The sequence below is a fragment of the Lachnotalea sp. AF33-28 genome (assembly GCF_003477885.1).
Lineage (GTDB): Bacteria > Bacillota > Clostridia > Lachnospirales > Lachnospiraceae > AF33-28.
In genome coordinates, this window is sequence record NZ_QUEE01000012.1 from 1 (window position 1) to 57,671 (window position 57,671).

Consider the following 57,671-nt stretch of genomic DNA (forward strand, 5'->3'; position numbering starts at 1 on the left):
GCTTGACCAAAAGATCCGGAAACGGATACTGGAAGATCTGGTAGAGAACTTGGAAGAAAGATGTAAAAAAGATGTTGATAATGTGTAGTTTTGAGGGTATAATAAGAAAGAGAAAACGCCATTCCTCGATAGCTCAGTCGGTAGGCCAGTGTAACGCTCGCACACCGATAAAACTATATATAATCCTCGATAGCTCAGTCGGTAGAGCACGCGGCTGTTAACCGCGCTGTCGTAGGTTCGAGTCCTACTCGGGGAGCTTAAAAGACCTATAGACAAAATCTTATAGGTCTTTTGCTTATCTAAAAAACAATAAAACAAGTATAAGGTTGTGTTGCAAAACTGGTGAAAGAGATCACCGGCGATCAGCACGAGCCGTTTGTCTTTCATCAGACAAGCGGCTTTTTTTTGTGCAAAAAAATAGCCGTAGTACAAAAGTGGCGGAAGCCTACCAGTCCTTGACGAAGGAGGTGATACCTTTCAGATTCGGATGGATGAAGAGATGATGGAAATGGCAGACAGTATACAGTAGAACAAAAAATGTCGGTTTTATGTAGTTTTTCAATATCTGAAGCTGTTTTGAAAATATTATATCAATATAGGTCTCTTGGCATTGGTGATTCGGGTTTTCAGATAAAAGATGATAAGATATATATTGTAAACAAGGGAATAGATATTTATAATATTAAAACTTCGGAGTTAATAGAAAATTATGTTATTGACAATGAATTGCAAATTCCTCCAGTGCCACGGTATGGGAGATCTGACATCGGTTTAATTCAATAATCCCGTTGTTCACGATCCGCTACCTTATAAATAATGCCAGAGAGAAATGAAATGCTTTTATCAGTTTCTTTATCAGGATCATATTTCTATGTACGGATTTTTATATAAAATTCCTTGAATTAGCTCTGAACGTAAAGTAGAATATTAATCAGATGTGAATGGAGAAATAAACTGTGTTGAAATAAAATCTATATGGCGGCGATAGAAAAGATGAATAAAAAAACAGATGGGACTGCAATAGAAACATGTATAGCGGAAGAAGGAATGCGCCAATGGGGATATTCACAGGAGAACCATGTGTATTCGGAGGAAAGGATACTGCTTGATTATATCAGAAACGGTGATGTGAACGGTCTGAATCTGTATTTTGAACAGGAACATAGAATGCGGTTTCCGGTAGTGTTAAAAGATGTAAAGAGAAACTGGGAGTATATGTGCGTGGTATCCGTATCGCTTATGGCCAGGGCAGCGATAGAAGGGGGGCTTACGTCAGGAGAGAGTTTTTTAATTAATGACGCTTATTTAAAAAGGATATCCGTAACAAAAGATATCAGTAAGTTCCGCGAACTGTACTTTGAAGCCGCCCATTATTTTGCTACTCAGGTGAATGAGCGAAAGGGAAAGGAATATGTCAATCCGGTTGTGAATTTATGCAGAAAATACATCATCTCGCACAGAACAAAGAAGATTTCATTATCTGAAGTGGCTTCCTTTGCCAACATATCACCGGCACATTTATGCCACCTGTTTAAGGAGTATGAAGGAATAACAATTACGGAATATATTCTGAACGAAAAGATTGATGCGGCATGTAATATGCTGAAATATGCAGATTGCTCTATATGTGAGATTTCGGTATACCTTGGATTCAGTTCCGTCAGCTATTTCAGCCGCTGTTTCAAAAAAAGGAAGGGAGAGTCACCAAAGGAATACCGGAAGCAAAATCATTTTGCAGATTTTACTTTTGAGCAGTATCAGGAATAAAGAGCCCTGCGGGCAGGAACGGAATTATGTCGCTAAAGCGACCCTCCACAGACGGAGAATCCTGCAAGCGGGCTTCTTTTTTCTTAAAAACAATCGCAAAATAATGCAAGAGATCACAAAATAGTAAAAACTGTAAAATAAAAAGTATAGTAAGATGGGAATATATGGAACGGTAACTTTTGTACTGGGTGAAGAACGTATATCAGAAATAACTTAGGAGGAACGTATTGCGATGAAAAAGAAGTTTTTTGTACTTTTTGTGGTGGTGGTTTTAGGCTTTATGATGTCGGGTATGTCTGTTTCTGCAGCTGAAGAATATTCTGATGATACGGTTATTAGTCAGAACACGATTCTAGGTGACAATATTGTGGTAAGCGGAAAACTAACGGTTAAGGACGGCGCGACACTTACAGTTCCGGAAGGCATTGTCCTGACTGTGAAGGAAGGAGCCTCTGTTGAAGCCAGAGGAAATATTGACATAAAGGGAAAAATAATTGTGGAAAAGGGGGGACGGTTCTTCAGAAAGGAATATCTTATATATCAGGAGATAGTCGGGCCGGAGGAGGATGCCGGATTTGGATATACCCCACTGATTGCATGCCATACAGGTTCAGTGGAAATCAGCAATGGGGAATTTCACTTCCCCATGGGGACCGCCGTACGTGTAGCGAGATCTTCGGTAAGGCTGTGGAATGAAAAATGGACGATGGAGCATGAGACTGAAATAAAATATAATGACGGTGTAAAAGTGAATGTCTCCATTTACGGTCCGGATTTTTCTAAAGATACCACCCAGTATTCCAGAATCGTATTTGGGTTCGATTCCGGGAACACGGAGCTTAGACTTTTAGCTCCTTCCACATATTACTGGGTATTCGATGAAAGCATACAGGCCGGAAAATGGCAGTGGTTTAATGGTTTGGAAGCGCTTTCAGGTTCGCCGGACAGTGCGAGTTCGGGATTGCTCGCCTGGGCAAATGCGTTTTATCATAATGCAAGAATGTTAGAACCGGAACTGACTTCTGAAGAAGCTGTAATATACAGGGATCAGGTATATGATCCTTCGAGGAATACGCGGAATCAGTATAATCTGTTTATCCCGACATCCGTATCAAAAGAAAAACCGGTTTCTCTGATCTTATTTATGCACGGCGGCAGTTGGACAAGCGGATCAAAGGAAGATTTTGATTATGGCTGTGCGCGTATGGCAAGAAAGGGGTACATTACGGCTACCGTTGATTATAGATTGTTTGAAGCGGAGCAGAATGCTGCCAACAGCATGGAAGATATTATGGACGACATCCAAAACTGTATCAATGCTATTTATGAAAAGACTTCGGAATTGGGATATACTATTGATAAAATGGCAACGTCCGGATATTCTGCAGGCGGGCATCTGGCATTACTGTACGCATATTCCAGACCGGATGCCGCTGCAATTCCGGTGAAACTCGTATTTGAGGAGGTGGGGCCTGCAGATTTTGACGCCGGCGCTTTTGCGCCGGGGATTTTCCAGAATCAGCTTATTGTTGATAGCTTCGCAAAAAAATTGATACCGAATTATGGATCTATGACATCCGGAGAAAAGGAAACCGCGTTGGACTATATTTCGCCTATCACCTATGTAAATACAAATACTGTACCTACTGTAATGGCCTATGCGGCAGAAGATATTATTGTCGGCTATCAGCATGGTGTCCGGCTTGATGAAAAGCTATCGGCAAACGGTATTGAACATGTTTTTTATACTCTGGAAAAATCCAACCACACCTGTGAGTTTGACAGCGCTGCGGTAGATAATTTCTGGAATACCTCTTACGAATACTGTGAAAGGTATTTAACATCTCAGTAATAATAGCAGTTTTCACTCACTAAGACAGTTGCTGATCTCCATATCCGGAAAGCGGTTCTCACACCCTGTGGAAACCGCTTTTCTTCGTGTGGATTTAAAGTAAACCGCAAAATAATGAAACAATTCACAAGATATTAAAACAAATAGCGTAGAAATAATAGTACCATGTTATACATGGAATATGTTTGTATTAGCAAATGACATAAATATTTGATAGAATATTTGATGGGATGAAGTGATAAGCGCGGACAGATCCATTTGCTGTTACGGGCAGAAGCTGACATAAAGTATAGGGGGAGATCAGTAATGAATAAATGTAGATGGAAATTCATACGCAGATTGGACCGCAGGCTGATTACAATCATCTGTATTACCGTGATTCCGATCAACATACTGGCGATACGGCTTAGCAGCATCGCTGTGGAGGAGTCCAGGGAGCGGGTGCTCACCTCCTATGAAAAGGAGTTTGATGTATTTATGAACCGCGAGATGGCTCTGTTTGGTAAACTGGATGACTGGTATATGGATTTTATCGGTGAGTATCTGGAAGATATCACGGTTGCCCGCTACTTCAGTCCGGTCACCAGCGTGAACATTGTGCAGGAACTCGGTTATGCACTCAATATGTATGGAATCAACGGATTTATCAGTTTGGAGGAAAAAATGGGGGATGGCCGGATGTATGTAAAGGGTACCAAGAATTTATATACACTGGAACAGCTGAGCCGCCTGAAAAATGATTTGGCTAAAAGCGGTGAAGGACAGCAAAGCAATGCGGGCACCTGGCACATAGAGGAGTTTGACGGACGGTTCTATTATTTTAAAAGTCATTCTTATATGAATTATGCGATCGGATTCGGGATCGATCTGATCGAAGAGATGCAGCTGTGGATCGAATCGGAAGTGATGGAAGGAAATCAGCTGCTGATTGCGGACGGAACAGTATTTATATTGATGGATGCGGCCGGACAGGTCCTTCCGTTGACGGACAAAGAAGCAGAGGCGCGCCTTAAGGGGGTGGAAGATGCCGTATCCTTTCATTTCGGGGCGGATTCCTATGGGATGGATGTGTATTTGATCAACGAAGAGCTTCGAAGCTATGTGCCGGTGGCATACCGCCTTTTGCAGGCACTGTCCTATATCAGCATTCTGATGCTGTTTCTGCTGTGGTTTGTGATCCGCAGACAGGTGGTCCGTCCGTTAAAAATACTTCAGAAAGGCATGGGTGAACTGGACCGGCAGGAATGGTTTTACAGGATTGAGGATGCTGCGGATACCAGCGATTTTGAATATATATACGCGGAGTTCAATAAGATGGCGGATGATATACTCAAATCCCATGAGACAGAGATACAGCTCTATCAGACCAGGCTGGATAATCTGAAACTGCAGGTAAATCCCCATATGCTGCTCAATTCACTGACCATGATCTACAGTCTGGCGGAAACACAGCAGTATCAGATTATCCAGAAATATTCCATGAATCTGGTGGATTATTTCCGCTACTGCCTGCGGGAGACCAATACGCTGGTGCCGCTGAAGTCCGAAATGCAATTTGTGGAAAGTTATATAGAAATTCAGAAAATTCGTTTTCCGGATGAATTCTCCTGTGTCTATAAGATGGAAAAAGGGGTGGAGTCCGCATTGATTCCTCCGCTCCTTGTACAGAACTTCGTGGAAAATGCGATGAAATATGCCAGGATCCCGGACGGCGTGATAGAAGTGCTGATCAATATACGCAGAGAAGGGGAACGGCTGCTGATTTCTGTCAGCGATACCGGAAAAGGGATGGATCCCGTTGTTTTGGATGCTTTAAACAGCGGAGAGCTGTATACGGATAAAAACGGTATGAAGCATATCGGGGTTTGGAACTGCCGCCGCCGTCTGGAGGCATTTTTCGGGCAGAATGCAGTTTTGAAGCTGACCAGTACGGCCGGTGAGGGGACACAGGTCTGGATCGAGATACCGTATACAATAAAGGAGGGGCGCTGATTTGAATTTATTAATTGTGGATGACGAGGTACAGATACTACAGGGATTATTGAGCGGGATTCGGTGGGAACTGCTTCAGTTTGAGGAGGTGCTCACCGCGAAGAATTACAGCCAGGCCGTGGAGGTTTTTCAGAACTGGCGGATAGATATCCTGCTTTCCGATATTGAGATGACGGATCAGAGCGAGCTGGATCTGATCGAATGGGTGAATGAGCATTACCCGGAAACGGAATGCATCATATTAAGCTGCCATGATGAATTTGATCTGGCCAGACGCGCGGTCGGATTAAAATGCCTGGATTACGTGCTGAAACCGATCCCTTACGAAACGCTGACAGAGGTGCTCAAGAGAGCGATGGATGTGGTCCGTAAGGAGCACAGCCAGAATTTGCTGGAACAGTATGGGAAGGTATATATGAAGCAGATGAGTGATGCGGTTAAACCGGAGGAGATACCGGAGGATGTGACGGATCGGGCCGTAACCTATATCAGAAGCCATATCGCGGATAATATCAGTGTGGAAACTCTGGCGAAAATGGTTCATGTGAGCCCGGGCCATCTGACCAGGCTCTTTAAAAAGCAGTTTGATCAGACGGTCACCGATTATGTTCTGCAGCAGCGCATGATGCTGGCAGGGGAATTATTAAGAGAGAGCAAGCTGTCGGTCACTATGGTGTCGGATAAGGTGGGGTATGGGAATTATTCATATTTTATAAAGCTCTTCAAAAAGTTTTATGGGAAAACACCGAGGGAGTATCAGCTGGATGCAAGGAATAATATCTAAGCGTTGATGATGCGTGAGCGGATGTTGGATTTGTACTATTTTTTGCCGGAATCGATGCCATACAATCCAAGGCCTGCATGGGATAATATAGCCATATCCGATGGGGTATCAAATATTATCAAAAGGAGAGGATAGTATGAAGAAAAAAATTGCAGTGTTTGCGGCATTGGCCATGCTGATCGGATCCCTGGCAGGCTGCACAAGCGCCGGCGGGCCGGATGCGCAGGAGTCAACCGCGCAGGGAGTAACTACTCAAGCTGGTACAGACGGGGAGAAGACGACAGCGGCGCCGGAAGAAACGACACAGGGGGAATGGACCGGTGAAGTGGATCATGTCATAATGACTTATTTGACGTTAGGAAATACGCCTGCGGATCTTCAGGCGGTACAGGATGCGGTCAATGAAATCACCGCAAAGAAAATCGGAGTGGAGGTAGAATTTAAAGCGATTTCCGCATACGATGCCTTTTCACAGTTTCCTACCTGGATAGCTACCGGCGAAACGGTGGATCTGATGTTTCCGCTTCTGCAGGATCTGAATACCTATGTGAGCCAGGGCCTGATAGAACCGTTAGACAGCCTGATTGCTGAAAATGCGCCGGATATACAGCAGCTGACACAGGAAGGCTTCCAGATTACCACAAATAACATGATTGACGGCGAGACCTGGGCGGTGAGCCAGGTTCCAAATGTCTTCGGCATGGGCGGAAGCTATCTGATCCGGTCAGAGTATGTGAAAGAGGCCGGCATAACGCATGATCCGAAAAAGATATATACTCTGGATGAGCTCACGGATCTGTTTGCCAAAATGAAAGAGCTGCATCCGGATCTGTATCCCTGCGGTCTTGTTTCCGCTAACAGGACAACATCGGAATTCAACTATGCCAACGGCATCTACGATCCGCTGGGAGCAAAGGCATTTACAGGCGTACTTATGGGAACGGACAGCACACAAGTGGTAAATCTGTTTGAGACCGAGGAATACAAAGAATATCTGCAGTACTTAAGAAAATGGTATGAAGCCGGCTATATTTATCCGGATGCAACCACAACCGATGCCACAAATGTTTCGCTGCTCAATTCCGGCGTTACAGCAGGGTATTTTATGGCCAGCGCTCCGGTACAAAAAATCTATGAGGATCTGGATCAGCTGCGGCTGACGGAAATCTATCTGGGTGCTCAGGGAGCCGGAGGATGGGTGATTCCCATCACCAGCAAGGAGCCGGAGGCCGCTATGCGTTTCCTTAACCTGATGTATGCGGATTCCGATCTGGCGAATCTGATTCAGTGGGGAATTGAAGGAAAACATTACGTTGTAGTGGATGAGTCGATTAATCTGATCGGTTTCCCGGAGGGCGTAGATGCCGGTACCAGCGGATACTATAATACCCTGGGTTTATACGGTGATTTCAGAAAGAGCTTTATCTGGAATGAAGCATGGACCCAGGACAAGAACGATGCTTATACGGCGGAAGCGATGGCAAACCCCACGCAGGGCGTAGGATTTGTTTATAATCCGGAAAGTCAGTCTACCAGGATTACAGCGATTCAGGCTGTGGTAGCGCAGTACTTGCCTTCCCTGGAGTCCGGCAGTGTGGATCTGGATACCTATTATCCGGAGTTTATCGATGCGCTGAAGGCCGCAGGCGTGGACGAGGTGATTGCGGATAAACAGCAGCAATTTGATGAATGGCGTGCGAAACAGTAAGCAGCTGGATAGAGCAGACGGGAAGGCATATGCAGGCAGCTTATGCCTTCCCGTTTTTTCTGCCATCAGAAACTAAAAACGGAGGAAATGAATGCAATGACACATACAAAGACCGGTAAAACTGATCCGGTACCATATAAAAAGAAAATCAGATGGAAACGGATGGTGCCGTTCTATCTTATGATGACTCCGGGGCTGCTGTATTTTCTGATCAATAATTATCTGCCGATGGCAGGCATTACGGTGGCCTTCCGAAAGGTAAACTATAAACTGGGGCTTTTTAAAAGTCCCTGGTGCGGCTTTGATAACTTTGAATTCCTGTTTGCGTCCGGACAGCTGGGAACCATGATCCGCAATACCATACTGTATAATCTGGTATTTATTATCCTGGGTACGACCCTGGCTATTACGGTTGCGATTCTGCTAAATGAGGTCCGTTCGAAAATCGCGTCCCGGTTTTATCAGACCATTATACTGCTGCCCTATCTGATGTCCATGGTAGTGGTCAGTTATTTAGTCTATGCGTTCCTTAGCGGCGAAACGGGATATATCAATAAGGCGGTTCTGCCGGCTCTGGGCCTGAAACCGATTTCTTTTTATCAGGAGAAGGCTTACTGGCCGTTTATCCTGGTGTTCGTAAACCAGTGGAAAGGCATCGGGTTCAGCATGATCATTTATCTGGCTGCGATCGTTGGAATCAGCAATGATTTTTATGAAGCGGCCAGGGTGGACGGAGCCAGCAGATGGCAGCAGATTCGGTGCATTACGCTGCCCAGCCTGAAGCCGACGGTTATCACAATGTTTATTCTAAGTGTCAGCAAGATGTTCTATTCCGATTTCGGACTGTTCTATCAGGTACCGAAAAACTCCGGGATTCTGTATCCTGTGACACAGACAATCGATACCTATGTTTATAATGCGCTGATGAATCAGAATAATCCGGGAATGTCTGCGGCAGCAGGATTTATACAGGCCATTGTGGGATGTGTTCTGGTGGTGGCAGCCAATGCGCTGATCCGTAAGATCAGCAGAGAAGATGCAATATTTTAAGTGTCAGACAGGTGTATCGCTGTACTGAAGTGGAGGTTTTTATGGGAGGAATATTATCAAAACAGGAAAAAAGGATGCAGCTGCTGGCACATATCGTGATGATTTTTTTGTCAGTTCTGGCGCTGGTCCCGTTTTGGCTGCTGATTGCGGCATCTTTTTCAGATTCAAATTATGCTGTGGCGGAGGGCTACCGCTTTATCCCCAAAGTTTTCAGCCTGGACGCCTATCAATATATCCTGCAGCAGTGGAATCAGATCGGACGGGCGTATCTGGTTACGCTTACGGTTACTGCGGTGGGAACCGTAAGTTCCATCCTGATCGTATCGCTGCTTTCTTACGGTCTAAGCCAGAAGGATCTGCCTGGGCGCAGGGTAATTTTCGGATTGATTCTCTTCACCATGCTGTTTTCCGGAGGCATTGTGCCGCAGTATATGATCTATAATAATTATCTGCATCTAAAGAACACAATCTGGGGACTGATTGTGCCGAATCTGCTGTTAAACGGCTTTACGGTGGTATTGGTGCGCAATTACTTTCAGCAGAGTATACCGCCGGAATTATCTGAAGCCATGGAGATCGACGGGGCCGGCCCGTTTTACATATTTTTCAGACTGGTGATGCCTCTGTCCACCCCGATTCTGGCGACAGTAGGGCTGATGGAGGCTGTGACTTATTGGAATGACTGGAATAACGGCCTGTACTATATCACGGACAACAAGCTGTACAGCATGCAGCAGCTGTTGAACGAGATGAATAACAATGTGATGTTTATGAGTAATAACGCATCGCAGCTGCAGGGCGTGGATGTCAACGCGCTGCCTACGGCCACCATGCGTCTGGCGATCGCGGTAATTGCGATACTGCCGATTATATGTATGTATCCGTTTTTCCAGAAATACTTTGCCAAGGGGATTACGATGGGGGCTGTGAAGGGCTGAAATATTTTTCACACCTTTCAATCGTAAAGACGGAAAGGGCCTCGTCCATTTTTGCGATGGTCTTTTCGCTGATTTTGCACAGGTCAAACAGATTGCGCAGGGTAACTGTGTCCATGAAGGTGCCGATTTTTTTCTGTGCACCCTGATAGAGCAGATACTGGACAGGAAATTTGAATTTCAGAACCTTAAGCGCTCCCGGGATGCTGTTTATGAGTTTACAGGAATTCCGCGTGGAAAGCACGCTGCCGTAGGCGTCGTTATAGGCGGCGCATTCCCGGACGGAGCGATAACGGCCGGAAATCAGCTCATCCGCCCACTCCATGCTGTCCTTCACCCAGTTTCCTACTCGGGAGCAGAACAGCGGTCCCACTGCCCCGGAGCCGGCCCCTACGGAAAAGCCGTGGAGGGCGTAGCCGTAAATATGGGCTTCATAGTCGATGTAGTTTTTTTGCAGAGCATCCATTAACTTGGTGGTATTCTCAATGGACACAATCCAGTCCGTGCGGGAGGACGCCAGAAACATGGGGCAGGTGTCCAGATTCACCAGCTCGCTGGAATCCGGAGCATCAGGGGCGCAGTAGGCCAGAGTTTCCCTTGATACCAGTCCATAGCATACAATCACCGCAAAGGGCTTGTGCTTTGCTGCCGAGGCAGCGGCGGTGACTACATGGCCCCCGGCGGAAAAACCGGCGGCAAGGATATGCGCCGGATCGATTTTATATTCGGCGGCATGGTTCGTCAGATAGTCCATGGCCCCGTCAAAATCTTCCAGGGGATTGGGCCAGGTATGGTGCTTTCCCACGGAATAACGGAGAATAAATGCGTGATACCCCAGCGCATTAAACGCTTCGGCCACAGGCTTCCCCTCTGATTCATCGCAGTTCTGATACCCGCCGCCGGGGCAGATGAGAATGGCTGTGGTTTTGTCCGTACTCGTCAAGTAAGGCGTCAGGGTGACGTCCCGGTCCCGGTTCAGTACAATCGGCTTCTGCTTCATTTTTTCGGCTCCTCTCTCTGGTAGGATACGGCGGAGACAATCCGGCGCAGGCTAAAATGCTCGGGAAGCTGTCCCATGCCCAGATGTATCCATTCGTCCACCAGGCCATAGACCGCCCCCGCCAGCACCGCCCGGGGATAGGCTTCCTCTGGCGCTGTGAATTCGTCCAGTTTGCAGCAGGCAAAAATGTGTTCCTTCAACAGATGGGCTGCATCGTTGTTATATAGCAGCCGGATTAAATCTGCGTGCCTGCGGTATTGTTCCAGAAGCTCCACACAGAAGCAGCTTAAGAACTCCTCGTCCGGCTTCTGGGAAAAGGTCTGATACCACTCGTCGGTACAGGCAGTCAAATACTGAATCAGGATATCCTGCATGGATTTGAAATTCCGGTAAAAGGACACCCGGCTGACCCCCGCCCGGTCGCACAGCTCGGAAACATTGATCTGTGCCAGGGGCTTTTGGGTCATCAGCTGCAAAAGCCCCTGGGTGAGGCTTTCGATCACCATATCATGCGCTTCGTTTTTGGTTGCCATCTCGTTCTCCCTTCCGGTTCTGTTACACATCGGCTCTTTTGTTTCACTATGCAAAACTTCCTGTTTCTCCGCTTGAAAAAGCCACAACATAGTGTTACACTTGTTTCTGAAACAAGTGTAACACTATGATAAACGAATGTCAACACGCTTTTTGTATGATCTCCGGCGGCGATTTCTTTCAGAATGCAAACAGGAGGTGCCTGCGGTCTGTATCATGTAGCGTATCCCGGACGGTCCCGGGGCGCGGCGTTTTTGGGAGGATAGGATTGATGTTGGAACGGGATAACATTATTTTTTACGATACCAGCGATTTGACAGAGACTGGCGGAATCTGCGGTCGGGCCAATGCCGCTTATTTGGCATCCGGGCTGAAGAAGCGGTTTCCCGGAGAAGGTATTTCGGTAACCGGGGCGGAAATCAACCGCTCCGGTATATACCGCCGGGGATTGACCAGAATTAAAAATCTGCCGCCCTATGTTTCTGTTCAGCTTAAGCACTGCACCGGACGACATACCGAAACCGTCACGATTTGGTCGCCCCTTGCCTGGAATGACCGTTTTTTCGGCACGGGCGGCGGTGGAACGGCGGATGGCGGAGAAAAATACATCACAAGGCCCAATAACACCTCTCGGGGCATGACCGTGGCTTTTGCGGTTCGTAACGGCTTTACCGCCGCCACCACCGATGCGGGAAACCCGGAGAATGAATGGGCGCTGGACAGGGACACCCACAGGGCAGATTGGGAACGGATAGAGAACTGGCGCTCTGCCTCCACCCATTTTATGACGCTGGCTGGCAAGGCCGTGGCGGAGCTGCTGCATAAGCGGCCCGTGCGGTATGCCTATTTTCACGGAGGCTCCGGCGGCGGACGTCAGGCCATGGTGGAAGTGCAGGAGCACCCGGAAGACTATAACGGCGTGTGGGCCTCCTGCCCAGCTATCTACTGGAGCCGGTTCCTGCCCCTGGGCCTTTGGCAGGTAGCGGTAATGAACAGCGCAAACCATGTAATTCCGCCGAGAAAGATGAGATGCTTTATGCAGGCCGCATGGGACAAGGCAGGTGGTGAACGGGCTTACTATCAGCAGACGTCAGCGGTCAAAATAGCCCCCCTCCAATGCGTGGGAATGCCCACAAAAGATGGTCCCATCACAAAGGAAGACGCCGCCGTGATGAAGGAAATCTGGGAGGGACCCCGTGACGAAAACGGAAGGCAGCTGTGGTTTGGGCACCGCCCGGGGGTGCTGTGCTGGAATGTGGGCATCCCGGTGGGGGCGTTCTATTACACCCTGTTTCGGAAAAAGCCGAAGCCCTTCTTCCTCAGTGAATATTACCTGCGCTGGGTCACCGAAAACCCCAGGCAGCGGTTTGCGGATGTGACACTGGCGGAATACAGACGCCTGCATCTTGCCAGCATTGAGAAATTTTCCGCTGCCGATGCAGACAAGGCGGATTTATCCGCATTTGCAAATGCCGGAGGCAAGCTGATGATCGACCATGGCACGGATGACCCCCTGATTCCTGTGGACGGCACGCTCCACTACTTCAGAAATGTGGAAGCGGCAATGGGACGGGATGTCGTTTCCCGGTTCCTTCGCCTGTACATCACTCCCGGCGACGGCCACGGAAGCTGCAGTTGGCACGGCCCCGGAATCAGCGAACGGGACGGCGTGGCAGCTCTGATAGCTTGGGTGGAGCGGGGCATCGCCCCGAAGGCGATCCGTACGGTTCAGGTGGATAAAAGAGGACGGACCCTTCGGGAGGCAGAATGTTTTTCATGGAAGGAGGAAGAGAAATAATGAGCAGTTTTTTTCATGTCTCCATCGGGGACGGTTTGTATCTCATATCCAGCGTCGCATCGGGAACCAGCATGGAATTTGGCCCGCCTACGGCCAATTCCTATCTGATTGTGGGCAGGGAGAAAGCCCTTCTCTTTGACTTGGCTGTCAATGAGCCGGGAATCAGGGACTACATCAAAACCATTACGGATAGGCCATTGATGGTGGTTCTAAGCCACGGCCACCCGGACCACATCTACCATCTGCGGGACTTTTCACAGGTCTGGATGCACGAGGCCGACGAGAATTTCCCCCTGTGCCTGAATCCGGGTCTGAAGCTGCTGAAGCGAAAGCTCACCATTCACCAGCTGCGGCAAGGCGATACCATTGACCTGGCCGGACGGGTGCTCACGGTGTTTCACATTCCGGGCCACACCATGGGCAGCATCCTGCTGCTGGACGAGCAGACCGGCACCCTGTTTTCCGGCGATACCGTTGCCCGCCGGGTGCTGTACGGCATCACGGGCTGCCCGCCCCTTTCGGAGTTTGAAGAAATGCTCCTGCATCTGCCCACAGACCGTATTCATAAAATCTATTCTGCTCACGACCGCGGGGCCATCGAACCGGAATACATCGGCCACATGATCCGGCTGATGCGGGAGGAACTGCCGAAAACCGAAAAATACTGGCATTTCCCCGGCTTCCCCAAAATGCGGAATCTGGTTTATGGGGAAGAAAGTACCCCGGACTTTTTTGATATTGCGGTTCCGGAAGCTGTACTTGACTGCGAGGGCGAATCTTGCAGGCCAAAGTAAAGAAGAAAGAGGAAATAGCGATGGCAAAAGCAAAAAAGATCCAGCCAGATGGCTGGAAAACAACAAAAAAGGAACGGCGCAACTACATTATTGGCGACTTTGGCCGCCAGCTGGAGGGATATATCGTCACGGCACTGATGAGCACCTTCCTGATCTTCCAGGGCATCAATCTGACCGCTATTGCCGGTGTCATGCTGGCGGTGAAGATCATCGATGCCTTCGACGATGTGATTTTTGGCTTCCTGGTGGACCGCATTCACATCACGAAGGTCCGGGCTTTTGAAAAATTCACCGGTGAGGGGAAATATCTGCCCTGGTATCGGCTGACCTTCGCCTTTTTCCCGGTTTTTACGGCCCTGTTCTTCTGTATGCCAATGGGAATGTCCAATCAGGCAAAGCTCGTATGGTTTGTGGTGTTTTATCTTCTCTATGATCTGACCTACACCATGGTGGAGGTCCCCATGAATTCCATGATCGTCACTCTGACGGACAATCTGGACGAACGTAACTCCCTGCTTCAGACGAAGGCCATTCTCTCCGGCATGGGCACCATTCTGGTGGGCATGGTCTGGACGGTGAGCATCAGCGAGTATATCGGTTTTTCCATTAAGAGCGTGGCGCTGGTCTCTTCTGTTATCTTCTTCTTTTTGATGCTGCCTCTTGCCAAAGGCGTCAGGGAGCACAACACGGTGCTGGCCAATGTGGACCCGGAGGAGAATCAGAAGTATACCTTCAAGGATATGTGGAACTGCGTAAAAACCAACAAGTATCTGATGATTCTGCTGCTTGGCACGGTCATCACCTCCTGCCTTGCTACCGGCGGTGCGGTGGGCCTGCTGGTTTCCTACTATCATTTTGGCAGTTCTCTGATTTTGGCAATTCCCATCACCATCTCAATTATCCCTGTGCTGATTGCCCAGATGCAGACCAAAAAGCTGTGTTCCAAATTTGGCAAGCTCAAGGTATTTCTGGTGACGGGCCTCATCGGCGGCTTCATTCAGCTAAGTATGTACTTTGTCGGTCCTGTTTTTTCTGTTTGCTGCACGCTGCTGGTATTGCAGGCGCCTTTCGGCAACATGAGCAACGTGGCCAAAACCTTCTTCCTGCCGGATACCATTGAATATACCCGCTACAAGACCGGCAAGGACTGCTCCGGCATCTGCAACTCCATTTCCTCCTTTGTCACCAAGCTGACCACCAGTGTCTCCTCGTCCCTGGGCCTGTTCATTCTGGGACTGTCCAACTACATTCCCGTTCAGGCGGAGAGTTTTGAGGACATTGCGGCGGCAGGCATCGTCCAGCCACAGCAGGCTTTGGATGTTATGTGGATCATCTACGCGCTGATCCCGCTGGTGGGCGTGCTGCTGGGGGTAGCGGTGATGTTCTTCTATAAGCTGAAGGATGCGGATGTTGCTCTGATGGCCAAGTGTAATGCAGGCGAGATCACCCGTGAGGAATGTGAAGCGCAGCTTTCAAATAAATATTGATGCTTTGGGGCGCAGACGCAGCACGCAGATATTTAACACAATATTAGTTTGAAATCAGAATATGACGGTCAGATATGAGAATGTTTGATCAGGTAAGAAAATGATATATTAAGTATGTCACTTGACTACCACCACATTAGAGGAGGATACGAAATGAAAAGACGACTGTGGGCATGTATTCTGATGATGACGTTTGCCATGATGTTTACCGCATGTCAGAGTACATCTGAAGAAAGCGTAAAAGGAACGGAGTCCCTGCAGGACGCGGGCACAAACGCGCCGGAGGGCACCGGTAAAGACCAGGAGGAGATTGTTGAAATTATCTGGCAGTACCCGACGTCCGGAAATCTTGGGGCAGGGTTTCAGGATATGGAAGATGCCCTGAATGAGATGATGGAAAGAGACATCGGGGTGCATGTCACCTTTGAACCGGTAGGATTGGGGGAGGCGCAGCAAAAAGCGACACTGATGGTATCCGGAGGGGAACAGCTGGATCTGTGCATGTCGGCTTTTGCGCCGATTGCGCCGCTTGCCAGCAGCAATCTGGTGTTGCCGCTTACCGATCTGATTGATGAGTACGGAAAAGATATCAAAGACCTTGGAGCAGATCTTAGCATGGGGTATTATAACGGTGAACTCTACGGCATACCGCCTGTCGGGGGAAGCTCAGGTTCCTGGTGCTATTTAATCAAAACAGAATATCTGGAGAAGTATCAGATAGAAACTGATCCGGATAAATTTTATACATTTGAAGAGCTGGAAAAAATATTTGAAGTGATAAAAGCGGGGGAGGGCGATAATTTCTACTGCCTGCCTGTGGACCAGACAATCACTCCCTTGGGAGTGTATATGGAATACGATGCGGTTGGAGGCACTCCGGCAGCCGGCGTCCTCGTGCTGAACAGGAACTTTGATGATCTGACACTCTGCAATCTGTACGAAACCGACGAATACAGAAATTATGCTGAAATCATGTACCGATGGGCTCAAAACGGCTATATATCCCCGGACGCAGCGGTATCGACGGAAACTACGGATACACTGGTGGCAAAAGACAACTATCTGGGAACGTTTTATTTTGGAAATCCGCTGTCGGAGGTGAGCTATGCCTCTACAGTTGGCAAAGAGCTGACAAAGCTGAAAGTGATGGAACGCTACTACGCAAACAATGGCGGTTTAAGCTGTCTCTGGAGCATCCCGATCACTTCCGCCCATCCGGAAAAGGCGCTGGAGGCGCTTAATTACATATACGCGAATGATGATGCCAACTGGATTATCCAGTACGGCCTGGAAGGGCAGAGTTATGAGATTGTGGAACAGACGGATGAGGGAACACAGATACGCTTCCTGTCGGATAATATGGAGGAGCTGCCGTATTTTAACCCCTACGGCCTCTGGGGAAATCAGTATCACTATGCCGCGGTGGAACCGACGCCGGTCAACGCCAATAAACTGATTGAAGACTACCATCGGGGTACGCCGAAGGAGCGGTATTCTCCTGCGATGGGATACAGCTTTGTGCGTGACAGCGTTTCAACGGAGATCGCATCGCTGTCCACCGTAATTGAGCAGTATGATAAGATGATCAACTGCGGAGCGCTGGATCCAAAGAAAGCGGTGCCGGAATTTATCAGCGCTTTAAAGGCGGCCGGTATTGAGGAAGTGATTGCAGAAAACCAGCGCCAGCTGGATGAGTGGGCGGCTGCACAGAAATAAGAGAAATAGAGCCAGGGCTGCCGGGTATGCAAACCAGCCCTGGCTCGCTGTTTAAAAGGAGAACTATGAATAAAAAGATATCATTAAAACACGTGCTTCCGTTCTACCTGATGATCCTGCCGGGCCTTTTTTATTTAATCATCGATAAGTATATCCCCATGTTTGGGGTCATGATCGCATTTAAAAAGCTCGATTTCTCAAAAGGCATATTGGGCAGCAGCTGGTGCGGGCTTAAAAATTTTGAGTTCCTGTTCCGTTCCCGGGACGCTTTTATCATTACGAGAAATACAATACTGTATAATATCGCATTTTTTGCGGCCGGCACGGTCCTCTCCATAGCGCTTGCCATTATGATCAATGAGATCAGGAGCAAAAAAGCGTCAAAGCTGTATCAGACGGCAGTGCTGCTGCCGTTTCTCATGAGCTGGGTGGTGATCAGCTATCTGGTATACGCATATCTGTCCGCCGAAACGGGCCTGATTAATAATTCCGTTTTAAAAAGCATGGGAAAAGAGACCGTAAGCTGGTATCAGGATAAGAGATATTGGCCGTTTATTCTGATATTTGTAAATACCTGGAAGGGAATCGGGTATACGATGATCATATACCTTTCCAGCATTGTGGGGATCAGCCAGGACTATTATGAGGCGGCGCGGCTGGACGGCGCGGGCAAATGGAAACAGATTAAAACCATCACACTGCCGCTGTTAAAACCTACGGTCCTGACGTTGATGATTATGAGTGCAGGGCAGATCTTCCGCTCGGATTTTGGGCTGTTTTATCAGATACCCAAAAACAGCGGGGCATTATATGAAGTGACCAGGACAATAGATGTTTATGTATATCAGGCGCTGATGAAAAACAGCGATTACGGAATGAGCAGCGCCGCCAGCGTCTATCAGGCGGTGGTTGGGTTTGTTCTGATACTCGCGGTCAACAAACTGGTTAAAAAATATAACCCTGAAAGCGCTATATTTTAGGAAGTGGAAGCACGCTGAAGCGTGCGCAGGTCATCAGCCTTTGGCTGGTGACAGGAAAAGGAGTCGGAATGAAATCAAAAGAATTTTATACAACGCAGATCCTGGCACATGTGTTTTGCGCAGCGGCGGCATTGCTGGCAATCCTGCCCTTCATTTTGCTCATCGTCTCATCTTTTACGGACAATGCGTGGGCGGCCGAAAACGGCTATTCCTATTTCCCCGGTAAATTCAGTCTGGAAGCGTATCAGTATATCGCCGTTCAATGGGGACAGATCGGGCGGGCATATATGATGACATTGCTGGTGACATTTCTTGGAACGGCCGTCAGCATACTGATCACAACACTGTTTGCTTATGGCATTTCACATCAGGAAATACCGGGTATGAGGTTCGTGAGCTTTTTACTGATCTTTACCATGCTGTTTAACGGCGGTCTTGTGGCCACCTATTATTCCTATGTGAGACTGTATCATATTAAAAACACCATATTCGCCATACTGGTGCCCGGGCTTTTAATGAATGCCTTTAATGTCATTCTGGTTCGCAATTACTTTCAGTTCAGCATTCCGGTCAGCCTGCCTGAGGCGGCAAGAATCGACGGGGCATCTGAGTTTATGACTTTTCGCCGGATCATCTTTCCGTTAAGCAAACCGATTGTGGCGACTGTCGGCCTGATGAGTGCGCTCTCCTATTGGAATGACTGGATGAACGGCATGTATTATCTGACCGAACGGGAAGGCGGAAAGTATTATACCATACAGGTTTTGCTGAATAATATCAATGAGAATCTTCAGGTGCTGATCCAAAATGCCTCCAGGCTCTCCGCCAGCGGAATCAAAGTGAACCAGCTGCCGTCGGTTACGGTCCGCATGGCGATTGCCGTGATCGGCATCCTGCCGATCGTTGTGCTGTATCCGTTTTTTCAGAGGTATTTTGTAAAAGGAATTACGCTGGGCGGTGTGAAAGAATAGGTGCAAATAATGAAGAAGTGCAGTTTATTATTGCGGTCGGTTTCGACAAAGGTCGTTCTGGTGATGATTCTGCTTGTATTACCGCTGAATGTCATCGCCATCGTTCAGAACAATAAGGCGATCGGGATTGTGGTGGAACAGGGCAGGGCCGCCGCACAGAATCTGATCGATGTACAACTGAAAGATCTGGAAAAACGGATGGAGAACCATCAGTTCCTGTTAAGCTATCTGTTGACCAAAGACGGGGACTGTATTCGGATGAGATCGCAGCCTTCGGATGATTATTTGTACGACAGCGCGAAATACCGCCTTTACGGCACGATGAGCAATCTGGCCAATATGATCAGCGGCGGCGAAGGGTATTATTTCTATATGAAGGAAAAGAAGGATATGCTCGCCTACCATAATCCCATGGCGGCCGGCCATCCGGCCTCGGAAATCGCGGATTTTATTGAAGAGCACTGCGAAGACCCGGAATACAGAGGCTGGCATATCATAAATTTTTCTTCAGGGAGCTATTATGTTCTGATTCTCGATTTGAATGAGATCTCTTACGGCGGGTGGATCAGCCTGGATCCGATCACAGAGAGCATGGAAAGCGCGCTGGGCTATGACGAATATGAGGTGTGCTTCAGTGATACGCGCCAGAGCCGCGGCAAAGACTGGGTATGCGCCGATTCGTGCAGCAAAGATCTCTGGCTGACTGTCTGCTTAAACCGGCAGGAGCTGATCGGGAAGATGTCAGATTATCAAAAGGCGAGCAGGTATCTCTCCTTTCTTTACCTTCTGTTAATTCCCGTATTATATTTTGCGCTGTATAAACTGCTGATTCAGCCCTTAAGACGGCTTGGCAGAGCCCATGCACAGATACAGAACGGCAACCGATTTTACCGCCTGACACAAAACGGAGGGTCAGTGGAATTCAACGAGACCTACGCATCCTTTAATCAGATGTGTGATGTGTTAGATGCACTGAGAGTGGAAAGCTATGAGAAAGAGATAGAAATTCAGAAGATGGAGCTGAAGAACCTGCAGCTGCAGATCCGGCCCCACTTTCTGCAGAATACATTTAATCTGATTTTTACTTTGACGCAAAAAGGCGCCGGCAGTGAGATCGGCGATATCGTGCTGTATCTTTCGGAGTATTTCCGACATATCTTCCGGTCGGAAAAGGAGCTGGAGATTTTTTCAAAGGAACAGAAACTGATCGAAGGGTATATCAGAGTTGCTTCCATCCGTTATGACGGAATGATTTCGGCAGAATATTCTTATGATCCGGAAATCAGTTATGTCAGGGTGCCGCCCCTGCTGGTCCATAATTTTATCGAAAACTCGGTAAAATACGGAGTAAAGCCGGATCAAGTGCTGCATATTTCGGTAGAGGGATATTATGAGGAGGGCGCGGTGACTTTCATAATCAGCGATGACGGGAACGGTATGGCGGAAGATGTTCTTAAGAGAAGCCAGAGCATAGCTGCAGGGGAATACATATGCGAAGACGATTATTCCCATGTGGGACTGCAGAACTCCATAAAGAGGCTGAAATATTTTTACGGCGCGTCTGCGTCGATTCAGATCGATTCGGCAAAGGGTGAGGGAACCTGCATTGCAGTGAGTTTCCCTTACGATCTGGAGGTGGATGATGAACCTGCTGATGGTAAATGATGAGGTGATTACAGTTGAAACCATGAAGGCGGAGATCGAATGGGAAACATATGGCATTACAAAGGTGTTTACTGCTTATGATGTGGAACAAGCGAAAGAATGCATTTCCCGCAATGCCGTGGATCTGATCTTGTGCGATATTGAAATGCCGGGAGAAAACGGCCTTGCGCTGCTGGAATGGATCAGAAGCAGATCAATGGACATAGAATGTATCTTTCTGACATGTCATGCCAGCTTTCAGTATGCCCAGAAAGCAATAGGGCTGGGATGCCAGGACTATATCTTAATACCGGCCAAATATGAGGAAATCGGAAACGCGGTCCAAAAGGTGGTAAACCGGATCAGGGAGAAGCGTGAATCCGTAAAGATACAGGAGTATGGAAACCAGGTGATACGGGAAAAGGTGGAATCCGCGGTGGAAGGGTGTGAAAAGACATGCCCTAAGGAGGTTGTTGCGGATACGGTAAAATTTATTCTGAATCATCTGGGAGCCTCTGACTTATCGGTCAATAAGATTGCGGAAACGCTGCATTTTCATCCGGCTTATTTAAACAGGATATTTAAAAAAGAGAAGGGAACCGTGATCAGCCAGTATATCATAGGTGAACGCATGAGACTGGCTGCCCGGCTGCTGGAGACAAACCGGATGAGCTCCCATGCCGTTTCCGAAGCGGTCGGATACAGCAGCTATCCCAGCTTTAACATGACGTTTCGCAAATATTACGGATGTGCGCCCGCACAGTATAGCGAACAGCAAAAACGGAAGACATAATGTGCAGAGAGGGTGGATTTGTACTACTTTTTGTCCGGATTGCTACCATACACAGCAAAAGTAAAATGAGATAATGAATGGTAATATTACTATTCACAGTTGCCGTAAACCTACCGCGCATGTCGGGGCAGTGTATGGTCCTCATAGGGACACGCTCTCGCTCCGTGAAGCGCGCAGCGGTTCTAACGCTGCAAACTACGCAGCGAAAGAACCGGCGGGCTTCAAGGGATCCCTATGAGGACCATACACTGTCCCGACATGCGCTGCTTTATCGGCAGCCGTGAATAGTAACATGGTAATTAAAATGTTTACAGGGGAGGAAACAGATGAAAAAATCAGGACAGAATTTAAGGCCGGGCATATTAATGTGCAACGGAGAAAGCCGTCCGCTTGGCATCGGGATAAAAGATTTTTCGTTTCGCTGGAAGATTGCGGGGCCGGGCAGAAATGTCAGGCAGGAAGCCTATGAGATTGAAATTGCGGAATCGGCGGAATTTGATCCGGTATCCGTGATCTTTAAAGATACGCAGAACAGCCGCCTCCAGCAGGCGGCAGCAGAGCTATGTCTAAATGAAAAACAGGAGTATTACTGGCGGGTAAGGCTTTGCGTCAGTGCGGACGGTTTCACCGGCATATGGACGGATTGGAGTGAAACGCAGACTTTCGAGACCGCCTTTAAGGATGCCTCTTCCTGGAAAGCCGAATGGATTGAAGCCGGAGAGGAGTTTTATCGGGACGCGGAGCCTGTCTGCAGACAGTTCTGGAAGACAAACGCCCAGCTGTTTCCGATACCGGAATACATGCCGGGACCGCCCGATGAGTACCCGCCGCTAAATCAGGGGCTTTACCGCCCGGTGTATCTGCGTAAAAGTTTCAAAGCGCCCGAAGACATAAAAAAAGCGCGCATGTATGTTACGGCCAGAGGATTTTATGAATGCCGATTGAATGGGGAGAAAGTGGGGCGCTGCGCGCTGGCGCCAGAATTTACAGCGTATGACAAATGCATTTACTACCAGACGTTTGATATTGCGGAGCATTTAAAGAGCGGTGAGAATGAGCTGGAGGTCATTCTGGCCGACGGGTGGTTTGCAGGCCACGCCCAGTCCATACCTGGGAGCAATCAGCTCTACGGAGAGAGGCCGGCCCTGATCCTGCAGGCTGAGATTACAGATCTGCAGGGAGAAATACACAGAATTAGCAGCGATACCGGTTTTGCGGCTTATACGGGCCCGCTTCTCTATGCGGATCTGTTTATGGGAGAATATCTGGATCTGCAGCAAGAGCCCCGGCAGTACGGCACCGTTGTGCGAAGCTATTCGAAAGAGATCCTGATGCCGCAGGAGGCCGCCTGTATAGAAGAGGTAAACTGTCTGGATGCGGTTTCCGTTACCCAGCTGGCATCCGGTGAATGTATCGTGGATTTCGGACAGGTGATCGCGGGCCGTGAACGGATCCTGCTTAAAGCGGAAGCCGGAAGCCTTGTGAAGATCGAGCACAGTGAGGCATTAAAGGAGGACGGCAGCGGTGATATTCTGGATATCATCCCCCAGTTTCCGTTCCACGATCAGACAGACTATATAAGGCTTGCCGATGACGGAACATACCTGTATGAACCGCAGTTTTCCTATCAGGGATTCAGATATCTTAAGATCAGCGGCCTGAAAGGCCTTGAGCCCGGACAGTGCAAGGCGGCCGTGCTGGAATCGGCGCTGCGCGATACCGTATCCTTTGAATGCAGCGATCCCCGGATGAACCGGCTGGTTTTAAATTCCTGCTGGAGCCAGAGAGGCAATATGATTTCCATCCCCACGGACTGCCCGCAGAGGGAGCGGGGCGGCTTTACCGGAGATGCGCAGATCTTTTGCACAACGGCGGCATGGCAGCAGGATGTTTCCGGCTTTTTTAGACGGTGGCTTTTTCAGTGCCGGCTGGAACAGTTTGAACGGGGGCAGATCCCCATAACGGTTCCCTATACAAAAGGATATTCGGAGGGACCGCCAAATCCGGCCTGGACTTCCGCCGGATGGGGGGACGCCATCATATTTATGCCCTGGGATCTCTATCAGGCATATGGGGACATCCGATTTCTGAAAGAGAACTATCAGGCCATGGAGCGCTGGATGAGCTATGCCACCGCCTGCGCAGAGGATTCCATGCCCGAACAGTATTATATGGATGACAGGCGGAAATGGCAGCGCTATCTTTGGAATTCCGGCTACCATTGGGGAGACTGGCTCATGCCCGGTTATACCGCACATGAAGGGGTGAGGCTTAGCAAGGAGATCACCGCCTCCCTGTTTTACTACAGGGAAGTGTCGACTATGGTTAAGACAGCAGAGGCGCTGGGATTTTTTGACAGAGCGGCGTACTACCGAAAGCTGCAGGACAATATTAAGACGGCATTCCATATGTTTTATGTGACTGAGGACGGACGCCTTACCAATGAGCTTCAGGGGTTGTATGTGATGGCAATTGCATTCGGAATGGCGGAAGGTGAGGAACGAACACAGTTCGCATCCAGGCTGGATGCGCTGATCAAAGAGGCGGACTATCATCTGGGAACCGGGTTCTTATCCACTCCTTTTCTGATGGATGTGCTCTTAGACTGCGGTTACCGGGATACGGCATACCGGGTTCTCTACCAGGATACCTGTCCGTCCTGGCTGTATGAAGTGAAGAGAGGAGCGACCACGATTTGGGAATCGTGGGACGATACGCCCAAAGATCTGCTGCATACGATCACGAGCTTTAACCATTATGCCTTCGGCAGTATCTGTGATTTTATTTACAGGAGAATTGCAGGGGTGGAGAAGCTTAAACCCGGGTTTGCTGCGGTGAGGATCCACCCCTGGGCGGGCAGCGGGATCACTGAAATGAAGTTTGAGTATGAGACTGTATATGGAAACCTAATTGTTCACTGGAAACTGGAGGGGGATACGCTTAAATATGATCTGACAGTTCCCCATGGCATGACTGCGGCAGTTGTAACAGATCACGGAGAAGAGAAGGTCGGCAGCGGCCATTGGGAGCTTGAGACAGCGCTTTGCTGCTGACAGGAGGAATTGATGAAGGATATCCGTATAAAACTTAAGGGACGTGAGACGAACCGGACACAGCCGTTTATAATGATCGGCGGCAGCGATACATATGAAATGATTTATGACAAGTTTATGGCTCTGAAGGAGATGGGAATCTATTCGGCCGTACTGCAGTATACAGGGAGCGGCAGGCATGAGGAAAATGCGGCGGCGATGTTTGAGTCTAAGCTTTCCAGGTTTGACGATATTTATTTTGATACTCTTATGCGGATGTCCGGGGTCTGCAGGGAACTTGGTATGACTTATTGGGTACAGGATGCCGCGCCTTTTCCAACCGGTGCGGCCAATGGGCGTTTCCGTGAGAAGGAATTTCTGGATAAGGGTAAAGTGTACCTGGAGGAGCGCCATACCAATCTGCGCGGACCCTTAAAAAACGCGTCCGTGCTGATAGAAAATTTTAACGGGCTGCCCAGAGGAAGCGTGCCTGAAATGATGGCGGATCTGGTGCCCCAGGGACCGGAGGCTTCGCAGCGGGGCAGGCTGATCGGAGCGGTCGCGCTGAAATGGGCGCAGGGCTGTGAGGATTCCCCCGCGTTTGACCGGCGGACGGCTATGGATCTGACGGGCTGCATAAACGGGGATAAGGGCATTTTGAGTTTTGATCTGCCAGAAGGTAAATGGAGGATATTTTTTCTGTATCAGACCAGGCGCGGCGGCAGAAAGTACTATATGAACCTCCTGGACAGGGAGTCGGTGCGCGTACAGATAGACGCGGTTCTGAAACCGCATTACGAAATGCTGAAAGAGGAACTTGGGATCACATGGGAAGGATTTTTTTACGACGAACCGGAGGTCGGCAATACACCGGATTATGATTTCAACTGTCTTCCAGGCTGGCGCCCCGGAAAGACGCCGATTTCCCTGCCCTGGTGCGATCAAATGCCGGAGCTTTTGAGAGAGCGTCTGGGCGGGGACTGGTTAAGCAGGCTGCCCGGCCTGTGGTACGACTGCAAAGCAGAGAGCAGAATCGTAAGATATCATTATATGGATGCCGTAACAAGGCTGATCAGCCAAAATTATAACGGTCAGGTTCTTCCCTGGTGCAGGGAAAGACAGATCCGGTATATCGGCCACGCGCTGGAGGATGAAAATTCCCATGCCCGTCTGGGCTGCGGCCCCGGCCATTTTTTCCGCATGCAGAAGTACCAGGACATGTCCGGCATAGACCTGATTGCGGGGCAGCTGCTTCCGGGACTGGATATGGTGGGTACCAGCGGTTATGCATATGCGGACGGCGACGGCGAATTTTATCATTACGGGATTGCGAAGCTCGCATCCTCAGAGGCACATATCAATCCCGATAAACACGGAAACAGTTTCTGCGAAGTAAATGCCGTATACGGGGATCTCTCCAATGCAAAATTCTATAAATTTCTGCTGGATCATCTGTTTGTAAACGGAATCAACCATCTCGTACCTGTGATCACGGATGCGTTGAAGCCAGACGAAGGGAAGCTGCTGTTTGACTATGCCAACCGGATGTGCAGTCTGCTGCAGGAAAGCCGCCATGTGGGGATGACGGCAGTGCTGTATCATGCGGAAGCAGAGTGGTCGGGTGGATTCCAGTATTTCCAGAGACCCTGCAAAGTGCTGGCTGAAAATCAGATTGACTATGATGTGGTGCCGGGCGATGCGCTGGCAGAACGGGATTTCTATAGAACGGAAATCGGAGACGGAGTATTCTGCATCAATGGGCAGATGTACCGGGCGCTGATCATACCCTTCTGCGAGTACATCCGAAAAGATGTGCTGGAGTTCGTACTGGAAGCGATGCGCAGAAACGTGCCCGTGTTCTTCATTCAGGCGCTTCCGAAAGGATACTGCGAAGCGCCGGGAGAGATTGACTGGCAGGAAGAGAAGCCGGAGGCGGTAAATCTTAAGGATCTGGCGGAAACACTCCGGCATGCGGGCCTGGCGGAGATCCAATGCCGTGATGAGGAACCGTTCCTTCGCTGCTGCCACATACGAAAGGGCGGAACAGATTATTATATGGTGGTCAATCAGGAGCCGTGGAGGGATATCAATACGGAGATTATATTCCCGGAATCCCGCAGCGCATGTATATATGATGTTATGGGTGACAGGCTGCTGCCTGTGCCATGTGTCCGCACTGAGGGAAAGACGGCGGTTCAGATAAGCCTTAGACAGTATGAGAGCAGGCTGTATGTGTTTGAAGACTGCGGCAGCACGGAGAATACGCAGGGCAAACATCCGGTTTCCTGTAACACAGCTGCTGTAAAGTGGAGGATGCTCTGCTGTCCGGATACGCCAAAGGAGCAGGAATTTGTGATAACGGAGTTAGGGGATGTGTCGGCGCTGCCGGGGATGGAACGCTATACTTCCGTAATCAGATACAGCACAACCGTAAAGTTTGACGGAGTGCTGCCGGAGGTGCTGGATCTGGGGAACGTGTGTGACAGCGCTGCGGTAATTCTGAACGGGAAAAACCTGGGGTTGAGGGTTGCCGCCCCTTACGTGTTTGATCTGTCAGATTCTGTGCGTAACGGAGAAAACAAGCTGACGGTCGAAGTTTTGCCAAGCCCGGCAAGAAAGCGGCCGAAAGGGGACGCGGGCAATACAATGGGGGCATTGAGCGCAGTCACCTACGCAACGATGCCGCAGACTGGACTGCTGGGGCCGGTATCCTTTATCCGCTATGCAAAGTGACGAAACAGCCGGCACGTTTGTCTAAGGTATTATATAGCAGCACGCAGGTTTGATGTCTGCGCATTAATTAAGGAGGAAAAGCAAATGGAAAAAACAACAGAATTAACGGAAGAGACCAATAAGGAGCAGATGATGGCGGATCTGGCAGCGCAGCAAAAAGCATGGGCGGCGCAGCGGAAGGAATGGGCCGCCAGGGAAACGGTCGGGGAAAGGTTTGAAGTGCCCCGGAAAGGAGAGCCGTCGGTCAGCACGATACTTTACAGGCCTTCCTCTCCGGCTGCTAAAAAGACTCTGCCGGTGATGTTCCATATGCATGGAGGCGCCTGGGTAGGAGGGGATGCGGTGCTGCTGGAATCGTTTTGCCAGCTTCTGGCGGATGAGCTGCCAGCTGTGATTGTAAATATTAATTACAAGAAGGCGGATGTCCATCCCCTGCCTTATCAGATCACGGAGGTTGCGGATACGGTACAATATTTTGCCGGGCATGCTTCGGAGTATGGCATAGACAGAAACCGTATGGCGGTGGGAGGCCACAGCGCCGGCGCACAGCTGGCTGCGGGGGCCGCGCTGAAACTAAAGGATGAGGGGGTCAAACTGGCGTGCCAGATGCTGGTCTACCCGGCCACGGATATGACGGATTCCATAGGAGGTCTGATGGATCAGCTGCGTCCGATTCTTTTTCCTGATGGGGGATGGGATTCACCGTATGTGTCCCCGCTTCAGGCAGAGGAAGAAAAGCTGCGGGGGCTCGCTCCGGCTGTTTTTGTCATCTGCGGTCCGGATATGCTGCGTCCGCAGGGCATCGGCTATGCGAAACGTCTGATCGATGCGGGAGTTTCCGTAACAGTAAAGGAATATCCGGAAGCGGAGCACGGTTTACTGGAAGTGAACCGGCCGGATTACACACAGGGAGATGACCGGCAGAATCCGCAGCAGGCGGCATTTGCGAGGGATTGCGAACGGTATCTGATCCGTGAGTTAAAGGCGCAGCTAGACATTTGATATCTATGTAAGGAGGAGCAGTGAAATGAGAAATAATTCGATCAAACCCGGCCAGGTATGGCTGGATACTTCGGGAAAGAGGATCCAGGCCCATGGCGGCTCTGTGTTCTATATGGACGGCATTTATTACTGGTACGGGGAGAACAAGGAAAAGACAGACGGCAGAAGCGATATCTGGCATTGGGGTGTGCGCTGCTACACTTCCAGGGATCTCTATAATTGGGAAGATGCCGGTCTCATCATCCCTCCGGAGACGGAGAACCCCGATTCCAGCCTTCATCCTTCGGCTATGATGGACCGTCCCCATATCCTGTACAACCGCCGGACCGGGAAGTACGTCTGCTGGCTGAAGATTATGATGAAGGACGGCAGCCAGACCGAAACTGTCCTGACCGCGGATCATATATTGGGCCCTTATACAAAAGTGCGGGAAGGGCTTAGACCTCTGGGCATGAGCGCCGGTGATTTTGACCTGGCGGCAGCCCCGGACGGAAAAGCTTATTACTATTTTGAGCGGGTGCACAGCGAGACCATATGCGCGGACCTGACGGAAGACTATACGGATGTGACCGGTTATTACAGCACCCATTTCCCTCATCCGTATCCGCCTTATGTGAGGGAAGCGACGGCCCATTTTGAGCGCAGGGGAATGCATTATCTGATTACCAGCGGCACCACGGGATACCTGCCGAACCCTTCAGAGATAGCTGTTGCCCGTACCTGGCACGGTCCTTTTACTGTGCTTGGCAATCCGCATGTGAATGATGTCAGCAATACGTCGTTTCATTCGCAGATATCATCCATATTTAAGGTTCCGGGTAAGAAGGATCTCTACATAGCATGTGCGGACCGGTGGCTTCCGGATAAGATGGATCTGGAATATGAAAGCTACAGTCAGGTATTTGAGATGCTTTTCAACCCGGATGCAGAAAAGGATATGAGCAGGGTGCCTGAAAGTATGCGGGACGGACAGGGGGATAATACTTCCGTTGCGGATTATGTCTGGCTGCCGCTAAGGTTTGAAGAGCCGGATGCGGCGCATCCGTATGGGATGGTATATATAGACTGGACGGATGAATGGCGGATTGAAGATTATGAGTAGAAGGCAGCCTGGATATGGATGGGGAGGGCAGTAAGATTTTGCCGGACGCATGAGAGGAGGAAATAAATGAAAAGAGATTTTAGAAAACTTCTGGCACTTCTGTCAGAGACAGCCCAAAAGCCGGAACTGCCTTTTCAGACAGAAAAGCGGGATATAGAAATCCCCTTTATTACAAAGGACGGGAAGGTGTGCAGACGTTTCCTGCGCATCTATTTTCCTGAAGGAGCTCCCAGGCCTATGCCCGTCGTGTTTATCGCGCATTATGAGATGACAGAAACGGATGCGCTGCTTTTCATGTATTTAAAAAAGGGCTGGGCTGTTTCTACGCCGATTCATTATTCAACAGAATACAACGGGCAGCTGATCGATGACGATCTGGCGTTTAACAGCGCCGCGCTGACGGCGGTGCGCAGGCAGCCGGATATTGACCGGCATCGCATGATCGTCAGCGGAGGCAGTGCCGGCGGCTATATGACGCTGATGCTGTCCGTGCTGCACTTGGGCATATGCGGCGCTGTTTCTTTCAGCGGCATTACAAACATGATGTTTAATATGCAGTATATGAAGTCTGTGAACAGCTATAACGAAAAAGCGCTGGCGGAACTGGGGCCGGAGGAACGAAAGGATGTTGGCCGCTGTCTGGACGCCATGACGGTGCCCGTGCTTGGCGCTGTCTCCGATCAGTTTATGCCTATCCTTAGGAAAGCGGAAGCGGACCCCGACAGCGGTATATGGTCTGCGGCATCTCCGGCCTGCATGACGGAATGCTTTACGAATCCGGTTTTGTTCACGCATTTTACATCGGATATATTGGTGCCTGTGGATCAGCTGACCAAACGTTATACATACGGTCAGACAGGCGGTTCTCTGCCGGAAGGATTTCGGATCCGGCTGTCGGAGTTTTCACTGGATGAGAAACAGCGGCATTCCCTGGCAGAGATGCTTCCGGCGGATATGCTGTCGGAGAGACTCATTCCGGCACCGGACAGCAAAGGGGAAGATGTGGTTATTCCGTTTGACAGTTCAAAGCGGTTTAATATCGTGGTTTTCGATGAGGGATGCGTGGAGGCTGATGCGGGTCACCAGAAGAATTTTGAAATAGGTTCCTATGATGCCACCGGTTACATGGAAGAACTGTTCAAAAAAACGTCGCGGGAAACGAACTGGCTGTCTGCCGGCAAACTGATTCTGATGGCCGAACGGTATGCGGGAACGGGGGTGCTGCTTCCGGGGCGCCCGGATACAGACGATACGGCTTTTGGCTCTTTGGCGGCGGTCCGGGAGGAGATACTGGAAGAACTGTCGGATTACGCGGCAGATCACTGGGATGAGCTTAAAGAGGCGTTCGGTGAAGCAAAAAGCAGAAGGCCGGATACGGCCGGAACGCTGATGCAGATCTTTAAAGCCTTAGGAGGCGGCGAGGGCAGGGAGGAAACGAAAAATGCTGATATATGATGTGAAAATAAACGGTATGAGAAATCCTTTGGGATACCGCTTCGGTGAGCCTGTCTGCTCCTGGAAAGTAAAGGATGCAAAAGGAAAGAGACAGGAGCGCGTGAGGATCGAGGTGAGCGCGGATGAAAGCTTTCTTCATCCTGTCTATGAAAAAGAAGGCAAAGATCTGAACAGCCTGGCGGAGCCTCTGGCTTTTGCACTGATTCCCCATACCAGGTATTTCTGCCGGGTCACCGTTGAAGATGAACTGGGGGACAGAGCGTCAAGTGAAACGGTATGGTTTGAAACGGCCAAGGTGAATGAACCCTGGATCGGAAGCTGGATCGGCACAGAGACTTGTGATACCTTTCATCCGGAGTTTATAAAGAACTTTGGCGTGAAGGGAAAGGTGGAATCCGCGCGGCTGTATATCTGCGGATTGGGACTGTTTGAAGCGAAGATAAACGGCAAGAAGGCGGGGGACGATCTGCTGGCTCCGTTTATCACGGACTACAGAGAATCAGTACAGTACTGCACCTATGACATAACACAGCTGCTCAAAGAGGAGAATGAATGCAGCGTATGCCTGGGCAACGGCTGGTATAAGGGCAGATTCGGTTTTACCGGTGACTGCGGTTTCTTTGGGAAGGAGTTTCTGTTAAGAGCGGAAATACGGATTCAGTATCAGGACGGCACACAGGAAACGGTCGGTACGGACAAAAGCTGGAGATACAGGGGCAGTATTTTTGAAGAAACGGACATCTATGACGGCGAGAAACAGAACTATCTGTTGTGGGCTGCATCGGATAACCCATGGAAGACAGCTGTGGTGAAGGAGATCAGCCTCCCTCTTACAGAGCGCTATTCCCTGCCTCTGCATGTGATGGAAGAGCTGCCAGTCCGGGAGGTAATCCATACGCCGGCAGGTGAAACCGTGCTGGATTTCGGACAGAATTTTGCAGGCTATGTGGAGTGCAGAACCGACCTCCCCCGGGGCGCCTGCATGACGCTTGAATTTGGGGAAATTCTGCAGGACGGAAATTTTTATCACGATAATTACCGGACGGCCAGATCCACTTTTACATATGTGTCGGACGGAGTGAGCCGGACTGTCCGGCCGTACTTCACCTTTTACGGTTTCCGTTATGTGAAGGTGAGCGGACAGGATAACACCGATGCCAAACTGTTTACCGGCAGGGCCATTTATTCGGAGATGGAGCGGACCGGATATATTGAGACCTCTGATATGAAGATCAACCGTCTGTTTGAGAATACCCTCTGGGGCATGAAATCCAATTTCCTGGATATGCCGACGGACTGCCCGCAGAGAGATGAGCGGCTGGGTTGGACCGGAGATGCGCAGGTATTTGCCTGGACCGCGGCATACCATATGGATACCAGAGCGTTTTACCGGAAGTTCTTACGGGATCTGCGGCTGGATCAGCTGCAGAACGGCGGAAAGGTCGCTGTATTTCTGCCTAACACATACCGCGGTGTTACCGCCAGCGTGTGGGGAGATATCGCCACGTTTCTTCCGGCAATGCTGTATCAGTATTACGGGGATGAGACCGCGTTAAAAGAAGATTATCCCCTGATGCGGGACTGGGTGGAGTACATACACGGAGAAGATAGAAAGCGCGGGACCCATAACCTCTATGATTTTGGATTTCAGTTCGGCGACTGGCTGGCATTGGACGGTGCAACGCCGCAGAGCAATTATGGCAGAACGGATAATACCTACGTGGCTTCCGCCTACTATTACGCCTCGGTAAACTATGTGGCGAAAGCGGCAAAAGCACTGGGATATAAAGAAGATGAACGTACCTACCGGGAACTCGCGGGACATATTTTAGAGGCGATGCTGGCGGAATTTTTCACCCCGAGCGGAAGGCTGGCCATAGATACACAGACCGGTTACCTGATTGCGCTGAAATTTGGCATTTACCGCGACAGGCAGAAAATAATTGACGGACTAAGAAAAAGGATGGAAGCGGACTGTTACCGGATCAAGGGCGGTTTCGTGGGCGCGACGATGATGAATACGGTGCTGGCCGACCACGGGATGACGGACCTGGCATATGATTTCCTTTTCTTTGAAGGGTTCCCGGGCTGGCTGTATGAGATAAACCTTGGGGCTACGACCATCTGGGAGCGCTGGAATTCAGTGCTGCCGGACGGGAAAATAAGCGGAACATCAATGAATTCCCTGAATCATTATGCATACGGATCGGTGGTTGAATTCCTGTATAAGCATGCTGCCGGCATACAGCCGGCGGCACCGGGATTTAAGCGCGTATGTATAAGCCCGAAACCGGACGGGCGGTTCCGATTCTTCAACTGTACTTATGAATCCGCCGCGGGCACCTATGTGTCCAACTGGATGATCAAGGAAGACGGAATGCTTGCGTTTCATATTGAAATCCCGTTTGGCGCATCAGCCAGAGTGGAGCTTCCGGATAAAGACAACGGTGTATTCGAACTGGAAACGGGAAGCTATGATTTTAATTACCGGCCAAAACGCGATTACAGAAAAATATTTACGGAAAAGACCAGGCTGGAATATCTGCTTGCGGATCCTGCGGCGAGGCAGATCCTGTTTGAGGAATTGCCGGATACGAAGACAATGTATGAGGTAAATGAGATCGAAGGGCTGTCAAAAACACTGCTGTACATGAAAAGACAGGCGCAGTTCCTTCATATACCGACAGAACGGTATGACAGGGCAATCGGGAGAATTCACGCGCTGTATGAGGAGGAGCGAAGATGAATATGGATCAGATCGATGAAGTGATGATGCGGTACGTAGAGAATGAGGAAATGCCCGGAGGAGAACTCTTTATTCATCAAAATGATCAGGAAATCTATCACGGAATGTGGGGATACTCCAATCTGGAAACTAAGACACCTGTGTCGGACGATACGGTTTACTGCATGTGTTCCATGTCAAAAGTGCTGACGGCTGTCGGATTTTTGAAGCTTGTGGAGCAGGGAAAAGCCGGTCTGGACGATGAGGTAAAAAAATATATACCGGCTTTTGCCAATCAGCGGGTAGTGAGCGACGAGCGCTTTGACGGTGAGGAGAATTTTGCAAAGTATTTTATAAAAGGCGAAAAGGCGCCTCTGAATGATGTGAAAACGGTGGCAGCCGATCGGAGCATCACGGTTCGGGACTTACTGACCCATTCCTCCGGACTGGAAATGGGGGCATTCGGTATGCTCTGCAGAATGACAATGAAATGTGAGGATGAGACGCTGGAGACGAGATGTGAGAAATTTGCGAGAATGCCGTTGGATTTCCAGCCGGGCACCGCAACCGGTTATTCTCCGACGGCTGGCATGGATCTGATTGCGCGTCTGACAGAGATCATTACGGGAGAGGACTTTGCCTCTTATATGAAGCGGGAGATATTTGATCCCCTGAAGATGAAGGATATGACCTTCCATCCGACAAAGGAACAGTTAAAAAGGCGTATGCCATTGTATAAGCGTGTGGAGGGAAAGCTCGTAAATGTGACCGGAACGGCATGTGATCTGGACGGAATGATCAGCGGAGGACCGCGGTATACATCTGCCGCAGGGGGCGCGTATGGAAGGGTATCGGATTATGACAGATTTACCCGCATGCTTGCCAATGGAGGCACGCTTAACGGTGTGCGGATCTTAAAGCCGGAGACGGTCAGAATGATGTACACGGAAAGAGCGTATCGGCATCTGGAAGCCGAGCCCGGTATGGAATGGGGGCTGGGCGTCAGGGTCCGTCAGGAACCGGAGCGTGCCGTCAGCTTTGCGGTAAAGGGGACATATGGATGGAGCGGAGCATTTGGAACCCATATGTTTATCTGCCCGGACAGGCATCTCGCGGTGACGTTCGGCACAAACAGAGAGGATCTGGGCGGTTCCGGCTCCTATATCAGCAGGAAGGTGGAGGAATTGGTATTTGGGATAGTGGATTGTTACTGATCACAGTTACCGAAAAATTCCCGCGTATGAGAGGGCAGAGTATGGTCCTCTCATACGCTGCTTTATCGGCAGCGTGTGAACAGTAACCCTGGATTAAGTATTACAGGCCAACAGGGGAGTTTATAAAAGTTCCTGGCAGTGAGGTTCCATGTGTATATACTCTCCATACATTTTATGAAAAAAAAGGGCAAAGAATATATGAAGAAAAAAGGTGGTGCGCATTTTTATCCAGGGAAAATGCCGATAGAGTCTATGTTCTGTTTTTAAATGCTGATTATTACGACAGCAAAGATTTAATAGATATAGTTCATACAATCCATTTTAATAATGAAAATAAATGGAGAATTCACAAAACGTGCGGACAAAAGAAAGTTTAATTATCACATTGAACAGGCGGGTATAGAATATCCGGAGAGTGAGGTTAAAGCATATTATAGAACAGCGGATGCAATAGATAAAGTGCTGAGATATGGGATGGAATGGGGATTGAGGACAGAGCAGATATTCTGCTGGTAAAACCATAAATTACATAGTATAATTGCTCTACAGGGTATATGTTGTTCCGGTGAGCGCTACACTCGAGGAGTACGCGGCAATAAACTGCGCGCCCCAAGTTCGAGTCCTTTATGTAAAGCCCAAAAGGCCTGTAATCCGTTGGATTACAGGCCTTTTTCAAAAATGAGATGCTAATGATGAGGAAATAAAATGAATATAGTGAATAAAAAATATAAAACATTGCGGATATTGGAACACATGAGGAATTAATGTCCCGTCCGGGCAAATATGCGGCGATGTGGGAGAAACAGGCGCAGTGGTATGAGCGGTCTTAAGCTTAGCGTGAAAAGCGCCTGAAAGAACAGGGGGAAATATGAAAACGAACAGCGGTAAAATGGGCCCAAAAGACCTATTGATTCAATATGTATTTTCGAAAAGACTGCCGATTTTTATACTGGCGGCCGTGATGGTACTGGAATTATTTTTCACACTGTTTACGCCGGAAATACTGGGTAACTTCATCAGTTCCGTGGAGAGCCGGGCAGAAGTGAACTATTTGATAAAGATTGCCGGTATCTATATCTGCTGTGTGATTTTACAGCAGATGATCAATATCTTCAGTATTTTTATGAGTCAGTCAATTGGCTGGCAGGCGATCAATGAATTAAAAAATGATATATTGGAACACTTAATGGGTTCAAAAATAGAATATTTTAAATCCGTTCTGCCGGGTGAGATTGTAGAAAGGATAGAAGGCGATACGGAGCAGCTGCTGGAATTCCTTTCCACGGTTGCGATATATGGTTTTCCGTCAGAAAACTGTATTCGAAATTTTTTGCATATATTAATGAGCAGATGGCAAGCACCGAAGATATTGCCGCATGCGGTGCGAAGGGGTTTGTTCTTGTTAAACTAAAAAGAATCCTGGCACAGCTTCTGCCGGATAAAGTGAGGGCGATTGTGAGGACCAATAATGTCGAGGTGGTTTCCAGCCTGCTGTTTACTATGGCAAACATCCTGGCGTTAGGAATCTCTTCCTATCTTTTCATACAGGGAACAATCACTTTGGGGTCTGTTTACGTTATTTTCAAGTATACTGAGATGCTGCGCAGTCCGGTGGAACGGATGGATACGCAAATCCAGGAATTTTTAAAAGCGAAAAGCTGTATTATGCGCATATATGAGATTTTTGAAATACCGAAGGAGACAGATGAAGGCAGTTTAAGAATTGAAGAAGGGCGGCTTCTGCCTGTCGAATTTAGCGGTGTGTCTTTCAGCTATAACGGAAACGATCTGATTCTTAAGAATATTTCCTTCCGTTTGGAAGGGGGCTGCAAGCTTGGAATTATTGGAAGGACAGGCTGCGGTAAAAGTACATTGGTACAGCTTTTGATGCGCTATTATCCGGCTGCGCAGGGCGAGATCCTTGTGGACGGGGTGAATATCAATGAGTACAGCCTCAAAGAGTATCGGAAAAATATTTCCTTTATTACGCAGGATATCAGCATCATCGGCGGGACCTTCCGGGAAAATCTCCGTTTATTTGATATGGGCATCAGCGACGCCGAAATATATCAAACGATTGAATGGCTGAATTTGATGCCGTGGTTTTCTAAATTTGAAAACGGCCTTGATACAGAAATAAATTCCAAAGCAGAGATCTCAGAGGGCGAGGCACAGCTCATTTCAATCGTGCGCGCGCTGATACAGAAATCCAGGATAATCGTGATGGATGAAGCCACATCTAAAATCGATCCGTTTACAGAACAGCTGCTGCATCAGGCGTTTGAAAAAATTATGGCTGGAAGAACCTGTATCATAATCGCACACCACCTGCAAACGTTGGAATCGGTGGATTATATATTATACCTTGAACAAGGTTCGATCGCCGCGTATGGATTGAGGGAAAAACTGGTTCAGAATACGGAAAGCAAATTTCACTCGCTGCTTGAGCAGTCGAAGCTTGGGCAATCGAATCTGGAGGATTGGACATGAAAGAGAAAAGGGTAAACACCGCTCGGATGATGTGGGAATTAATCAAATATAAGCCAGGGCTTTACGCTGCCAATTTCGCCGTATTTTTTGCCATATTTTTAATCCCTGTATTGCCAGGCCTGGTTTACAACGATTATTATACGCGCCTGGAAAGCAGGGATATCAGCGCAGAAAGCGTCCTGCTCACCATTGCCATCCTGGCCGGGATCTATCTTATACGGGCTCTGCTATTGTATATCGGTGCTTATACCGATTCCACACATCGGTTTTATGTATGCAACCTGGTCAGATATAATCTGATCTCCTATATTCTCGCCAGACCGGGGGCCTGCCCCTATACCGGTTCGGCGGGAAGTATCACAAACAGCATCAAAGAGGATGCGAATCAGATAGAAGAATCCATCACGTGGACCATTGATATCATCGGCACTTATACCTTTGCCATGCTTGCGGGAATTATATTGCTAAGCATCAACTGGAAGATAACGCTGATCGCGTTCGCCCCATTCTTTGTACTTCTGTTTAGGTCAGTTTACAAGGAACTACACGCAGACTGTGAAACGGGCTGCTGACAACAAACGGCGGTATGCTCCCGGAAAGGGCAGCATACCGCCGTTTGTTGTCTGGGGTTTCCAAAGGGGTTCCCCCTTTGGCACACGACTTTGCTTGCAAAGTGTAGTGTGTTATACGCTCTGTCGGCGTTGCCGTGAAAATACCGTTGCCGCCGGGGAGGGCAATGGCATTTGAAGCGGCAGGAAAACGGGGCTGTGATTGCGTGGCGTGGAGCCACAAGCGCAGGGCTGGTTTCATCAGCAGACAGGGCGTATATGAATGCCCCCGTCCCTCGTCCTACGCCGAACTATGGGACAAAGTGTCCCAGACGGATAGCCACACTTACGAAAAAACAGACGGATTTTTCTCTCAAAATTGAAATGGGCGGGAAGCCATTTTAGGGCTTTCCCGCCTTGATTGCCCATCAGCAAAGACGGGCGATACTGTCAACGGCGGCGCATTTGTGCGCCGTTCATCTTGACCGTTGACTGGCTCGGCTGGCTTTGCTATTTTCCCGGTAAGTGAGAATGGGAATAGGTATGTATCATATTATTTTATCATAATTCCATCTGGCAAAATAATATCGCCATCATCTCCACTCACATCAAAAAATCCAACCTTGTGTTTTTGAGCTAAACTACGCATAAGTTCATACGCCTCGTCTGCCACCGACCAAGAAAACGCAGCGTAAATTACATTATACCCAATACTGTAATCAACCATATGCAACTCCAAATTTTCATCGTCATCAAGAGCATCGTCATTCGGTGCATATTCCCCATTCATGGGCGGGAATTTTTCTTTCATTTCCATAAACCAGTTTTGTAAAGCCGGAGAAGAAACACTAATCGTTTGGTAATCATGTTCTTCCTCCCATTCCATTTGCTTTTCATACCATGCCATAAACTCTTTTTTTGTGGTAGGTGCTTTTGTTCTCTCAAAAACCATCAAATCATAACTCATATTGATAACTCCTTTCAGATTTCTTGTTTATCGCTCTCTTATTTTCTCCCCCGCTGTGGGTTCGGATTTTTCAGCAAGTCCGACTTCTGCGCAATCCTTTTCAGCCACTTTCTTTCTTCTTCCGACAGCTTCCCGTAGTTCAGCTTGAGCCGCTTGCAGATAAACGCCAGCGACGCTTGCTCCGGGTCGCTACCCTCTTTGGCGGTTTCCTCGGCGGTCTGCAAAAAATCTTCCAGTGGGTTATCCTCCGGGACGCTGAAAAAATCGTCCTTATGTGTTTCCCGCAGGTCGAGGGCTATCTTGTTTATGTCCTGCTGTATCACATAGCGGCAAAAGCTGTCATCGTCAATATGGGCGGTGACAAGCTGCCGTAACTGCGGGTCAGTCAGGCCGGGATTGTGCTGCTTCATAATCGTTGCGCTCATAATATCCACAATGGCATTTGCGCTCTGTATCTGCTTGACTGCCGTTCCGTTCACATAGATTTCAAGGTCAGCCATGAGCCGGGGGAAATCCGGGTGTACCGCCAGCTCACACAAGAGGGAAGTATCCACCCGCCCACTTTTCAATAGTTCAATCATATCATCACTCAAGCGCAGGTCTGCAAGATCGGCGTTTGGGTGATTTTTTGTTTTAGAGCGTCCCAGCAGGTAATCAACGGTCACGTCGTAAAACTTCGCCAGCTGGATAAGGGCATGGTGGCTGATGTCTTTGAGATTGTCTCCCTCATAACTGCCTAAAGCAGATTTGGAAAGGTGAGTTTCCTCCGCAAGCTGTTCCAGCGTCAGCCCACGCTCCACACGCAGGTCTTTCAATCGTTCTTGTATGGAAAGTTCCATGCTCTCCCTCCTTGTCTGCTTGATAAACTGAAAGTTGTAGATTAGTCCCACACGATTTCCAAACAATTAAAGTTTTCTGGAATTGGTGGTACACACGAATAAATATTTAATTCAGATGCCTTTATTGTAATTACTCCGTCAGAGCATAGCCATTCGCAATTTACTAATTTTTCTAATTCCGTAGGCAAAATGGTTGTGCAAATCACGATTGAATCTCCTGCAAGAACTAATTCTTCTGCCCCATTGTTTTCTACGATTTCTGTATCATCGTGCAGAGCAACACGCACCCACGCTATGTTAGGCATTAACTCAATCTTTTGTAGCATATCCCATATTTCAGAAAGAGTCGGTCGCCCAAATTCCCATTGGTTCGGAGCAATGGAGTCCTCTTCTGTATTTCCATTGAAAAATTCATCGAGCGTTAGTAATGGAAAACGTTCTTCATTTTCTTCCAATATTTTTTTGAATGTACCCAACTCTATCATAATCACAATTCTCCTTTCAAATTTCGATTTCCTGTTCCGTCATTTTTATTGTATCACAATTCCGAGAGCATGGAAATAGGCAGTTTTTTTGGCGGATTTCCTACCTTTCGGATATACGGGACGGGCGGTCATTTAGGTGTAGACTTAGGATAGTTCATCGATGAGCTGCACCTTGAAAACCAAATGACCGTCCGAAAAGGAATACCCCGGCAGGGGAAGCACCGCAAGGAGCCAACTTCTGGACACTTTGCCCAGAGGTCACTTCGGGACAACTTGTCCCGAAGCTGTGGGGAGCGTGCCAACGCCGGAACACGCCGCAGAAATGGGGCAGGAAGCCTTTTCGGGGAGAGCGGCAACGGAAAGCAAAATGGAGGAAACACATGAGAGAGAACCCATATAAACGACTGCCGCCCATAGAGCGCAAGCAGGACAGTTCCCTTTACCGCATGACACCGGCACAGAGGAAACAGGCAAACGCCCTGATCCGCCGGGAGTGCTGTTGCTGTGAGGACGGCAACTGCATTGTCCTTGACGATGGGGACACCTGCACCTGCCCGCAGACGGTTTCTTTCTCGGTCTGCTGTAAGTGGTTCCGCTGGGCGGTTTTGCCGCTGGACGGGACGCTGGAAGCGGAGATTTTCCGGGATAAAGACTTGAAACGCTGTGCGGTCTGCGGCAGAGTGTTCGTCCCCAAATCCAACCGGGCAAAATACTGCCCCGGCTGTGCCGCCAGAGTTCACAGGCGGCAGAAAACAGAAAGTGAACGGAAAAGGAGGTCTGCTGTGGACAGTTAGGAGTGAAAAAAGCCTTGATTTATCAGGCTTTGCAAGCCCCAAAACGGGGCAGGTGGTATAAAGTATCGCCCGCCCCGGAAAACGGGCTTCTAACTGTCCACAAAACACACTATGACAAACACGATTTATATTCATCAACCGGAGAAATCGGTCAGCTTCACCCGGCTCCCGAATTTTCTCTTTGAAGCCCCCACATTCAAACCCCTGTCCAACGAAGCAAAGGTACTGTATGCCTTTATCCTGCGCCGAACAGACCTGTCCCGGAAAAACGGCTGGGCAGATGAATACGGGCGCATTTACCTCTACTATCCCATCAACGAGGTGGTAGAGCTACTCCACTGCGGACGGCAGAAAGCGGTCAACACCCTGCGGGAGCTGCAATACGCCGGACTGGTGGAAATCCAGAAGCAGGGCTGTGGAAAACCCAACCGTATTTACCCAAAATCCTACGAAGCGGTTCCAAACACCGACTTCAAGAAATCCGGTTATGGAACGCCGGAGGACTGAAAACCGCACCCCACAAGTACGATAATCAATCCTCTTGAAGTACGAAAATCGGACGGTATATAGAAATACAGAGATAAAAATATTGATTTATATTCTATCCATTCCCTTCCTATCCGAGATATTTTCTGCGGGATTTTCCTGTGGAAAAGTCCCGGAAAGGAACGGAATGGGGAAAGGAGCAGAATGGCACAACACGCAATTTTGCGGTTTGAGAAACACAAGGGCAACCCGGCAAAGCCGCTGGAAGCCCATCACGAACGGCAGAAAGAGCAATACGCCAGCAACCCCGACATTGACACCAGCCGGAGCAAATACAACTTCCATATCGTCAAGCCGGAGGGCAGGTACTATCATTTTATTCAAAACCGTATCGAACAGGTCGGTTGCCGTACAAGGAAAGACAGCACCCGGTTTGTCGATACGCTCATTACCGCCAGCCCAGAGTTTTTTAAGAAGAAGTCGCCAAAGGAGATACAAGCGTTTTTCCAGAGGGCGGCAGACTTCCTCATCGGGCGGGTAGGCAGGGAAAATATCGTGTCAGCCGTGGTACACATGGACGAGAAAACACCCCACCTGCATTTGGTCTTTGTCCCTCTGACAGAGGACAACCGCTTGTGTGCAAAGGAGATTATCGGGAACAGAGCCAACCTCACAAAATGGCAGGACGATTTTCACGCTTATATGGTGGAGAAATATCCCGACTTGGAGCGTGGGGAAAGTGCCAGCAAGACAGGCAGGAAGCATATCCCCACCCGTCTGTTCAAGCAGGCGGTCAATCTCTCCAAACAGGCAAGAGCCATTGAAGCCACGCTGGACGATATTACCCCGTTCAACGCCGGAAAGAAGAAAGAGGAAGCCCTCTCCCTGCTGAAAAAGTGGTTTCCGCAGATGGAGAACTTCTCCGGCCAGCTCAAAAAATACAAGGTCACAATCAATGACCTGTTAGCGGAAAACGAAAAGCTGGAAGCAAGGGCAAAAGCCAGTGAAAAAGGCAAGATGAAAGATACGATGGAACGGGCAAAGCTGAAAAGCGAACTGGACAATTTACAGCGGCTGGTTGACCGTATCCCGCCGGATATACTGGCGGAACTGAAACGGCAGAAGCGGCAGCATGGAAAGGAAAGGTGATTTTATAAGTACCACTATCAGATACAAAAAGGAAACGGAAGTCGTGACTTTTCAAGGCAGGGAAATCACGCTGGAAAACCTCTCCCCGGTGTTCACGCCGGAGCAGGAAGCGGCAAAACGCCGAGAGCTGGAACAGCAGCTTTATGAGGTGTTCCGCAAGTATGCCGACAAACGGCAGAGTGAGGAAGCCGGGGCATAAGGTTTTCCAAAGCCATCGTTGATTTGCGGGGCTGCTGGCGGTATAATAAGGCTGTCAGCAGCTCCGTTTCTTTTTTAAGAAAAGGAGCGACAATATGAATAATCGAATAGACGCAATCTATGCAAGACAATCGGTGGACAAAAAGGACAGCATTTCCATTGAAAGCCAGATTGAATTTTGCAAATACGAGTTGAAAGGCGGTAACTGCAAGGAATACACAGACAAGGGGTACAGCGGCAAGAACACAGACCGTCCGAAGTTTCAAGAACTGGTGCGGGACATCAAGCGGGGCTTGATTGCAAAAGTCGTGGTTTACAAGCTCGACCGTATCAGCCGTTCCATTCTGGACTTTGCCAACATGATGGAGCTGTTCCAGCAGTACAATGTAGAGTTTGTGTCCTCTACGGAAAAGTTTGATACTTCCACCCCGATGGGGCGGGCGATGCTGAATATCTGTATCGTGTTCGCCCAGCTTGAGAGAGAAACCATACAGAAGCGGGTAACGGACGCTTACTATTCCCGTAGCCAGCGAGGCTTCAAGATGGGCGGGAAAGCCCCTTACGGCTTCCATACAGAGCCAATCAAGATGGACGGTATCAACACAAAGAAGCTGGTGGTAAACCCAGACGAAGCGGCAAATATCCGGCTGATGTTCGAGATGTACGCCCAGCCCACAACCTCCTACGGGGATATTACCCGGTACTTTGCCGAACAGGGAATTTTATTCAACGGCAAGGAACTAATACGCCCCACGCTGGCGCAGATGTTACGCAATCCTGTCTATGTGCAGGCAGACCTTGATGTGTACGAATTTTTCAAAAGTCAAGGGACAATCATTGTCAATGACGCTGCCGATTTTACCGGCATGAATGGCTGCTATCTGTATCAAGGGCGGGATGTGAAGCCCAGCAAAAAGAACGACTTGAAAGACCAAATGCTGGTGCTGGCTCCCCATGAGGGCATTGTCCCCTCCGACATCTGGCTGACCTGCCGCAAGAAGCTGATGAACAACATGAAAATCCAGTCTGCCCGGAAAGCCACCCATACATGGCTGGCGGGAAAAATCAAGTGCGGAAACTGCGGGTATGCCCTTATGAGCATTAACAATCCTGTGGGAAAGCAATATCTCCGCTGCACAAAACGGCTGGACAATAAAAGCTGTGCCGGGTGCGGGAAAATCATCACTTCGGAACTGGAAACGGTTGTTTATCAGCAGATGGTAAAGAAACTGGCAAGCTACAAGACGCTGACAGGCAGAAAGAAAGCGGCAAAGGCAAACCCGAAAATTGCCGCCCTGCAAGTGGAACTTGCCCATGTGGACGGCGAGATTGAAAAACTGGTGGACAGTCTGACGAGCGCAAACAATGTGCTGCTCTCCTATGTGAATGTGAAGATAGCAGAACTGGACGGACGCAAGCAGGAACTTCTGGCGAGGATAGCGGAACTAACGGTGGAAGCCATCAGCCCGGAACAGGTCAGCCAGATTTCCGGCTACCTCGACACTTGGGAGAATGTATCCTTTGACGACAAACGGCGGGTGGTGGACTTGATGATTACCACCATAGCCGCCACAAGCGACAGCTTGAATATCACATGGAAAATCTGACGGGCGGAACCCCTCCCGTCAGATACCTACCCTGTGTAGTCCCTTGTAAACTGTACTTTCTTGTGAAAAAGACAAAAACATATATTGAAAGAAACAGGAAAAAAGTAAGAGAAACTTCCGCGCAGATGTCAGCCACCATGACGGATATTTTCAGCGCCATGCAGTCTGTAAAAGCATTTGGAAGCGAAACAGAAGTGACGGAATATATGTACAGGGCCAATAAAGAGCGCTGCTCGTATATCATAAAGGATCATATATTTACCAGGGTCCTAAGCGCCATGAATAACAATGTGATTCATATAACCACCGGCCTGATTCTCTTAATAGCATCGGCTTATATGTACCAAGGGACGTTCAGCATCGGCAATCTGGTATTGTTTTTATATTATTTAGACTATATTTCCGGGTTTGTGATGGAGTTTGGAGAATATCTGGCCCATTATAAACAGACAGAGATTGCTTTTCAAAGGCTGGAGGAGTACTTTGAATCGGAGGACAGATGGAAACTTGTGGAACATACAGAGCTGGACTTAAAGAATGTCGAGTTTGAGGAAGCGCTGGTGGAGGCGGAAGAGTTTCATTCGGTTGAATACAGGAACATAGGAGTGTCATACGGGACAGGTGAGTTTAAACTCCGGGGTTTCAGCCTGAAAATGAGCAGGGGTGAAAAAGCTGCCATACGCGGAAAGGTCGGCAGCGGTAAATCCAGCTTGCTGAAAGCGCTGGTCGGTCTGCTGCCGGTTACCGGAGGTGAAATCTTCTGGAATGGCGTGAAAGTGGAGCAGATCTCGGAATATCTGAAGCCTGCTTATATCGGATACATACCGCAGTCCCCCAAACTGATGCTGGACACGATAAAAAATAACATATTGTTAGGATTAAAGGCCGATGGTGAAGACCTGGCCTGCGCTCTGAAAAAAGCTATCTTAGAAGAGGATATCAGCCTGATGAGTGATGGGCTTGAAACGGATGTGGGCGCAGGAGGAGGAAAATTATCCGGAGGGCAGCAAAAAAGAGTGGCAGCCGCCCGTGCACTGGTCAGAAAACCGGTTTTACTGGGTATTGATGATATATCGAGCTCGCTTGACCATGAGACAGAGTCTAAATTTTGGGAAAAGATTCTGGCGGATAAGGATCTGACCTGTCTCATTGTTACAAACAATGAGGAATTGATCGGCAGGTGTGATAAAGTGATCGACCTGTCTTGAAACAGCCATATTACTGCAATAGGATGAAAGGGTAAAAAGATGATTTATGCAATTTTATGTAATCCGGGACATAACAGAGTATACTTTGAAACCTCACTGAAACTTGCTGTTTCGGAATTAAATATTGTGGCCCATGGATTGTCCGCAGAATATAGCAATGTGCAGCTTCAGAACATCTGTGGAATAGAATATCTGACATTTGAAACGGGAAAAGAGCTGTCACCGGCAGATATAAAAATTCTTTCGGACCTGTCATTTTTCTATGCGCTCTTTCGGATGGATGCTATCGGTGACGAAATATATCTCAAACCGATAAGCAGGATACAAAATAATTTTATCGACGAAAGCATGAGCACCATGCTGAAATACACCGGTAAGACCAATGAGATATTTACCCGGATGATGATTAATGTCGCTTATTATTCACAGAAATGCGGCGAAGAAATCAGGCTGCTTGACCCGATCTCAGGAAAAGGAACGACATTATACGAAGGGCTGGTAAAAGGCTTCAGCGTTTATGGCATAGAAATCGGAAGCAGTGTGGTGAATGAGTCGTACCATTTTGTAAGAAGGTTCTTGGAGAACGCGAGATATAAGTTTACATATTCATCCAAAAAGATATCGGGGCCTGATAAAGCGTTTTCCGCGGTTAGGCATACGTTTGAAACAGCAAAAACAAAAGAGGACTTTAAAAACAAAAATACTAAGACAATAGAGTTTGTTGCCGGCAATTCCCTGTATGCCAATAAATATTATAAAAAGAATTTCTTTGATATGATTGTCGGGGATCTGCCCTATGGGGTTCAACACGGCAGCGTCACAAGAGAGCGGCAGTCATCCCTGACAAGGAATCCCGCAGAGCTTTTAAAGGCCTGCCTGCCGTCGTGGTCCGCGGTGTTAAAGCCAAACGGAGTCCTTGTCATAGCATGGAACTGCAATGTGCTGCCGCGTGAGGAGATGGTGCTGCTTTTTGAGGAACAGGGGTTTACGGTGAAAAATGAAGATGCGTATCTGCAGTTTGAACACAGGGTGGATCAGTCGATTTTACGGGATATAATTGTTGCGCAGAAGAAGATATAGAGAGGCAGCAGAGCAGATAAAATTAGCAATGATAAATCGGTAAACAAAAATAGAAAGCAGCCAAAAGGAGAGCCGATGGATAAATCAGAAATCAATCAGCAGATGCAGCGCTACATAGAATCAGGAGAAATGGCAGGAGCCGCGCTTAGGATCCGTAAAAACGGAGAGACAGTCTATCAGGGAAAATGGGGATACGCAGATATTAAGAATGGACGGCGGACAGATTACGATACGATGTACCGGCTGGCTTCTATGTCAAAGCCGGTCACCGCTGTGGCGGTCATGAAACTGGAGGAACAGGGGAAGCTTAAGCTGGATTCTCCGATTACGGAGTTTTTGCCCGGATTCGGGAAACTGCGGGTCTGCTCGCGGCAGCTTCCGGCCGATCAGGTGTATGAGCCGGATCCGGATCATCCGGCGGGCAGACTAGGTGAGCTCCCGGAAGATATGGAATTTGTGCTGCCAAAACGCATGGTGACCGTACGTGATCTGTTAAGCCATTCCAGCGGTCTGGGCATGGGAACCGTTGGCATGCTGATGACCGGAGATCTCAACAGGAGGATGGACAGGCTGGCAGAACGTGTGGAAAAGTGGCAGAGCGTTCCTGCGGATTTTCAGCCCGGAGAGGCCACCGGCTACAGCGCGGTGGTAGGGTTCGATATCCTCGGCAGGATTGTCGAGGTGGTGAGCGGGCTGGAGTTTAACCGTTTTCTTGAGAAAGAGCTTTTTTCGCCCATGGGTATCCGGGATATCACATTTACATTAAATGAGGAACAGGCCGGCCGGCTGTCCGCTCTGTATTTTGCGGATCAGGGACGCCTGGAGGATGTTTCGGACCGGGAGGATGAACTCAAATGGTATGAGGCATCCCGCAACGGTTATTTCTCCGGCAGCGCCGGCCTGTACGGTTCTATGGAGGACTACGATAAGTTTGTGCAGATGCTGGCTGATGAGGGCCAGTACCGTGGGGCGCGGATTCTGAAAGAGGAGACGGTCAGGAAAATGCGCAGTGAAGGCGCTGCAAAGCATCTGGAGATGATGCCGGGAGCATTCTGGGGACTGGGCATGCTTGTGACCGTGCGGCCGGATCTGTGCGGCATGCCGGTGGCGCCGGGGACTTTTGGCTGGAGCGGAGCTTACGGAACACATTTTTTCATTAACCCGGAGCAGAAGCTGCAGGCAGTATTTGTGATGAACCGCAGCAATATCGGCGGGGCCGGCTCTCCGATTGCGCGCAGGGTAGAGGAACTCACTTTTGGGATTTATGGGGAGAGATAAGGCAAGAAAATCGGGGAGGAAGCATTTATGAGACTTGGCTTAAATTATGTACCGGTGCACAGCTCACCGGAAGAATGGGCGGAAATTCTCTCGTCAAAGGGATACAGGGCGGCCTCATTTCCGGCAGATTACCGGACACCGGTGTCTTTGATTGATGCGTATGTGAGGGCCGCACAAAGCAGGGATATAAAGATCGCTGAGGTGGGGATCTGGAATTCTCCCCATGGAACGGATGCACAGACGGCGCGTCAGGTGTGTCTGGAACAGTTCAGACTGGCGGAATATGTCCGGGCGGTTTGCTGCGTGAATGTATCCGGCGCGGCGGGAGAGCGCTGGTGCGGCTGCTATGCGGAGAATTTTACGGAGAAGCTGTACAGTGAAAACGTGGATTTCATCCGCTCTCTGTGCGATACGGTAAAGCCCCGCTATACCGTGTATGCGCTGGAACCCATGCAGTGGATGGTGCCGGATTCTCCGGAGCAGTATCTGCAGTTTATTAAGGATGTGGACCGGCCGGGTTTTGCCGCGCATATGGATATCGTGAATTTTATAAAAGATCCCTTTACCTATACGCACACGGATGAACTGATAAATAGGGCGTTTGATCTGTTAAGCCCCTATATAAAAAGCTGCCATTTAAAAGACTGCAGGATGGACGAAGGAATCACCGTGGCGATCCGGGAGGTGCCTGCGGGAGAAGGAATTGTGAATCACAAAGTGTACCTTGACCGCATAAACAGACTCGATCCGGAGATGCCTGTCCTGCTGGAGCATTTGCCGGATATGACTGCATTTAATAAGGCATTTGATTATGTGCGTGGGATAACCGTGTAAAAATTGCTTTGGAAACATAATCTGATTGGGCAGATACAATGACGCATCTGCTGGCATAGTGAAAGGATGTATATGAAATATAGTGAAAAACAGACGGCTGATCCTATTGCTCATCGGAACTGCATGTATGGCAATGCTGATTTTCTTTTTGCCGTATTTGGTATTCCGCCCTCTCTTAAAAAACCGGAACTATGATTTGATATCCGCAAGCTGTATAGAGTATAACGGAAGCTCATACAGTTTTACCGCTCCAGGGGAGCTGGATGAACTGAAGGAGAAATACTTTGATGTATATATACACGGTATACGCTGGTGTACAGCGGTAAAAGAGTGGAGATATCGCATGACGGTAAATTATACCGGAAAGAATGGTGAGATGATCAGCGACGCATTTTATATAGATGATAACGGATATGTTTATGCGGACAGTTTATGCTTTAGGACAATGAAGTATTTGGATGTGCAATATTTAAAAGACAAACTTTCGGGTGCGGAAGAAAAATAAATTACGGAGAACCGTCATGAAGGACGGCTGTATAGTGGAGAAGGGCACCCATGCAGAGCTGCTGGCCCGTGACGGGGAGTATAGAAGGATGTATGAGATACAAAGCCGGTGGTATGCGTAGATAATTGGCGCAAGCGCTTTACGGGGAATAGCGATAGAGCTGTCTGGAAATAGGAAGGCAGCTCTTTTGTATGTGAAAATATTTGATTTTACAGCTCCATTCTGTGTATAATGTATCTGTAATAAAAGTAAGGAATGAATGGCATATGGGGGGGGATTATTATGAGCGAAAGAAGAGATACCGGCAGATATGAGTCCATACAGCATTTTTCAAATTTTCCTGCAAAGGTATTCGTGACGAGCATCCGCAGTTCAGCGTACCACTGGCATTATGATTATGAACTCATCGGCGTATTAAAGGGAAGAGTGGATGTGCTTTATGGGATATACGGACCGGAGCCGCAGCCGCTGGATGCTGGCGATATCATACTGATCAATCCGAAGGATGTCCACGGCCTTAGAGGGATTGACCCGGATAATGTCTGTCTGTGCGTTCAGTTTTCACCCAGCCTGCTGGAGCCGGTTCCGGCGGGCATGAACTATTATTTTTATCTGAACAGCGCGGATGAAAGACATCGCCCGAAATTGCCGATGACTGACTATATGCATGATATTTCCCGGATTGCGCTCGCAAACCGCAGAGAGGACACAGACGCCTATCTGCGTAAAAATGCGTGGCTTTACATGCTCCTCGCGGATTTGGTAAAGGGTGCGCAGTATGAGCTGCAGTCCGCTTCCCTGAACAATGAGCAGGATATGAAACTGGTGATGTCCATAAGCGGTTATATCGATGGGAACCTCTCTTCGGAAAATCTGGCCGGCAGTATCTGCAGGGAGTTTGGTCTGAGTGAAAAAGGAGTTTATCTGCTGTTAAAAAATGTAATGGGACTGACACTTAAGGAATTGATTGATATCGCGAGGTTAGAGCATGCCTGTTCACTGCTGCAGGATACATCCATCTCATTGCAGGTTATTTCGGATCGCTGCGGTTATTCCGGTGAGGCAACCTTTTACCGGAGGTTTAAATCCGCTATGGGGGTCACTCCGGGTGAGTACCGCAAAGGCTTAAAGGCCAATACCATCGGTCAGGATGTTCAGGATTATCTGTCATATGATGAGTACGGGGTTGGTGTGCTGCTGGATCAATGGGCAGAAAAATGAGGGGTGGGCGCGGATGAAACTGACAAGAAAAAAAAGACTGTCGTACACGTCCTGTGCGGAAGCGATAGTTAATAAAATGACGCTGGAAGAAAAGGTGGGCCTGATGAGCGGCGATACTTCACTGCAGAAGATCACCTGCGAAAAGCAGATGGGTGTCCACTGGAACCAATATCCCTACGGTGCGGGCGGAAATCAGCGGTTTGGCGTGCCAAAGATTCTGTTCTGCGACGGCGGCAGAGGGGTGGTCTGCGGGGTGCGCCGGGCAACCTGTTTTCCGGTGCCGATCATGCGCGGCGCCACATTTGATGTGAAGCTTGAGAAACAGATCGGTCATGCCATCGGCAGGGAGGTAAGGGCTTTTGGCGGCAATTTTTTCGGGGGCATATGCGTCAATCTGCCCTATCATCCGGGCTGGGGCAGATGCCAGGAGGTATACGGGGAAGACAGCTGTCTGCTGGGAGCGATGGGAAGCGCTCTGATACAGGGCGTACAGGATGAGTATGTGATCGCCTGTGTCAAGCACTACGCCTTTAATTCGATGGAAAACAGCCGTTTCAAGGTCAGCATTGACTGCGGCGTCCGGACGGAGCGGGAAGTGTTTCTGCGCCACTTTAAAGAATGTATTGATTCGGGAGCGGCGGCCGTCATGAGCGCTTATAATAAGTACCGTGGAATCCTGTGCGGGCATTCGGAGTACCTGCTGCGCAGGGTATTAAAAGGGGAGTGGCAGTTTGACGGCTTTGTGATCAGCGACTTCTTCTGGGGAATCTCCGACACTGAGAGCGCAGTGACCGGAGGCTGTGATGTGGAGATGTGTCATGCAAGTGTCTATGGCAAACAGCTGCTGGACGCCGTGCGAAGCGGGCGGGTAGACGAAAGCCTGATCGATGAGGCTGCCATGCGCATAGTCAGGACAATGGTCGCTTTTGACAGGGAATTTAGCTGCAGCGGACAGAAAGCTGGGGAAGAGGTAATCGGCTGCAGGCAGCATGCAAAGCTCGCGTTGCGCGCGGCACAGGAAGGAATCACCCTGATTAAAAACGAAAATCATGTGCTGCCATTATCCCGGAATATGAAGAGGATCGCGGTAATCGGTAAACTTGCCGCAGAGGAAAACACAGGTGACCGGGGATCCTCAAGGGTTTATCCGGAGCATGTGATAACGCCGCTGGAAGGTATTGTGAAAAAGGTTCCCGGCAGCGAGGTGGTATATTACGACGGAGACGATCCGGAACATATGAAACGCCTGGCAGCGGGTGCAGATGCGGTAATTTTTATAGTCGGATTGAACCACAGGGATGAGGGGGAATATAAACAGCCGGATCCGGACGGCACCCGCGGAGGAGATCGGGAAAGCCTGCGTCTGCACCGCAGTGAGGTCGAAATGCTTGAGAAAGTGGGAGATATCAATCCGGTCTCGGCCGTTGTGGTAATGGGCGGCGGCACGGTACTCATTTCGGAGTGGGAACAAAAGATTTCCGCCATCCTGTTTACATATTATCCGGGGCAGGAGGGGGGAACGGCCCTGGCGCAGATCCTGTTCGGCGAAGTAAATCCCAGCGGAAAGCTTCCGTTTACACTGCCCGCAGAGGAATCCGATCTGCCCTGTGTAGACTGGGACGCGGCGGAGCAGCATTACGGTTACTACTGCGGTTACCGGCGTCTGGATAAGCTGGGGATCGAGCCGTTCCGTCCTTTTGGATACGGTTTGAGTTATACAGAGTTTACCTTGAGTGAACCGGAAGCCATATGGGACAAGGGGCGGCTTAGTTCCTTCGTCACTGTTAAGAATACCGGAACGGCCGCAGGGACAGAAGTTGTGCAGATGTATGCGGGCTTCAGCAGATCCGCGTTGAACCGCCCGGTGAAAATCTTATGCGGGTTTCAAAGAGTGCGGCTGAAACCGGATGAAGAGAAGAGGGTGCGCATTTCATGTCCGGGTGACAGGTTAAAGTACTATGATGTCCATAGTCAAAAATTTGTGCTGGAGCGCATGGAGACGGATGTGTATATCGGCACATCGGCTTCGGAGAAAGATCTGCTGAAGAAAACGGTGTATGTGGACGGATGAATGGAATAGAGGCAAAAAGAAAGAAGGCTGATAGCAGAGAGCCTTCTTTTTTAACGCTTTTTTGTCCGCTGCTGCCGGCATTAAAATGCATCGATGGAACGGATAAAGTCTGGTTTTGATAGTAAAATTTACCTGATATAACAACAATTCACCGCCCTGATTGATATAATTTGTACATAATTAAAGAATATTTTATACGAGGAGGGTTTTTATGGCAACACAATTGGTGGATACCGCGTCAATTGAGGCGATTATCGGTGAAATGACCGTGCGGGAAAAAGCAGCCTGCATTACAGGGGGAAGTTCCTTCTATACAAGAGTAATGGAGAAGTACGGGATACCGAAGCTGCTCCTTTTGGATGGGGGCACTGGCTTTAATACAAACCAGTTCTTTCTGGATGCCGCCTTTCAGGAATATGCCCGGCAGAGACAAGAGGAGGGAAATCCTATCGATGACGAGGAGTGCGTCGGACGGATGGGAGGACTGGAAATCGTGCTGGGTAATTCACAGCTGTGGAATAACCGGCACAAGGAGGCTGCTGCGTCCTTGACCGACAACAGGGAATATGGCTGCTATCCGCCAGGGATGTTCTTCGGCGCGACCTGGAATCCGGACGTGATCGAGGCCTGCGGCCATGCGCTGGGCAAGGAAACCAACGCGCGGGGGGTGGATATCCTTCTGGGTACGCCAAATGTAAATATCCATCGAGACCCGCTGAACGGAAGGCTCTTTGAAGGCTATTCCGAAGATCCGTGTCTGGTATCCAAGCTTGCGCCATCTTTTGTGAAAGGCGTGCAGGCGGAAGGGATCATAGCCAATGCAAAGCATTTTGCCGCCAACAACCAGGAAACGGACCGCATGGGTGTGGATGAGCATATACCGAAACGGGCGCTTAGAGAAATCTATTTCCCAGGCTTTAAAGCGTGTGTGGAAGCCGGCTGCGGAACGGTTATGTCGGCCTATAACAAGATCAACGGCAGCCCCTGTGCGCAGAATCCCTGGCTGCTTAAGGATGTGCTGCGGGATGAGTGGGGTTTTGAGGGCTGTGTGGTGACGGATTGGTCTGCCGCATACGACCAGGTGGAAGCCTGCCGGGCCGGAAACGACCTGGTTATGCCTGGTCCAAGGCAGCTAAGCCCTCTGGTAAAAGCCGTTGCGGACGGCACTTTGAAGGAGGAGGACCTGGATGAGTGTGTGAGAAATTTCCTGAAGACAGTCCTGAAAACGCCTGCCATGAAGGGCAGAAGAACAGAGTACGACATAAACGAAGGGATTGCGGCGGCTTATGACGCGGCCCGGGAGGGGATTACGCTGCTGAAAAATGACGGTATACTGCCGTTATCCGGCGATGCGAAAGTCGCTTTCTATGGGGAACGCAGTAAAAACCTGATGTGCTCCGGCGCAGGAAGCGCTGCTGTAGTTACATCACTCAATACCAGCGTGTATCAGTGCGCCGTCAGCGCACTTGGTGCGGATCATGTCTCCTTCGAGGAGATCGGGGATACCACGGAAGCTGTGATCGTAGTGGTGGGAGCCAATGGCCAGGAAGGGGCCGACCGGCCGGATATGTGTCTGGAACCGGAGGACAGAAAGGCATTGGATGATGCGATTGCGGCGGCCGAACCGAAGCAAATTCCTGTGATCGTATTGCTGAACGTGGCGGCTCCGGTGGAGATCGTGGATTGGGAACCGAAAGTATCCGCGATACTGTGTCTGTTCATTCCCGGAATGCAGGGAGGGCAGGCTGCTGCTGATATCCTGTTCGGTCGGGTAAACCCTTCCGGAAAGCTTCCGCTGACTTTTCCCAGAAGATACAGAGACTGCCCCTCTTTCGGCAATTTTCCCGGCTATAACAGTGAGGTATGGTATGGCGAGGGCATATATGTGGGTTACCGCTATTATGAGAAGAAGGGGATTGATGTCATGTATCCTTTCGGGTATGGGCTGTCCTATACTTCTTTTGAGATTACACAGGTAAGTGCGCCCGCATCGGTCAATGTGGATGAGGAACCTGTGTGTGTCCGGGTAAAAGTGAAGAATACGGGGGCCATGGCGGGCGCAGAGGTGATTCAGCTCTACCTTCACGATGTGGTGTCGACTCTGGATAAGCCTCTGAAGGAATTAAAGGCATTTAAAAAAGTATATCTGGAAGCCGGTCAGGAGAAGGAGATCATTCTTGAGCTGACCAAAGAAGATTTCGCAGGATACGACGTAAGGCTTGCGGCCTGGGCTGCGGAGCCTGGGGAGTATGAGCTCATGATCGGAAATTCATCGGCCGATATCCAATTTACTCTGAAGCTGGAAGTGCTGTGTGAAAACCCTTACCGAATCGGGGCCAGGACGGATATCGTAAAAATTGTGTCCAATCCTAAGGCGCTGGAAGCGGTGGAAAGAATTTCGGGAGTCCGCCTGCGGGACGTTGCGGGCAGCTACATTGTTTTTCAGCCCCTCACCATGTTCGAACAGGTCTGGCGGGAGTGCGTTGTACCCGCGATCGGAGCGGATGAAGAGACCTCGGATCATATGCTCAAACAAATCTATAAGGAGTGGGAAACGGTATGAAACAATATTTGCTTACAGAGGATCAGATCAGCTTCATTGATATGGTGAAAGATTTTTTTGCGAAGGAAGTGCTGCCGATCCGTGCCGAATACGATGAAAAAGAAGAAGTTCCGATGGAAGTCATCAAAAAGGCTATGGATATGGGACTGCATATTCTGGATATACCGGAAGAGTATGGAGGTGCAGGGCTGGATTTCCTGACATATGTCATGCTGGTTGAGGAGATGTGTAAGGTTGACGACGCATTTACAAGTATTCTTAACGCCGGCAGCATCGCGTGTAAGGTGGTAGAACTGGGCGGCACGGAAGAACAGAAAAACATGTTTTACCGAAAGGTGGTGGAAGGCGCATTCGTAGGCATGTGTATTACGGAAGCCGACGCAGGATCGGATGTCAGCGCGATTGCTGCAACCGCTGTCCGGGACGGAGGCGAATATGTCATCGACGGGACGAAGCTGTTTGTATCAAACGGCAGTCTGGCGGATCATTACATAGTATTTGCATCGACAGATAAGAGCAAGGGCTCCAGAGGCATATCAGCCTTCATCGTGGACGCGGATCTGCCGGGTGTCAGCCGGGGAAAGAGGGAGAGCAAGCTTGGCTGCCATGCAGGAGATACCTGTGCGGTCACATTTGACCATGTCCGTGTGCCGGCCGGCAACCTGCTCGGTAAAGAAAATGAAGGTTTTAAGCTGACCATGCAGACTCTGGACCGGGGGCGTGTAAAGGTTGCAGCCATGGCTGTGGGGCTGGCGCAGGGAGCGTTGGATTATGCTGTTTCCTACGCAAAGGAACGCGTACAGTTCGGCCAGCCCATCTGCAGGCTGCAGGGGGTACAGTTCATGCTGGCGGATATGGAAGCGGCCGTCGAAACTGCGAGACAGATGGTATACCATGCGGCTGCTCTGATTGACAGCGGTATGCCCTGCAGCCGGGCAGCTTCCATCGCAAAGCTGACTGCCTCAGATAACTGCATGAAGGTATGCACCGATGCGGTTCAGATACTGGGAGGATATGGTCTTTGCCGGGAATACCCGGTGGAACGCTTTTTCAGAAATGCCAAAACCTATCAGATTGTGGAGGGCACTAACCAGATACAGCGTATGGTCATCGGACGGGACCTCTGCCGCTGACGAACAGGGAGGAACAGATGGAGTATCAGAATTTAGTCTTTGAAGTAAAGGGAAAAGTGGCCTGCATTGTGCTGAATCGGCCGCAGTCACTGAACTCCTTTAACATGCAAATGAAGCATGAACTGGAGGACGCCGTATCGCGGATTGAAGAAAACGATGATATCTGGGGCGTTATTATCACAGGCAGAGGGAGGGCATTCTCTTCCGGCACGGATATCTCGGATTTCCCGTCTACAGTAGAGCAGGCGCGCAGGATCACGGCCTATTCACAGCAGCTGTTTGGCCGTGTGGAAAATCTATGCAAACCGGTAATAGCAGCCATAAACGGATATGCCCTGGGCGGCGGCCTGGAACTGGCGCTGGCCTGCGACATTAGGATCATGGAAAGACAGGCGAAAACAGGATTCCCAGAGGTGAAAATATGCGCGATCCCCTGTTATGGAGGAACGCAGCGGCTTACGAGATTGATCGGGGCGGGACGCGCAAAGGAACTGATCCTGACTGGCAGGCAGGCGGATGCGGATGAGGCGCTGAAGATGGGGCTGGTTAATTACGTGGTTTCCGAGGGAGAGGCTGTAAAGAAGGCGGAGGAAATCATGGCGGTCATACTTGACAACGCTCCGCTGGCCGTGGGATATGCCAAGCTGTGCATGAACAGGGGACCTGAAATCAGTCTCGAGCATGCGCTTTGCCTGGAACAGAATCTGGTCAGCATGCTTGTTCCGACCCACGATATGAAGGAGGGGACGGAAGCGTTCCTGGCAAAGAGAAAGCCTGTTTTTCTTAACCGATAGGAGGAGTGTATCAGATGAGCGGTAAAAATTTACTTTTGACCGAAGAACAGCGCGAGCTGGCCGAAATGGCGGCGCAGATTGTAAACACGGAACTGGCCCCGCGTGTCGCCGATCTGGACCGGACCGGCGAATTCCCAATGGATGTAATGGAAATATTGAGAAACAGCGGATTTTACGGCATGGGAATCCCGGAGCAGTATGGCGGCCTGGGGTTCGACAACACCACACAGATGGCGATTTATGAGGAAATCGCCAGGGTGGATGCCGGATTTTCTTTTAACTTTGCTCTCGCCAGCGGCGAATTCGGAATTTTGGAGGATGCGGGAGCATCGGAAGAGCTGAAAAAATATTATGCG

General features: G+C 49.3%; 46 protein-coding genes and 1 tRNA gene (1 of these 47 running past the window's edge). 42 read left to right on the forward strand and 5 right to left on the reverse strand.

The annotated features are described in order from the left end of the window. Positions 1-183: 183 nt before the first annotated feature. The 8 genes from DWZ56_RS15950 to DWZ56_RS15985 all read left to right on the forward strand — a co-directional run bounded on the left by DWZ56_RS15950 (position 184) and on the right by DWZ56_RS15985 (position 10,091). Positions 184-256 (forward strand) — tRNA-Asn (locus DWZ56_RS15950). 737 nt (positions 257-993) lie between these two features. Beyond that, the gene (locus tag DWZ56_RS15955) at positions 994-1,767 is read left to right on the forward strand and encodes an AraC family transcriptional regulator (protein ID WP_158584621.1); all 774 of its coding nucleotides are present in this window, start codon (positions 994-996) and stop codon (positions 1,765-1,767) included. Positions 1,768-1,999: 232 nt separating this feature from the next. Then, the gene (locus tag DWZ56_RS15960) at positions 2,000-3,619 is read left to right on the forward strand and encodes an alpha/beta hydrolase (RefSeq protein ID WP_118557608.1); all 1,620 of its coding nucleotides are present in this window, start codon (positions 2,000-2,002) and stop codon (positions 3,617-3,619) included. 306 nt (positions 3,620-3,925) lie between these two features. Continuing rightward, positions 3,926-5,611 (forward strand): sensor histidine kinase, encoded by a 1,686-nt coding sequence (locus DWZ56_RS15965; RefSeq protein ID WP_118557609.1) that lies wholly within the window; start codon positions 3,926-3,928, stop codon positions 5,609-5,611. Position 5,612: 1 nt separating this feature from the next. Further along, positions 5,613-6,395: an AraC family transcriptional regulator gene (locus DWZ56_RS15970; protein WP_118557610.1), complete on the forward strand. Its 783-nt coding sequence runs from the start codon at positions 5,613-5,615 to the stop codon at positions 6,393-6,395. A 136-nt stretch (positions 6,396-6,531) separates the two neighbouring features. Continuing rightward, positions 6,532-8,103, forward strand: a complete 1,572-nt coding sequence (locus DWZ56_RS15975; protein ID WP_158584622.1) for an ABC transporter substrate-binding protein — start codon at positions 6,532-6,534, stop codon at positions 8,101-8,103. A gap of 96 nt (positions 8,104-8,199) precedes the next feature. Then, on the forward strand, positions 8,200-9,153 hold the full coding sequence (locus tag DWZ56_RS15980; RefSeq protein ID WP_118557701.1) for an ABC transporter permease: 954 nt from the start codon (positions 8,200-8,202) through the stop codon (positions 9,151-9,153). Positions 9,154-9,194: 41 nt separating this feature from the next. After that, the gene (locus DWZ56_RS15985; RefSeq protein ID WP_243095319.1) at positions 9,195-10,091 is read left to right on the forward strand and encodes a carbohydrate ABC transporter permease; all 897 of its coding nucleotides are present in this window, start codon (positions 9,195-9,197) and stop codon (positions 10,089-10,091) included. On the opposite strand, the gene DWZ56_RS15990 is transcribed toward DWZ56_RS15985, so the two are convergent. Continuing rightward, complete coding sequence (locus tag DWZ56_RS15990; protein ID WP_118557612.1) at positions 10,066-11,088, reverse strand: alpha/beta hydrolase; 1,023 nt, start codon at positions 11,086-11,088, stop codon at positions 10,066-10,068. The two genes, DWZ56_RS15985 and DWZ56_RS15990, sit on opposite strands and share 26 nt — an antisense overlap. Beyond that, positions 11,085-11,621, reverse strand: a complete 537-nt coding sequence (locus DWZ56_RS15995) for a TetR/AcrR family transcriptional regulator (protein ID WP_158584623.1) — start codon at positions 11,619-11,621, stop codon at positions 11,085-11,087. Before DWZ56_RS15995 ends, DWZ56_RS15990 begins: the two co-directional genes overlap by 4 nt. 269 nt (positions 11,622-11,890) lie before the next feature. Here DWZ56_RS15995 and DWZ56_RS16000 point away from each other — a divergent pair, with 269 nt between their 5' ends. The 18 genes from DWZ56_RS16000 to DWZ56_RS16090 all read left to right on the forward strand — a co-directional run bounded on the left by DWZ56_RS16000 (position 11,891) and on the right by DWZ56_RS16090 (position 38,127). Continuing rightward, positions 11,891-13,417 (forward strand): tannase/feruloyl esterase family alpha/beta hydrolase, encoded by a 1,527-nt coding sequence (locus tag DWZ56_RS16000; protein ID WP_158584624.1) that lies wholly within the window; start codon positions 11,891-11,893, stop codon positions 13,415-13,417. Next, on the forward strand, positions 13,417-14,211 hold the full coding sequence (locus DWZ56_RS16005) for an MBL fold metallo-hydrolase (RefSeq protein WP_158584625.1): 795 nt from the start codon (positions 13,417-13,419) through the stop codon (positions 14,209-14,211). Before DWZ56_RS16000 ends, DWZ56_RS16005 begins: the two co-directional genes overlap by 1 nt. 20 nt (positions 14,212-14,231) lie before the next feature. Next, the gene (locus DWZ56_RS16010; RefSeq protein WP_118557616.1) at positions 14,232-15,698 is read left to right on the forward strand and encodes an MFS transporter; all 1,467 of its coding nucleotides are present in this window, start codon (positions 14,232-14,234) and stop codon (positions 15,696-15,698) included. Between the two features lie 153 nt (positions 15,699-15,851). Further along, positions 15,852-17,414, forward strand: a complete 1,563-nt coding sequence (locus DWZ56_RS16015) for an ABC transporter substrate-binding protein (protein WP_158584626.1) — start codon at positions 15,852-15,854, stop codon at positions 17,412-17,414. 65 nt (positions 17,415-17,479) lie between these two features. Beyond that, a complete protein-coding gene (locus DWZ56_RS16020) occupies positions 17,480-18,394 on the forward strand; it encodes an ABC transporter permease (RefSeq protein ID WP_118557618.1) in 915 nt (304 codons plus the stop codon). 68 nt (positions 18,395-18,462) lie between these two features. Next, positions 18,463-19,365 (forward strand): carbohydrate ABC transporter permease, encoded by a 903-nt coding sequence (locus DWZ56_RS16025; RefSeq protein WP_118557619.1) that lies wholly within the window; start codon positions 18,463-18,465, stop codon positions 19,363-19,365. A gap of 9 nt (positions 19,366-19,374) precedes the next feature. Beyond that, positions 19,375-21,030: a sensor histidine kinase gene (locus DWZ56_RS16030; RefSeq protein WP_118557620.1), complete on the forward strand. Its 1,656-nt coding sequence runs from the start codon at positions 19,375-19,377 to the stop codon at positions 21,028-21,030. Beyond that, positions 21,008-21,802, forward strand: coding sequence for a response regulator transcription factor (locus DWZ56_RS16035; protein WP_158584627.1), 795 nt, complete (start codon positions 21,008-21,010; stop codon positions 21,800-21,802). Before DWZ56_RS16030 ends, DWZ56_RS16035 begins: the two co-directional genes overlap by 23 nt. A gap of 326 nt (positions 21,803-22,128) precedes the next feature. Further along, positions 22,129-24,855: a family 78 glycoside hydrolase catalytic domain gene (locus tag DWZ56_RS16040; RefSeq protein WP_118557622.1), complete on the forward strand. Its 2,727-nt coding sequence runs from the start codon at positions 22,129-22,131 to the stop codon at positions 24,853-24,855. A 12-nt stretch (positions 24,856-24,867) separates the two neighbouring features. Next, the gene (locus DWZ56_RS16045; protein WP_118557623.1) at positions 24,868-27,567 is read left to right on the forward strand and encodes a hypothetical protein; all 2,700 of its coding nucleotides are present in this window, start codon (positions 24,868-24,870) and stop codon (positions 27,565-27,567) included. Between the two features lie 84 nt (positions 27,568-27,651). Then, the gene (locus tag DWZ56_RS16050) at positions 27,652-28,569 is read left to right on the forward strand and encodes an alpha/beta hydrolase fold domain-containing protein (protein ID WP_118557624.1); all 918 of its coding nucleotides are present in this window, start codon (positions 27,652-27,654) and stop codon (positions 28,567-28,569) included. Between the two features lie 25 nt (positions 28,570-28,594). After that, positions 28,595-29,671, forward strand: a complete 1,077-nt coding sequence (locus tag DWZ56_RS16055) for a family 43 glycosylhydrolase (RefSeq protein ID WP_118557625.1) — start codon at positions 28,595-28,597, stop codon at positions 29,669-29,671. A gap of 66 nt (positions 29,672-29,737) precedes the next feature. After that, complete coding sequence (locus DWZ56_RS16060) at positions 29,738-31,126, forward strand: alpha/beta hydrolase family protein (RefSeq protein WP_118557626.1); 1,389 nt, start codon at positions 29,738-29,740, stop codon at positions 31,124-31,126. Beyond that, on the forward strand, positions 31,113-33,872 hold the full coding sequence (locus DWZ56_RS16065) for an alpha-L-rhamnosidase (protein WP_118557627.1): 2,760 nt from the start codon (positions 31,113-31,115) through the stop codon (positions 33,870-33,872). Before DWZ56_RS16060 ends, DWZ56_RS16065 begins: the two co-directional genes overlap by 14 nt. After that, positions 33,869-35,065 (forward strand): serine hydrolase domain-containing protein, encoded by a 1,197-nt coding sequence (locus DWZ56_RS16070; RefSeq protein ID WP_118557628.1) that lies wholly within the window; start codon positions 33,869-33,871, stop codon positions 35,063-35,065. The genes DWZ56_RS16065 and DWZ56_RS16070 overlap by 4 nt, the downstream gene beginning before the upstream one ends. Positions 35,066-35,933: 868 nt before the next feature. Continuing rightward, on the forward strand, positions 35,934-36,476 hold the full coding sequence (locus DWZ56_RS16080; protein WP_118557630.1) for an ABC transporter transmembrane domain-containing protein: 543 nt from the start codon (positions 35,934-35,936) through the stop codon (positions 36,474-36,476). Further along, positions 36,416-37,555: an ABC transporter ATP-binding protein gene (locus DWZ56_RS16085; RefSeq protein WP_118557631.1), complete on the forward strand. Its 1,140-nt coding sequence runs from the start codon at positions 36,416-36,418 to the stop codon at positions 37,553-37,555. The genes DWZ56_RS16080 and DWZ56_RS16085 overlap by 61 nt, the downstream gene beginning before the upstream one ends. Next, positions 37,552-38,127 (forward strand): ABC transporter transmembrane domain-containing protein, encoded by a 576-nt coding sequence (locus DWZ56_RS16090; protein ID WP_118557632.1) that lies wholly within the window; start codon positions 37,552-37,554, stop codon positions 38,125-38,127. Before DWZ56_RS16085 ends, DWZ56_RS16090 begins: the two co-directional genes overlap by 4 nt. Before the next feature lie 529 nt (positions 38,128-38,656). Here DWZ56_RS16090 and DWZ56_RS16100 read toward each other — a convergent pair. The 3 genes from DWZ56_RS16100 to DWZ56_RS16110 are packed head-to-tail and all read right to left on the reverse strand — an operon-like array spanning position 38,657 to position 40,394. Then, positions 38,657-39,070, reverse strand: a complete 414-nt coding sequence (locus tag DWZ56_RS16100; protein ID WP_002566031.1) for a hypothetical protein — start codon at positions 39,068-39,070, stop codon at positions 38,657-38,659. A 38-nt stretch (positions 39,071-39,108) separates the two neighbouring features. Beyond that, positions 39,109-39,909 carry a helix-turn-helix domain-containing protein gene (locus tag DWZ56_RS16105; RefSeq protein ID WP_117552542.1) on the reverse strand — a complete coding sequence of 267 codons (801 nt, stop codon included), beginning with the start codon at positions 39,907-39,909 and terminating at the stop codon, positions 39,109-39,111. 41 nt (positions 39,910-39,950) lie between these two features. Then, the gene (locus DWZ56_RS16110) at positions 39,951-40,394 is read right to left on the reverse strand and encodes a hypothetical protein (RefSeq protein WP_002596449.1); all 444 of its coding nucleotides are present in this window, start codon (positions 40,392-40,394) and stop codon (positions 39,951-39,953) included. Positions 40,395-40,774: 380 nt separating this feature from the next. Here DWZ56_RS16110 and DWZ56_RS16115 point away from each other — a divergent pair, with 380 nt between their 5' ends. From DWZ56_RS16115 to DWZ56_RS16190, 16 genes are all read left to right on the forward strand, one after another. Further along, entirely contained in the window at positions 40,775-41,188 is a 414-nt protein-coding gene (locus DWZ56_RS16115) for a cysteine-rich VLP domain-containing protein (RefSeq protein WP_117552544.1), read from the forward strand. Positions 41,189-41,299: 111 nt separating this feature from the next. After that, positions 41,300-41,695, forward strand: a complete 396-nt coding sequence (locus DWZ56_RS16120) for a replication initiator protein A (protein WP_117552545.1) — start codon at positions 41,300-41,302, stop codon at positions 41,693-41,695. Between the two features lie 183 nt (positions 41,696-41,878). Beyond that, positions 41,879-42,823 (forward strand): MobV family relaxase, encoded by a 945-nt coding sequence (mobV, locus tag DWZ56_RS16125; protein ID WP_117552546.1) that lies wholly within the window; start codon positions 41,879-41,881, stop codon positions 42,821-42,823. Beyond that, positions 42,807-43,022: a hypothetical protein gene (locus DWZ56_RS16130; protein WP_006772915.1), complete on the forward strand. Its 216-nt coding sequence runs from the start codon at positions 42,807-42,809 to the stop codon at positions 43,020-43,022. The genes mobV and DWZ56_RS16130 overlap by 17 nt, the downstream gene beginning before the upstream one ends. 94 nt (positions 43,023-43,116) lie before the next feature. Further along, positions 43,117-44,628, forward strand: a complete 1,512-nt coding sequence (locus DWZ56_RS16135) for a recombinase family protein (RefSeq protein WP_118557633.1) — start codon at positions 43,117-43,119, stop codon at positions 44,626-44,628. Then, a complete protein-coding gene (locus DWZ56_RS16140) occupies positions 44,616-45,836 on the forward strand; it encodes an ATP-binding cassette domain-containing protein (protein WP_118557634.1) in 1,221 nt (406 codons plus the stop codon). Before DWZ56_RS16135 ends, DWZ56_RS16140 begins: the two co-directional genes overlap by 13 nt. 39 nt (positions 45,837-45,875) lie before the next feature. After that, the gene (locus DWZ56_RS16145) at positions 45,876-46,916 is read left to right on the forward strand and encodes a TRM11 family SAM-dependent methyltransferase (RefSeq protein ID WP_118557635.1); all 1,041 of its coding nucleotides are present in this window, start codon (positions 45,876-45,878) and stop codon (positions 46,914-46,916) included. 75 nt (positions 46,917-46,991) lie between these two features. Then, on the forward strand, positions 46,992-48,194 hold the full coding sequence (locus tag DWZ56_RS16150; RefSeq protein ID WP_118557636.1) for a serine hydrolase domain-containing protein: 1,203 nt from the start codon (positions 46,992-46,994) through the stop codon (positions 48,192-48,194). 27 nt (positions 48,195-48,221) lie between these two features. Beyond that, positions 48,222-49,028, forward strand: a complete 807-nt coding sequence (locus DWZ56_RS16155) for a sugar phosphate isomerase/epimerase family protein (RefSeq protein WP_118557637.1) — start codon at positions 48,222-48,224, stop codon at positions 49,026-49,028. A gap of 127 nt (positions 49,029-49,155) precedes the next feature. After that, the gene (locus DWZ56_RS16160) at positions 49,156-49,533 is read left to right on the forward strand and encodes a hypothetical protein (protein ID WP_118557638.1); all 378 of its coding nucleotides are present in this window, start codon (positions 49,156-49,158) and stop codon (positions 49,531-49,533) included. Positions 49,534-49,815: 282 nt separating this feature from the next. After that, entirely contained in the window at positions 49,816-50,754 is a 939-nt protein-coding gene (locus DWZ56_RS16165) for a helix-turn-helix domain-containing protein (RefSeq protein WP_158584631.1), read from the forward strand. Between the two features lie 13 nt (positions 50,755-50,767). Next, positions 50,768-52,825 carry a beta-glucosidase family protein gene (locus tag DWZ56_RS16170; protein WP_118557640.1) on the forward strand — a complete coding sequence of 686 codons (2,058 nt, stop codon included), beginning with the start codon at positions 50,768-50,770 and terminating at the stop codon, positions 52,823-52,825. Positions 52,826-53,036: 211 nt separating this feature from the next. After that, complete coding sequence (locus DWZ56_RS16175) at positions 53,037-55,388, forward strand: glycoside hydrolase family 3 N-terminal domain-containing protein (RefSeq protein ID WP_118557641.1); 2,352 nt, start codon at positions 53,037-53,039, stop codon at positions 55,386-55,388. After that, entirely contained in the window at positions 55,385-56,521 is a 1,137-nt protein-coding gene (locus DWZ56_RS16180) for an acyl-CoA dehydrogenase family protein (RefSeq protein WP_118557642.1), read from the forward strand. The genes DWZ56_RS16175 and DWZ56_RS16180 overlap by 4 nt, the downstream gene beginning before the upstream one ends. A gap of 17 nt (positions 56,522-56,538) precedes the next feature. Further along, positions 56,539-57,315, forward strand: a complete 777-nt coding sequence (locus tag DWZ56_RS16185; RefSeq protein ID WP_118557643.1) for an enoyl-CoA hydratase/isomerase family protein — start codon at positions 56,539-56,541, stop codon at positions 57,313-57,315. Positions 57,316-57,329: 14 nt separating this feature from the next. After that, positions 57,330-57,671, forward strand: partial view of an acyl-CoA dehydrogenase family protein gene (locus DWZ56_RS16190; protein ID WP_118557644.1) — the 5' portion only. It continues 807 nt past the right edge of the window; only the first 342 of its 1,149 coding nucleotides appear in the window; it begins with the start codon at positions 57,330-57,332; the stop codon falls past the right edge of the window.

Excerpts from the sequence above, each read along its gene's own strand:
- DWZ56_RS15955 (WP_158584621.1), top strand. The coding sequence starts at position 994 with ATGAATAAAAAAACAGATGGGACTGCAATAGAAACATGTATAGCGGAA.
- DWZ56_RS15960 (WP_118557608.1), top strand. The coding sequence starts at position 2,000 with ATGAAAAAGAAGTTTTTTGTACTTTTTGTGGTGGTGGTTTTAGGCTTT.
- DWZ56_RS15965 (WP_118557609.1), top strand. The coding sequence starts at position 3,926 with ATGAATAAATGTAGATGGAAATTCATACGCAGATTGGACCGCAGGCTG.
- DWZ56_RS15975 (WP_158584622.1), top strand. The coding sequence starts at position 6,532 with ATGAAGAAAAAAATTGCAGTGTTTGCGGCATTGGCCATGCTGATCGGA.
- DWZ56_RS15980 (WP_118557701.1), top strand. The coding sequence starts at position 8,200 with ATGACACATACAAAGACCGGTAAAACTGATCCGGTACCATATAAAAAG.
- DWZ56_RS15985 (WP_243095319.1), top strand. The coding sequence starts at position 9,195 with ATGGGAGGAATATTATCAAAACAGGAAAAAAGGATGCAGCTGCTGGCA.
- DWZ56_RS15990 (WP_118557612.1), bottom strand. The coding sequence starts at position 11,088 with ATGAAGCAGAAGCCGATTGTACTGAACCGGGACCGGGACGTCACCCTG.
- DWZ56_RS15995 (WP_158584623.1), bottom strand. The coding sequence starts at position 11,621 with ATGGCAACCAAAAACGAAGCGCATGATATGGTGATCGAAAGCCTCACC.
- DWZ56_RS16000 (WP_158584624.1), top strand. The coding sequence starts at position 11,891 with ATGTTGGAACGGGATAACATTATTTTTTACGATACCAGCGATTTGACA.
- DWZ56_RS16005 (WP_158584625.1), top strand. The coding sequence starts at position 13,417 with ATGAGCAGTTTTTTTCATGTCTCCATCGGGGACGGTTTGTATCTCATA.
- DWZ56_RS16010 (WP_118557616.1), top strand. The coding sequence starts at position 14,232 with ATGGCAAAAGCAAAAAAGATCCAGCCAGATGGCTGGAAAACAACAAAA.
- DWZ56_RS16015 (WP_158584626.1), top strand. The coding sequence starts at position 15,852 with ATGAAAAGACGACTGTGGGCATGTATTCTGATGATGACGTTTGCCATG.
- DWZ56_RS16020 (WP_118557618.1), top strand. The coding sequence starts at position 17,480 with ATGAATAAAAAGATATCATTAAAACACGTGCTTCCGTTCTACCTGATG.
- DWZ56_RS16025 (WP_118557619.1), top strand. The coding sequence starts at position 18,463 with ATGAAATCAAAAGAATTTTATACAACGCAGATCCTGGCACATGTGTTT.
- DWZ56_RS16030 (WP_118557620.1), top strand. The coding sequence starts at position 19,375 with ATGAAGAAGTGCAGTTTATTATTGCGGTCGGTTTCGACAAAGGTCGTT.
- DWZ56_RS16035 (WP_158584627.1), top strand. The coding sequence starts at position 21,008 with ATGAACCTGCTGATGGTAAATGATGAGGTGATTACAGTTGAAACCATG.
- DWZ56_RS16040 (WP_118557622.1), top strand. The coding sequence starts at position 22,129 with ATGAAAAAATCAGGACAGAATTTAAGGCCGGGCATATTAATGTGCAAC.
- DWZ56_RS16045 (WP_118557623.1), top strand. The coding sequence starts at position 24,868 with ATGAAGGATATCCGTATAAAACTTAAGGGACGTGAGACGAACCGGACA.
- DWZ56_RS16050 (WP_118557624.1), top strand. The coding sequence starts at position 27,652 with ATGGAAAAAACAACAGAATTAACGGAAGAGACCAATAAGGAGCAGATG.
- DWZ56_RS16055 (WP_118557625.1), top strand. The coding sequence starts at position 28,595 with ATGAGAAATAATTCGATCAAACCCGGCCAGGTATGGCTGGATACTTCG.
- DWZ56_RS16060 (WP_118557626.1), top strand. The coding sequence starts at position 29,738 with ATGAAAAGAGATTTTAGAAAACTTCTGGCACTTCTGTCAGAGACAGCC.
- DWZ56_RS16065 (WP_118557627.1), top strand. The coding sequence starts at position 31,113 with ATGCTGATATATGATGTGAAAATAAACGGTATGAGAAATCCTTTGGGA.
- DWZ56_RS16070 (WP_118557628.1), top strand. The coding sequence starts at position 33,869 with ATGAATATGGATCAGATCGATGAAGTGATGATGCGGTACGTAGAGAAT.
- DWZ56_RS16080 (WP_118557630.1), top strand. The coding sequence starts at position 35,934 with ATGAAAACGAACAGCGGTAAAATGGGCCCAAAAGACCTATTGATTCAA.
- DWZ56_RS16085 (WP_118557631.1), top strand. The coding sequence starts at position 36,416 with ATGGCAAGCACCGAAGATATTGCCGCATGCGGTGCGAAGGGGTTTGTT.
- DWZ56_RS16090 (WP_118557632.1), top strand. The coding sequence starts at position 37,552 with ATGAAAGAGAAAAGGGTAAACACCGCTCGGATGATGTGGGAATTAATC.
- DWZ56_RS16100 (WP_002566031.1), bottom strand. The coding sequence starts at position 39,070 with ATGAGTTATGATTTGATGGTTTTTGAGAGAACAAAAGCACCTACCACA.
- DWZ56_RS16105 (WP_117552542.1), bottom strand. The coding sequence starts at position 39,909 with ATGGAACTTTCCATACAAGAACGATTGAAAGACCTGCGTGTGGAGCGT.
- DWZ56_RS16110 (WP_002596449.1), bottom strand. The coding sequence starts at position 40,394 with ATGATAGAGTTGGGTACATTCAAAAAAATATTGGAAGAAAATGAAGAA.
- DWZ56_RS16115 (WP_117552544.1), top strand. The coding sequence starts at position 40,775 with ATGAGAGAGAACCCATATAAACGACTGCCGCCCATAGAGCGCAAGCAG.
- DWZ56_RS16120 (WP_117552545.1), top strand. The coding sequence starts at position 41,300 with ATGACAAACACGATTTATATTCATCAACCGGAGAAATCGGTCAGCTTC.
- mobV (WP_117552546.1), top strand. The coding sequence starts at position 41,879 with ATGGCACAACACGCAATTTTGCGGTTTGAGAAACACAAGGGCAACCCG.
- DWZ56_RS16130 (WP_006772915.1), top strand. The coding sequence starts at position 42,807 with ATGGAAAGGAAAGGTGATTTTATAAGTACCACTATCAGATACAAAAAG.
- DWZ56_RS16135 (WP_118557633.1), top strand. The coding sequence starts at position 43,117 with ATGAATAATCGAATAGACGCAATCTATGCAAGACAATCGGTGGACAAA.
- DWZ56_RS16140 (WP_118557634.1), top strand. The coding sequence starts at position 44,616 with ATGGAAAATCTGACGGGCGGAACCCCTCCCGTCAGATACCTACCCTGT.
- DWZ56_RS16145 (WP_118557635.1), top strand. The coding sequence starts at position 45,876 with ATGATTTATGCAATTTTATGTAATCCGGGACATAACAGAGTATACTTT.
- DWZ56_RS16150 (WP_118557636.1), top strand. The coding sequence starts at position 46,992 with ATGGATAAATCAGAAATCAATCAGCAGATGCAGCGCTACATAGAATCA.
- DWZ56_RS16155 (WP_118557637.1), top strand. The coding sequence starts at position 48,222 with ATGAGACTTGGCTTAAATTATGTACCGGTGCACAGCTCACCGGAAGAA.
- DWZ56_RS16160 (WP_118557638.1), top strand. The coding sequence starts at position 49,156 with ATGGCAATGCTGATTTTCTTTTTGCCGTATTTGGTATTCCGCCCTCTC.
- DWZ56_RS16165 (WP_158584631.1), top strand. The coding sequence starts at position 49,816 with ATGAGCGAAAGAAGAGATACCGGCAGATATGAGTCCATACAGCATTTT.
- DWZ56_RS16170 (WP_118557640.1), top strand. The coding sequence starts at position 50,768 with ATGAAACTGACAAGAAAAAAAAGACTGTCGTACACGTCCTGTGCGGAA.
- DWZ56_RS16175 (WP_118557641.1), top strand. The coding sequence starts at position 53,037 with ATGGCAACACAATTGGTGGATACCGCGTCAATTGAGGCGATTATCGGT.
- DWZ56_RS16180 (WP_118557642.1), top strand. The coding sequence starts at position 55,385 with ATGAAACAATATTTGCTTACAGAGGATCAGATCAGCTTCATTGATATG.
- DWZ56_RS16185 (WP_118557643.1), top strand. The coding sequence starts at position 56,539 with ATGGAGTATCAGAATTTAGTCTTTGAAGTAAAGGGAAAAGTGGCCTGC.